This window comes from Chryseobacterium taichungense (genome assembly GCF_900109935.1).
Lineage (GTDB): Bacteria > Bacteroidota > Bacteroidia > Flavobacteriales > Weeksellaceae > Chryseobacterium > Chryseobacterium taichungense.
In genome coordinates this window covers 57,672-115,342 of the sequence record NZ_FOBV01000005.1, presented here as the reverse complement: position 1 = coordinate 115,342, position 57,671 = coordinate 57,672, and the positions used below count along the sequence as shown (strand labels likewise).

59 protein-coding genes and 1 pseudogene (2 of these 60 cut by a window edge) are annotated in these 57,671 nt (G+C 31.8%); 23 read left to right on the top strand and 37 right to left on the bottom strand.

The window, feature by feature from the left end:
- On the bottom strand, positions 1 to 41 hold the 5' end (the start) of the coding sequence (locus tag BMW64_RS12185) for a hypothetical protein (RefSeq protein WP_090000240.1). The gene continues 424 nt to the left of window position 1, outside the view; 41 of the gene's 465 nt are visible here — the first part of the coding sequence; the start codon lies at positions 39 to 41; its stop codon lies off the left edge, out of view.
- 148 nt (positions 42 to 189) lie between these two features.
- Here BMW64_RS12185 and BMW64_RS12180 point away from each other — a divergent pair, with 148 nt between their 5' ends.
- Complete coding sequence (locus BMW64_RS12180) at positions 190 to 426, top strand: helix-turn-helix domain-containing protein (RefSeq protein ID WP_090000239.1); 237 nt, start codon at positions 190 to 192, stop codon at positions 424 to 426.
- 286 nt (positions 427 to 712) lie between these two features.
- Here BMW64_RS12180 and BMW64_RS12175 read toward each other — a convergent pair whose 3' ends face one another.
- The gene (locus BMW64_RS12175) at positions 713 to 1,159 is read right to left on the bottom strand and encodes a JAB domain-containing protein (RefSeq protein ID WP_090000238.1); all 447 of its coding nucleotides are present in this window, start codon (positions 1,157 to 1,159) and stop codon (positions 713 to 715) included.
- A gap of 188 nt (positions 1,160 to 1,347) precedes the next feature.
- Complete coding sequence (locus BMW64_RS12170; protein ID WP_090000237.1) at positions 1,348 to 1,698, bottom strand: hypothetical protein; 351 nt, start codon at positions 1,696 to 1,698, stop codon at positions 1,348 to 1,350.
- Positions 1,699 to 2,100: 402 nt separating this feature from the next.
- On the opposite strand from BMW64_RS12170, the gene BMW64_RS12165 reads away from it, so the two are divergent.
- The 7 genes from BMW64_RS12165 (at position 2,101) to BMW64_RS12135 (ending at position 8,992) form a co-directional block, all read left to right on the top strand.
- Positions 2,101 to 2,532: a hypothetical protein gene (locus BMW64_RS12165; protein WP_090000236.1), complete on the top strand. Its 432-nt coding sequence runs from the start codon at positions 2,101 to 2,103 to the stop codon at positions 2,530 to 2,532.
- Positions 2,532 to 3,452 (top strand): hypothetical protein, encoded by a 921-nt coding sequence (locus tag BMW64_RS12160; RefSeq protein ID WP_090000235.1) that lies wholly within the window; start codon positions 2,532 to 2,534, stop codon positions 3,450 to 3,452. Before BMW64_RS12165 ends, BMW64_RS12160 begins: the two co-directional genes overlap by 1 nt.
- 81 nt (positions 3,453 to 3,533) lie before the next feature.
- The gene (locus BMW64_RS12155; RefSeq protein WP_090000234.1) at positions 3,534 to 3,956 is read left to right on the top strand and encodes a very short patch repair endonuclease; all 423 of its coding nucleotides are present in this window, start codon (positions 3,534 to 3,536) and stop codon (positions 3,954 to 3,956) included.
- Positions 3,957 to 5,132: a restriction endonuclease gene (locus tag BMW64_RS12150; protein ID WP_090000233.1), complete on the top strand. Its 1,176-nt coding sequence runs from the start codon at positions 3,957 to 3,959 to the stop codon at positions 5,130 to 5,132.
- A gap of 1 nt (position 5,133) precedes the next feature.
- Positions 5,134 to 6,945: an AAA family ATPase gene (locus tag BMW64_RS12145; protein ID WP_090000232.1), complete on the top strand. Its 1,812-nt coding sequence runs from the start codon at positions 5,134 to 5,136 to the stop codon at positions 6,943 to 6,945.
- Positions 6,938 to 8,245 carry an LlaJI family restriction endonuclease gene (locus BMW64_RS12140; RefSeq protein WP_090000231.1) on the top strand — a complete coding sequence of 436 codons (1,308 nt, stop codon included), beginning with the start codon at positions 6,938 to 6,940 and terminating at the stop codon, positions 8,243 to 8,245. Before BMW64_RS12145 ends, BMW64_RS12140 begins: the two co-directional genes overlap by 8 nt.
- A 21-nt stretch (positions 8,246 to 8,266) precedes the next feature.
- On the top strand, positions 8,267 to 8,992 hold the full coding sequence (locus BMW64_RS12135) for a hypothetical protein (RefSeq protein WP_090000230.1): 726 nt from the start codon (positions 8,267 to 8,269) through the stop codon (positions 8,990 to 8,992).
- Here BMW64_RS12135 and dcm read toward each other — a convergent pair.
- The 6 genes from dcm to BMW64_RS12105 form a co-directional block, all read right to left on the bottom strand.
- Positions 8,978 to 9,946, bottom strand: coding sequence for a DNA (cytosine-5-)-methyltransferase (gene dcm / locus BMW64_RS12130; protein ID WP_090000229.1), 969 nt, complete (start codon positions 9,944 to 9,946; stop codon positions 8,978 to 8,980). The two genes, BMW64_RS12135 and dcm, sit on opposite strands and share 15 nt — an antisense overlap.
- Complete coding sequence (locus tag BMW64_RS12125) at positions 9,939 to 10,499, bottom strand: hypothetical protein (RefSeq protein ID WP_090000228.1); 561 nt, start codon at positions 10,497 to 10,499, stop codon at positions 9,939 to 9,941. The genes dcm and BMW64_RS12125 overlap by 8 nt, the downstream gene beginning before the upstream one ends.
- A 77-nt stretch (positions 10,500 to 10,576) precedes the next feature.
- A complete protein-coding gene (locus BMW64_RS12120; RefSeq protein WP_090000227.1) occupies positions 10,577 to 11,830 on the bottom strand; it encodes a DUF3871 family protein in 1,254 nt (417 codons plus the stop codon).
- Positions 11,808 to 12,785, bottom strand: a complete 978-nt coding sequence (locus tag BMW64_RS12115) for an AAA family ATPase (protein WP_090000226.1) — start codon at positions 12,783 to 12,785, stop codon at positions 11,808 to 11,810. The genes BMW64_RS12120 and BMW64_RS12115 overlap by 23 nt, the downstream gene beginning before the upstream one ends.
- Before the next feature lie 417 nt (positions 12,786 to 13,202).
- Positions 13,203 to 15,722, bottom strand: a complete 2,520-nt coding sequence (locus tag BMW64_RS12110; protein WP_090000225.1) for a DEAD/DEAH box helicase family protein — start codon at positions 15,720 to 15,722, stop codon at positions 13,203 to 13,205.
- A gap of 55 nt (positions 15,723 to 15,777) precedes the next feature.
- A complete protein-coding gene (locus tag BMW64_RS12105) occupies positions 15,778 to 16,977 on the bottom strand; it encodes a site-specific integrase (protein ID WP_090000224.1) in 1,200 nt (399 codons plus the stop codon).
- A 383-nt stretch (positions 16,978 to 17,360) separates the two neighbouring features.
- Here BMW64_RS12105 and BMW64_RS12100 point away from each other — a divergent pair, with 383 nt between their 5' ends.
- The 5 genes from BMW64_RS12100 to BMW64_RS12080 all read left to right on the top strand — a co-directional run bounded on the left by BMW64_RS12100 (position 17,361) and on the right by BMW64_RS12080 (position 23,260).
- Positions 17,361 to 18,572 carry a site-specific integrase gene (locus BMW64_RS12100; RefSeq protein ID WP_090000223.1) on the top strand — a complete coding sequence of 404 codons (1,212 nt, stop codon included), beginning with the start codon at positions 17,361 to 17,363 and terminating at the stop codon, positions 18,570 to 18,572.
- A gap of 317 nt (positions 18,573 to 18,889) precedes the next feature.
- On the top strand, positions 18,890 to 20,140 hold the full coding sequence (locus BMW64_RS12095) for a site-specific integrase (protein WP_090000222.1): 1,251 nt from the start codon (positions 18,890 to 18,892) through the stop codon (positions 20,138 to 20,140).
- Between the two features lie 230 nt (positions 20,141 to 20,370).
- Entirely contained in the window at positions 20,371 to 21,297 is a 927-nt protein-coding gene (locus BMW64_RS12090; protein ID WP_024568175.1) for an SMEK domain-containing protein, read from the top strand.
- A 2-nt stretch (positions 21,298 to 21,299) separates the two neighbouring features.
- On the top strand, positions 21,300 to 21,536 hold the full coding sequence (locus BMW64_RS12085; RefSeq protein WP_024568176.1) for a hypothetical protein: 237 nt from the start codon (positions 21,300 to 21,302) through the stop codon (positions 21,534 to 21,536).
- Positions 21,533 to 23,260, top strand: coding sequence for a DUF2326 domain-containing protein (locus BMW64_RS12080; RefSeq protein ID WP_090000221.1), 1,728 nt, complete (start codon positions 21,533 to 21,535; stop codon positions 23,258 to 23,260). Before BMW64_RS12085 ends, BMW64_RS12080 begins: the two co-directional genes overlap by 4 nt.
- Before the next feature lie 83 nt (positions 23,261 to 23,343).
- Here BMW64_RS12080 and BMW64_RS12075 read toward each other — a convergent pair whose 3' ends face one another.
- The 3 genes from BMW64_RS12075 to BMW64_RS12065 all read right to left on the bottom strand — a co-directional run bounded on the left by BMW64_RS12075 (position 23,344) and on the right by BMW64_RS12065 (position 24,399).
- On the bottom strand, positions 23,344 to 23,625 hold the full coding sequence (locus tag BMW64_RS12075; RefSeq protein WP_024568178.1) for a helix-turn-helix domain-containing protein: 282 nt from the start codon (positions 23,623 to 23,625) through the stop codon (positions 23,344 to 23,346).
- Complete coding sequence (locus BMW64_RS12070) at positions 23,622 to 23,918, bottom strand: helix-turn-helix domain-containing protein (protein ID WP_090000220.1); 297 nt, start codon at positions 23,916 to 23,918, stop codon at positions 23,622 to 23,624. Before BMW64_RS12070 ends, BMW64_RS12075 begins: the two co-directional genes overlap by 4 nt.
- Positions 23,919 to 24,018: 100 nt before the next feature.
- Positions 24,019 to 24,399, bottom strand: coding sequence for a hypothetical protein (locus BMW64_RS12065; protein WP_177175282.1), 381 nt, complete (start codon positions 24,397 to 24,399; stop codon positions 24,019 to 24,021).
- A gap of 401 nt (positions 24,400 to 24,800) precedes the next feature.
- On the opposite strand from BMW64_RS12065, the gene BMW64_RS12060 reads away from it, so the two are divergent.
- From BMW64_RS12060 to arsB, 4 genes are all read left to right on the top strand, one after another.
- A complete protein-coding gene (locus BMW64_RS12060) occupies positions 24,801 to 25,130 on the top strand; it encodes an ArsR/SmtB family transcription factor (RefSeq protein WP_024568181.1) in 330 nt (109 codons plus the stop codon).
- 72 nt (positions 25,131 to 25,202) lie between these two features.
- Positions 25,203 to 25,667 (top strand): DUF6428 family protein, encoded by a 465-nt coding sequence (locus BMW64_RS12055; protein ID WP_090000218.1) that lies wholly within the window; start codon positions 25,203 to 25,205, stop codon positions 25,665 to 25,667.
- A gap of 19 nt (positions 25,668 to 25,686) precedes the next feature.
- Positions 25,687 to 26,301, top strand: a complete 615-nt coding sequence (locus BMW64_RS12050; protein WP_090000217.1) for a low molecular weight phosphatase family protein — start codon at positions 25,687 to 25,689, stop codon at positions 26,299 to 26,301.
- 3 nt (positions 26,302 to 26,304) lie between these two features.
- Complete coding sequence (arsB, locus tag BMW64_RS12045; RefSeq protein WP_090000216.1) at positions 26,305 to 27,336, top strand: ACR3 family arsenite efflux transporter; 1,032 nt, start codon at positions 26,305 to 26,307, stop codon at positions 27,334 to 27,336.
- A 25-nt stretch (positions 27,337 to 27,361) separates the two neighbouring features.
- On the opposite strand, the gene BMW64_RS12040 is transcribed toward arsB, so the two are convergent.
- Positions 27,362 to 27,841: a DUF3408 domain-containing protein gene (locus BMW64_RS12040; protein WP_090000215.1), complete on the bottom strand. Its 480-nt coding sequence runs from the start codon at positions 27,839 to 27,841 to the stop codon at positions 27,362 to 27,364.
- Between the two features lie 527 nt (positions 27,842 to 28,368).
- On the opposite strand from BMW64_RS12040, the gene mobA reads away from it, so the two are divergent.
- Both mobA and mobB read left to right on the top strand, forming a co-directional pair.
- Positions 28,369 to 28,803 carry a conjugal transfer protein MobA gene (mobA, locus tag BMW64_RS12035; RefSeq protein WP_090000214.1) on the top strand — a complete coding sequence of 145 codons (435 nt, stop codon included), beginning with the start codon at positions 28,369 to 28,371 and terminating at the stop codon, positions 28,801 to 28,803.
- A 4-nt stretch (positions 28,804 to 28,807) separates the two neighbouring features.
- A complete protein-coding gene (mobB, locus tag BMW64_RS12030) occupies positions 28,808 to 30,070 on the top strand; it encodes a conjugal transfer protein MobB (protein WP_090000213.1) in 1,263 nt (420 codons plus the stop codon).
- A gap of 264 nt (positions 30,071 to 30,334) precedes the next feature.
- On the opposite strand, the gene BMW64_RS12025 is transcribed toward mobB, so the two are convergent.
- The 7 genes from BMW64_RS12025 to BMW64_RS11995 all read right to left on the bottom strand — a co-directional run bounded on the left by BMW64_RS12025 (position 30,335) and on the right by BMW64_RS11995 (position 35,678).
- A complete protein-coding gene (locus BMW64_RS12025; RefSeq protein ID WP_143052692.1) occupies positions 30,335 to 31,261 on the bottom strand; it encodes a hypothetical protein in 927 nt (308 codons plus the stop codon).
- 293 nt (positions 31,262 to 31,554) lie between these two features.
- Positions 31,555 to 32,775, bottom strand: coding sequence for a retropepsin-like aspartic protease (locus tag BMW64_RS12020; RefSeq protein ID WP_090000211.1), 1,221 nt, complete (start codon positions 32,773 to 32,775; stop codon positions 31,555 to 31,557).
- Positions 32,776 to 32,854: 79 nt separating this feature from the next.
- Complete coding sequence (locus BMW64_RS12015) at positions 32,855 to 33,244, bottom strand: hypothetical protein (RefSeq protein WP_090000210.1); 390 nt, start codon at positions 33,242 to 33,244, stop codon at positions 32,855 to 32,857.
- Between the two features lie 99 nt (positions 33,245 to 33,343).
- Positions 33,344 to 33,985, bottom strand: coding sequence for a response regulator transcription factor (locus BMW64_RS12010; RefSeq protein ID WP_090000209.1), 642 nt, complete (start codon positions 33,983 to 33,985; stop codon positions 33,344 to 33,346).
- Complete coding sequence (locus BMW64_RS12005) at positions 33,963 to 34,751, bottom strand: sensor histidine kinase (protein ID WP_090000208.1); 789 nt, start codon at positions 34,749 to 34,751, stop codon at positions 33,963 to 33,965. The genes BMW64_RS12010 and BMW64_RS12005 overlap by 23 nt, the downstream gene beginning before the upstream one ends.
- Positions 34,730 to 35,359, bottom strand: coding sequence for a hypothetical protein (locus BMW64_RS12000; RefSeq protein ID WP_090000207.1), 630 nt, complete (start codon positions 35,357 to 35,359; stop codon positions 34,730 to 34,732). Before BMW64_RS12000 ends, BMW64_RS12005 begins: the two co-directional genes overlap by 22 nt.
- Position 35,360: 1 nt before the next feature.
- Positions 35,361 to 35,678 carry a hypothetical protein gene (locus BMW64_RS11995; RefSeq protein ID WP_090000206.1) on the bottom strand — a complete coding sequence of 106 codons (318 nt, stop codon included), beginning with the start codon at positions 35,676 to 35,678 and terminating at the stop codon, positions 35,361 to 35,363.
- 394 nt (positions 35,679 to 36,072) lie between these two features.
- Here BMW64_RS11995 and BMW64_RS11990 point away from each other — a divergent pair, with 394 nt between their 5' ends.
- Both BMW64_RS11990 and BMW64_RS11985 read left to right on the top strand, forming a co-directional pair.
- Entirely contained in the window at positions 36,073 to 37,026 is a 954-nt protein-coding gene (locus BMW64_RS11990) for an AAA family ATPase (protein WP_090000205.1), read from the top strand.
- A gap of 8 nt (positions 37,027 to 37,034) precedes the next feature.
- Positions 37,035 to 39,524: a S8 family peptidase gene (locus BMW64_RS11985; protein ID WP_090000204.1), complete on the top strand. Its 2,490-nt coding sequence runs from the start codon at positions 37,035 to 37,037 to the stop codon at positions 39,522 to 39,524.
- 47 nt (positions 39,525 to 39,571) lie between these two features.
- Here BMW64_RS11985 and BMW64_RS11980 read toward each other — a convergent pair whose 3' ends face one another.
- The 8 genes and pseudogenes from BMW64_RS11980 to BMW64_RS11950 all read right to left on the bottom strand — a co-directional run bounded on the left by BMW64_RS11980 (position 39,572) and on the right by BMW64_RS11950 (position 46,589).
- Complete coding sequence (locus BMW64_RS11980; protein ID WP_090000203.1) at positions 39,572 to 40,846, bottom strand: tetratricopeptide repeat protein; 1,275 nt, start codon at positions 40,844 to 40,846, stop codon at positions 39,572 to 39,574.
- A 348-nt stretch (positions 40,847 to 41,194) separates the two neighbouring features.
- Positions 41,195 to 41,365: pseudogene (locus BMW64_RS21120) on the bottom strand (hypothetical protein); the annotation flags it as partial.
- A 10-nt stretch (positions 41,366 to 41,375) separates the two neighbouring features.
- On the bottom strand, positions 41,376 to 42,443 hold the full coding sequence (locus tag BMW64_RS11975; protein WP_090000202.1) for a hypothetical protein: 1,068 nt from the start codon (positions 42,441 to 42,443) through the stop codon (positions 41,376 to 41,378).
- Between the two features lie 79 nt (positions 42,444 to 42,522).
- The gene (locus BMW64_RS11970) at positions 42,523 to 42,903 is read right to left on the bottom strand and encodes a hypothetical protein (RefSeq protein WP_090000201.1); all 381 of its coding nucleotides are present in this window, start codon (positions 42,901 to 42,903) and stop codon (positions 42,523 to 42,525) included.
- Positions 42,904 to 43,134: 231 nt separating this feature from the next.
- Positions 43,135 to 44,763, bottom strand: a complete 1,629-nt coding sequence (locus tag BMW64_RS11965) for a hypothetical protein (RefSeq protein ID WP_143052691.1) — start codon at positions 44,761 to 44,763, stop codon at positions 43,135 to 43,137.
- A gap of 1 nt (position 44,764) precedes the next feature.
- Entirely contained in the window at positions 44,765 to 45,409 is a 645-nt protein-coding gene (locus tag BMW64_RS11960; RefSeq protein WP_090000199.1) for a hypothetical protein, read from the bottom strand.
- Between the two features lie 54 nt (positions 45,410 to 45,463).
- Complete coding sequence (locus BMW64_RS11955) at positions 45,464 to 46,030, bottom strand: hypothetical protein (protein WP_090000198.1); 567 nt, start codon at positions 46,028 to 46,030, stop codon at positions 45,464 to 45,466.
- Positions 46,020 to 46,589 (bottom strand): hypothetical protein, encoded by a 570-nt coding sequence (locus BMW64_RS11950; protein ID WP_090000197.1) that lies wholly within the window; start codon positions 46,587 to 46,589, stop codon positions 46,020 to 46,022. The genes BMW64_RS11955 and BMW64_RS11950 overlap by 11 nt, the downstream gene beginning before the upstream one ends.
- 176 nt (positions 46,590 to 46,765) lie before the next feature.
- On the opposite strand from BMW64_RS11950, the gene BMW64_RS11945 reads away from it, so the two are divergent.
- Both BMW64_RS11945 and BMW64_RS11940 read left to right on the top strand, forming a co-directional pair.
- On the top strand, positions 46,766 to 47,170 hold the full coding sequence (locus BMW64_RS11945) for a helix-turn-helix domain-containing protein (protein ID WP_090000196.1): 405 nt from the start codon (positions 46,766 to 46,768) through the stop codon (positions 47,168 to 47,170).
- Between the two features lie 22 nt (positions 47,171 to 47,192).
- Positions 47,193 to 48,104: a hypothetical protein gene (locus BMW64_RS11940; RefSeq protein WP_090000195.1), complete on the top strand. Its 912-nt coding sequence runs from the start codon at positions 47,193 to 47,195 to the stop codon at positions 48,102 to 48,104.
- A gap of 21 nt (positions 48,105 to 48,125) precedes the next feature.
- On the opposite strand, the gene BMW64_RS11935 is transcribed toward BMW64_RS11940, so the two are convergent.
- From BMW64_RS11935 to BMW64_RS11895, 9 genes are all read right to left on the bottom strand, one after another.
- On the bottom strand, positions 48,126 to 48,593 hold the full coding sequence (locus tag BMW64_RS11935; RefSeq protein WP_143052690.1) for a ribonuclease E inhibitor RraB: 468 nt from the start codon (positions 48,591 to 48,593) through the stop codon (positions 48,126 to 48,128).
- 188 nt (positions 48,594 to 48,781) lie between these two features.
- Complete coding sequence (locus BMW64_RS11930) at positions 48,782 to 49,147, bottom strand: immunity protein Imm33 domain-containing protein (RefSeq protein ID WP_090000193.1); 366 nt, start codon at positions 49,145 to 49,147, stop codon at positions 48,782 to 48,784.
- A gap of 109 nt (positions 49,148 to 49,256) precedes the next feature.
- The gene (locus BMW64_RS11925) at positions 49,257 to 50,321 is read right to left on the bottom strand and encodes a hypothetical protein (RefSeq protein WP_090000192.1); all 1,065 of its coding nucleotides are present in this window, start codon (positions 50,319 to 50,321) and stop codon (positions 49,257 to 49,259) included.
- 1 nt (position 50,322) lies between these two features.
- A complete protein-coding gene (locus BMW64_RS11920) occupies positions 50,323 to 50,910 on the bottom strand; it encodes a hypothetical protein (RefSeq protein ID WP_090000191.1) in 588 nt (195 codons plus the stop codon).
- A complete protein-coding gene (locus BMW64_RS11915; RefSeq protein WP_090000190.1) occupies positions 50,907 to 52,118 on the bottom strand; it encodes a JAB-like toxin 1 domain-containing protein in 1,212 nt (403 codons plus the stop codon). The genes BMW64_RS11920 and BMW64_RS11915 overlap by 4 nt, the downstream gene beginning before the upstream one ends.
- A gap of 11 nt (positions 52,119 to 52,129) precedes the next feature.
- Positions 52,130 to 53,578: a hypothetical protein gene (locus BMW64_RS11910; RefSeq protein ID WP_090000189.1), complete on the bottom strand. Its 1,449-nt coding sequence runs from the start codon at positions 53,576 to 53,578 to the stop codon at positions 52,130 to 52,132.
- Positions 53,579 to 53,984: 406 nt separating this feature from the next.
- Positions 53,985 to 55,148 carry a hypothetical protein gene (locus BMW64_RS11905; protein WP_090000188.1) on the bottom strand — a complete coding sequence of 388 codons (1,164 nt, stop codon included), beginning with the start codon at positions 55,146 to 55,148 and terminating at the stop codon, positions 53,985 to 53,987.
- A gap of 459 nt (positions 55,149 to 55,607) precedes the next feature.
- Positions 55,608 to 56,564: a toprim domain-containing protein gene (locus BMW64_RS11900; protein ID WP_090000187.1), complete on the bottom strand. Its 957-nt coding sequence runs from the start codon at positions 56,562 to 56,564 to the stop codon at positions 55,608 to 55,610.
- 277 nt (positions 56,565 to 56,841) lie between these two features.
- Positions 56,842 to 57,671, bottom strand: the 3' portion of a protein-coding gene (locus tag BMW64_RS11895; RefSeq protein ID WP_090000186.1) for a primase-helicase family protein. The gene runs 409 nt beyond the window's last position; only the last 830 of its 1,239 coding nucleotides appear in the window; its start codon lies beyond the right edge, outside the window; the stop codon is at positions 56,842 to 56,844.

The window sequence follows — 57,671 nt, the reverse complement described above, 5'->3', positions numbered from 1 at the left end:
GTTGAACATACTAAGATGAACAGTAGTAAAGTTTTTTTCATTGTTTTAAGTTTGTTTTAATTAGCAAATTACTTTTAAATCTGATCAATACCTTACGGAAATCCATAAGGTAACAAAATCAATATTGCCATATATGGCATTACAAGCTGTAAATATAATCAACAACTTTGACTTGACAAATATGACAAGTTGGAAAAATCAGAAATATTAAAATTAATTGGTAAAAGGATTAAAGAATTGAGAATGCAAAAAGGTATTTCTCAAGCAGATTTAGTGGGCAGAATGGAAGGAAATATTGACCCTACCAATATATCAAGAATTGAAGCAGGTAGGACTAATCCTACAGTAATTACTTTATACAGGATAGCAGAAGCTTTAGAAATTAAGCTTGTTGATCTATTAAATATTGAAGCTTCTGAAAGGTAAGATTTGGCTATTATGGTTTGGAGACTTTTAGAGCTTTTATTTTTCCCATCTATCTCCCTTTTAATCTAGCACCTCTGAGTATCTATTCCATTACTTAAGAGCCTTCTTTGTTAATCTATCATAAACTTGAATATTATAATTTGGCTATATTATATATGTAATAAGATTTAGCCATTAGCTTTAATTAAGGTAGTTTAGGATAGTATTCAGCTCTTATGTGCGAATGTGAATAATATTAAAAATAAATTATTAGTCCTAGATTACATATAAAGAGAAATCCATATAACTACAATAACCCCTCATCAGCAAAACTAAAATAACTTTCCTTTGAGATAATTAAATGGTCTAGGAGATTTATTCCCATAACATCACATGCAGACTTTAATTTCTTTGTAATATCTAAATCAGCTTTACTAGGTTTAAGATTTCCAGTTGGATGATTATGAACTAAAATAATACCTGTTGCTAGAGCCTTTAGAGATACTGATAATACTAATCTAATGTCAACAATACTAGATGAAATACCACCTTTAGATAAAGAATAAAAGCCTAGCACCATAAGAGCATCATTGAGAAATATTACTTTCACTTCTTCCTGTATTTGAATAGTATTAAGATTCCATAGACTCATAACAATATCATAACTATCATCACTGTTGCTTATTTTTTGTTCTGGACTTATATTGTTAGAATAAGAAACAAGTAATTCTGCAACTTTTGTATTTGTTTTCATATAAAGATTAGGGTTGTTAGTGAATGAATAAGTTGAAAAATAAAAATGTCCATTTGTGTATAAGTATATAGCATTACCACACAGAATGGACTTTTCATTATAGAAAAGAAAAATACGTCCAAAATTCCTAAACCCTATATATGGATTCAGGAAAAATGGACGTATTAAGTCTTCATGCTCTAGAATAACTACGCAAAGGCTTCTTCAAGTTGTTTTGCTAGTTTGTCCTCAGAACTTTCTACACCTTCTGGAAGATAGATGTATTTGTGATTGAGAGTGACTTCCTCTCCAGATTCTTTGATAGTATACTGATAAGGCTCTGTAGTAATCTTTGCAACTTTACCAGACATATCAGAGCCTATTAAGCCTTTACAGGTTTCTTCATCAAATGTAGTTGATACAGCAGCTTTTTTAGCTGTAGCATAGTATTGACCAGTAGCCTTACTTAGTACCATTTCAATGCCTCCTTGCACCTCTAGAAGATAAAATTTTTTTCCATCCTCTTTTTGTACTTGCTTGTAATTAATAATTCTTACCATTGTTTTTAAGTTTTAAAATTTTAAGATTACTTTTTAGAGAAACAAGCTCGCAGCAAGATTAAAAATTTATTACAAAGTCTAATTCTGCTTAAAAGTTGTTTTCACATAAAATGTATGGGGGGAGTTTCCCTTCATTCAAGAATGGGGGCAGGTGTCATAAGGGTATGGAGCAAAAGAATAACTTCATAATTTTTTTTTAAAAATATTTGAGTAAATAAAATACTTAATAAGATGTGTATGAAATACATGGAGGTATAATTGTAAAAATCACTAAATTTGGAAAAAACTAATTCATGAACAATTTAATTGAAATATCTCCGGCATTATAAGACAGTGTTATCATCATAATTGAAACTCAACTTCTTAACCTAAACATGTAAAATCATATTTTGAAATTAAAAAATGCCAAACATAAATTACACTAGACCAATAGGAAGAAAAAAATATATTTCTATTGAAAAACATCAATCCACAGCTAGGAATAAATATGCAAAGTGGATTAGTATTAATGTAGAAAGAGACTTATTTGACTATGCTGACTATGGTAATTTTACTAAAATAGAAAATAATCCAATAGATATTGAATGGACATGCACTTCTTCAAATAATATGTGGTCACTATTACCAAATAAAAACTCAGTAGGTCAGGATAATGAACAATTTGGGTTCTTCCAAAGACCTGTAAATGATAATGATGACTGGCATGGTTTTCCTGTTATCCCATTTTCAAAATCTAGATATAATATTTCGAAAGATCTTTTAAATCTTTGGGTTGAAAAAGGAGTTATTTCCATTGATGACATATCATCAATTGTAAAAAGAAAAAGAATATAATGAAACAGGAGAAAATAATCATATCATTAGAAGCCTATAATTTTCACCTATTTATTCATTACTTGGGAGAAGATATAGAAGTAATAAAGTTTGACAACTTCCAATCTAAATTTCATAGGATTAACATTGCAAATCTAAATTATATTGATAAAATTACTAGTGATAATAATATTACAGAAGTAAATTTTTATAATAATAATTTATTCGCTCTTAGTGATAATAAGTTATTACGTCTTAATTTATCAAATGATTTCGATAAAAAAATTATGTTTATTGATGAAGAGTTTGACCAGTTATTTTTAAACAAGTCTAGCCAACGTATAGATTTACTAAATACTGACAATAAAATTAACTTTTTTAATGCTAATTCTACTGGTGGATTAAAGTCTTCAGCTAAGGATATAGATATAGAGAATGATCAAACTGTTACAAATATGAAGAGTAACAATGATAATATATATTTATCAATAAGAGGATATGGTGTAAAGGAAATAAATAAAACAAATTCAAATTCATTCAGAACCGAAGATGCACAAGATTTAGAAATATTAAATAGAAACAATATTATAGTTATTGCAGATGCATTTGAGGGACTTATCTTATTTGAAATAAATGATAAGACAAAACCAATAAAGAAAATTAGATTTGAAAATGAAATAATTCAAGAAGTAAGATTATATCAGAAGATGCTATTGATTAAAGGGAAAAACGGATTATATTTATATGACTATTTATATGATAAAAAATTTAAGATATTTGAAGGTTCTGTAGGAGCTGTTACATCTTACTATGATATGATTTTCTTTACTAATCACAATAAAATACATATGATTAGTAAAGAAAACAATTCTATTAAGACCTTTAAATTATTTAAAGATCAAATTGAAATTCAATTTAGTAAAATAAAGAAAAATTTTTAACTAATTTAATCTACATCCTATTTTCAACTCTAAAATACCCTTTTGAATTCTTTTGATTTATAACCCATAACAATAGCATATATGGATAATTTAACACCTGAACAAAGAAGAAAGAATATGCAGGCAATCAAAAGTAAGGAAACTAAAGAAGAGGTTCTGCTCGCTAAGGCATTATGGAATATGGGTTATAGGTATAGAAAAAATAATAAAAAGATATTTGGAAAGCCTGATATCAGTTTCTCCAAATATAAAATAGCTATATTCGTTGATGGTGAATTTTTTCATGGAAAAGATTGGGAAAACCAAAAAAAAAGAATAAAAACTAATAGAGACTATTGGATTCCAAAAATTGAGAGAAATATACAACGAGATAAGGAAGTCAACGAGTACCTTCTGTCAAATAATTGGAAAGTAATAAGATTTTGGAGTAAAGAAATCAAAAAAAATCTTTCTTCATGCTTAGAAATAATTCAACAAGAAATCTCAACTGTAAAGAATAATTGAATGTTTTTAAATGTACAAACACAGCAGAAAATTGAAGAATATCAGGAGAAATTAAAAGCTATTGGAGCATTATCTAAACTCTTCAGTGAGTCTGATAAGCCCTATATTCAATATAGAATTGCTGAGAATATATTTTGTGATGTTTTTGGGGCTGAAAATCTCGCCAGGGCTGATGGAGCTTATGATGCAGTAATAAATAAGTGTGGTATTGGAATTAAAACCTTTGTATTAAATGGATCTTCAAAAGTTGAGAAGGTTGCTGAATTTAATGCAGATAGTTCAATTCTTAGAACTCTTCGAGGACTTGATCTTGCAAATAGACTGGCAGATTTAAGAAATGAAAGAATTTTAGTTGCAGATAGAACTTATGATATTCATAAGAGAGTTTATCACATTATTGGAAGAGATAAAGGTGTAATAAAAATCTTTGAGGATAACTATGATTTGATAGATAAAGAATCCATAGAAATTATTGATGATTCAGCTGTAGCATTAAAGTTCAAAGATGCCCTTAACGAATATAATTTTAATCATTCTAAAAGTGTATTGATGAAAAGGTTTACAGTTCCTAATAACTGTAAAAGTATTGATATTGATATAATTAATGATCCTATTACTATATTGAGGAATGCAATAGCTAACCCACGTGTTCAAGTTGAAAATATGAATACATATATAGAACCCACTAATCAAATTACTCAAAATGAATTAACTCCAGGGGAAGACTATATTATACTGCCATTATATTCCGCAAAAAGAAAAGCTAAAGGGCACAGTCATATAGTTCCTGAAAAGAGCCAATTAAATCAATGGAATGCAGGTGGAAGAGCAAGAAACTATGGAGAAGTATATATTCCTATACCTGTAGAAATTAAAGACTTAGACTTTCTTCCACCAAGAGAAGAGCCATTCACATTAGTGATTCCTAGCGGAGAAGAGTTTTCCGCAAAAGTATGCCAGGAAAATGGAAAAGCCTTAATGACTAACCCTAACAATGCACTTTCGAATTGGATGCTCAGAGATATTTTAAACTTAAAAGAAGGTGAACTTCTGACTTATAACAAACTAATTGAAATTGGTTATGATAGTGTAAAAATAACCAAAACACCTGATAATAAATTTTATATAGATTTCACAAAATTAGATGAGTATGAACTATTTTTAGAAGAAATATAATATGGATAGAGACTTATTAATTGATGAGTTTTTAGAATGGTCTGAAAAACAACAAAATTATAAAAAGGGATATAAAGGGATATTAAAGAAAGATCTCTTGAAGAGATGGGATGAACATTTTTTTGACAACAATCTCTTTGATGTAAATATTGACTTCATAGAAGATGATATAGCACGAATTAAAGAGATGGTCTATAACAATAATGAAGCTGGATGGAAGGCAGAAAATGCAAAATATAGAAAAGGGGCACCACAAGCTATATTAGGGAATGAAAACTATTTGAAATTCTTGAAAGAAAAAAAACCTGTTGTGGAAAAAACAAGAAATTACTATTCTTATAAGACATCAAAAACATCAATAGATCTAGCAAGTCCAGACAGTATTGCTGAATTTGAATTTGATGGAATTTATCAGCATGAAAACAAAACAAATATTGGTGATATTATTTTTTTTAATCAACATGGAGACAAGCCTGCTTGGCCATCTGGTTTAAGTGCCATTTGTATCGTGACTGCTGGACCACATAGTAAAGGCTATGATGCAAATAAGCCAAATAATTTTAAAGTTACATTAAAACCAATAATTATTTTACCAAGAGTTCTTTCACGAAAAGAATTCATAGGATATTTCGCCACCTATAATATATCTTTTATAGGGCCTATGATAAAAAATGAACAGAATCAAGCTAATGCTGAAATTAGCACTTTAGAGGCTAAAAATTTAGTTGGAATTCTTATTGATATCTTTCCAGAACTTAAGGAAAAATTTACTTCATTTTTTGGAGATGAATTTCACATTCCAAATTCTAACGTTATAAAAGAAGATTATCAGTATTCAAATACTATTTTAAGTTCAGATATAGATCCCAACCCTATTTTAGATTTACACCCTAAAAATCTAATTTTATATGGAGCCCCTGGAACAGGTAAAAGCTTTGAAATGAACAAAAGGGCTAATGAATTTTTCCCTAATGAACTTTTATATAAAAGAGTTACATTTCATTCTAGTTATTCATATAGAAACTTTGTTGGATCATATAAGCCAAAGCCTCTATACAAAGAAACTGAACTGAAGATATTTAATTCTGACAGAGTTACTATTAATGAACACAAGGTTGAACCTGTTATTGAATACACTTTTGAACCTGGTCCTTTTTTAATATTATATGAGAGAGCACTCAAAAACCCAGAACACAATTTTTTATTGTTGATAGAAGAGTTGAATAGAGCTAACACTACTGCTGTTTTTGGAGAGCTATTTCAACTGCTTGATAGAAATGATAATGGAGATAGTGAATATCCTATTACCTTAGAAACTTCAATACATGATTATCTAAGAGGAAGAAATATTACTGAGACTGAAATTAAAATCCCTTCCAATCTATATATATGGGCAACCATGAATAATGCAGATCAGGGAGTATTACCTCTTGATACAGCTTTTAAAAGACGCTGGAGCTTTGAACATCTAGGAATAAATAAGAGTGAAGCCCAGATTGATGGTATTTATATCAAGATGCCTTTCCTTGAAGGCAAGCCAGAACTTAAATGGAATACTTTTAGAAGAATCATAAACCAAAAGCTTCTTGAACTTGGAATTCATGAAGATAAACTTGTAGGTCCTTTCTTTTTAAATAAAAGAGAAATTACAAATCAGGAATCAGTTAAAAACAAACTGCTTCTTTATCTAAAAGAAGATGTTTTAAGATATAAAACTGGTATATTTAAAAGCTCTTTGAAGACCTTCTCAGAAATAGCAGAAGAGTATGATAAAGGAAATAATATATTTGATGAAACTTTAGCTTTTGAATAATCCTGTTATTTATATTGAACAAAAGCCATATACTAAGTCTGAATTATTGATTTCTTTTTCAGAAGAGGAATTATTCACATTAGGCTTAAGAGGTATAATTAAGCAGAGTAATACATATTATAAGTTTACTTTTGTTGGGGTTGTATCTGTACGAAGTGTGGCATTTGCTGTTATACCTAAAATTTACACTAGAGAGTTAAAAGAGTCTGCTTTATTAACAATTAAAACTTTAAAAAGATATACAAAAACCAATAGAGATCTATTTGAAGGAATTGATTTTTTCAACATAGAACCTGATAATCCTGAATGTTCTGAGTTAGCAATTGCAGAATTCTTATTAGAGGACTTTCAAAGTAATGGAATTTACACTTACAGAGATAGACTGTACGAAATAAATGGGAATGGAGATATTCACTGGGTTCATACAGTTAATGATCTTGATCCAATCTATTCTTCTGGTCAGCCAATTTATACTGATACTATAAATCACACTATAATTGAAGATACATTTAACTTAACAGCAGCTATTCAAAAATGGGGATTAAATTATATTTCTGAAAAATATTCAGTATTTCTAGGAATAGATCTGATTGATTTTGATTTTGATTACGAAGAGGATCTAAGTGAAATAGGAAATCCAGAACAGCTAATAAATCATCTTCTAAATTTATTACAAACTGTTTATACTGACAGAGAAATATATTTAGTAAAATCATTAATATTCTTAATTAGAAGTAAGACGGGAGCTTTGGAAAGTGATATGTCTTTGTATGGCACAAAAGCATATTCAACTATTTGGGAAGATATATGTAAGCAGATATGGAAGTACAAGCATTCAAAAGATTCTTATTTTCCAAGACCTAAATGGGATATTTTAGGTAATAATTATGAATCTAAAAGTATATTATTACCAGATATTATTATAAATGATAATGAAAATAATACCTATCTATTTGATGCAAAGTATTACAGCCTAAAATTTAAAAGCAGTCTATCTGGAGAACCAGGATACAAAGACATTCTAAAACAGTTTCAATACCAACAGCATATTGAGAATAAAATAGAAAAAGCAATTGGAAACTTTTTTCTTTTCCCAGCAAATGAGGATGAGTTTTCAGAACTTAAAGAAGATGAGCATGCTGTTATAATTAATAATATAATACTGATTGGAAATATTAAATATGAGCTATATCCAGGTAAAAAAATATTAATTATTTTATGTCCATTTAAAGACTGGCAGCAGATGTATCTGGAAAATAAAAGTTTAGAAGTTACAAATTTAAAAGATCTAATTTCTTAATTTTAACTAAAACTAATACAGATGAGCAGACTTGAATTTAAAGATGGAATATACAGGATAACTAAAAAAATTCCTTTTACTGAAAATATGGTCAAAAAGGAATTTATTAGTATAGCTTTCGAATTTGCATATGAAATGGCATATGGAGAAGGATTTCATAGAGATCACAGAAATGGTGGAAGTTTAGTTAGAACTCCAGCAGAAGTCTTTGCTAATACTTTCCAAGGTAAGCTTGCAGAACTGATTTTAAATAATGAATTAATAAAAAATGGTATTACAACCTCTGGAGTTGATTTAGGAGTATTTAAAAAAGGAGTATGGGATCACGGAGATATAGTTGCAGAAGGTAAAAATATTAACATCAAATCTATGGCTTTCTTTTCTAATTTATTCTTGCTAGAGTGCAGAGATTGGGATCAAAGTGGCAATTATATACCTGATAATGGAAGTTTTACCTATGATTATTTTATAGCTGTTAGAATTAAGCCAAATGTAAAAGATATAGTTCTCAATGATAAAAATTTTGATAAACAAAGGATGCTTGAATTAATAAATAATCAGGACTTTTCATTTGATATTCCAGGAGTTCTATCAATTACAACTTTAAAAGAGATCATTAAAAGAAAATATATAATCAAAAAAGGAGATAGATTAAATCATACCACAATGGATGCTGACAATTATTACATCCAATGTGGTGATTTAAAGGATATTAATTTGATGTATAATAAATTAAAGGGTATTTGACTCAAGTACATCAAAAATTTTACCTGCAAGTCTTTCAATAACAGGAACACTTACAGAATTACCTGCTTGTTTGTATAAGTGTGAATTAGCAATCTCAGGAAGTTTAAAGTCATCAGGAAAACCTTGAAATCTAAAACATTCTCTTGGAGTTAACTTCCTAAAACCAAATTCTGTTTTAACCATAGGAACATTGTGTCCACCTGTTCCCATGTTTGCAGTAAGTGTTGGACATACATTGGATTTATTTTCCCTTACATACTGTCTTCTGAACTGATAAATAGTATCTTCTTTTGTCATAGTCTCTTCTAACATGTGATACATATATTTATCTTTTCCATAGTAAAACTTATCATCAACTTTTTCATGAATTATAAGATCTTTTATTTTCCTTTTTAAAGGGTCTTTTTTAGGAAACTGAAACTTAAAATCATCTGGGTGCTGTAAAATGTTTTTATCAAAACAAACCATAAAGATTCTCTCTCTATTATGAGGGATATCTCCATAATCTTTAGTATTTAAAACTTTTGCATCAAATGTATAACCTCTGCTTTCCAAGCTTTCTTGTATAACCTTAAAGGTATTGCCATGGTCATGCCCCACTAAGTTTTTCACATTTTCTAAGAAAATTACTTTAGGTCTAATTAGATCAACAATCTCCATTATGCGAAAAAAGTGGTTTCCCCTATCATCTGTAAATCCTTTTCTATAACCAGCTACTGAAAAGGGCTGACATGGAAATCCTGCAGCTAGAACATCAATTTTCTTTAGCTTATTAATATCAAAAGATATGATATCATTCTCATATAGTTGATGGGAAAAATTATGCCTATATGTTACACATGCATTCTTGTCATATTCATTTGCCCATGAAATATTAAATTTTGCTTTTTTAAATCCTAAACAAATTCCTCCTATACCAGCATATAAGCTCCCTACTGTGAATTTTTTATTCATTATCTTCTTTTATGATTAATAATAATTCTTCCAATGAATCGAATTTCTTTAAGTGGCTAAATCCATTGAACTCCACAACTTTTTTTGATTTTGAACCAATCCCAATAATTCTTTCTCTTCCTTGATATTTTTTAATAGTTTTATTTGATGCAAAACCACATATCCAAACCTCCTTAAGGTTATTAAGAATAAAAAAGATTATAGGACAATCAGAGTCTTTTTCTACCTCTGGAGTATTACCATATAAACTTAAGTTTAAACTAATTTTTATATCAGATATTGTAATATCAGATTGGATATTTTTAAGTTCTGATTTCTCCCAATCAAAAAGTTTAATCTTAAGTAGTTTTTCAAGAGAAACAATAGGTAAGCACTTACTTAATCTATTTTTATAAAACTGCTCACCTTCAAATTTGTCTCTTAACTCATTCAGGTCTTTAAGCTTAAGTTCTTTAAGTACCTTATTTTGTATTAAATGGATATCTCTATAAGGTACATCAACAACATGAAACAAAGCTTTATATTTAAGTACATTATTTACAAAGTGATTCATCAATACAATTTTTTCGAGCTACAAATATAATCATTCATTAGGTTTAAATATGTACCCAATATTTATTGGGTACACTATTAACTCAAAAACCAATGATAATCAGAACTATCATTAAGCATTTTTTGAATATCTTTTGAAAACTCAAAAGCATTCAAATTTCTATCCAGAAAAGTATCTATATAGCTACTTTTATTAGCTTGTGTGAAAAGGTTGTAAACATTCCACAAGTTAATCCTGCCATCCTCTTGTCTGCAAAAATTCTTATCTTCATAATAATCCTTAGCTATAGTATTAATATGACTATCATTAAAGTTTAATAAAGGGATATTCTGTTTTTCAGACTTAGGTAAGTGTTGATATAATCTGCTTCTACCTATAAGCTGAGCAAATTGATGTTCAGATAGATAATATTGTGTAAGCTCTTTCATTTCCATTAGATGAAGTTCAGCATTATAACCTTGTATTGTTTCAAGTACCCTAGTATACAAGTCTTGTAAACTTCCAACCCTCATATCTTCCAAAAAGCCATCTGTATTAATACACATGTTCATGCAGATTTGATTCTGAAAGCCTATAAAAAACTTGAATCTCTCCAGAGACTTCTTATTATAAAGATTCTCCAAGTTATAACTTCTAACACCTCCAACTGTCAAAGAAATCTCATTACCATTTACTCTATCAGTTATACTAGGTACTTTAATAACAAATGCCATTCTTTCATAATAAATGGTTTTCTCATGCTCTAAAAGCTCTTTTACAGCCTTATGAATAGCTGAAGGTATTCTGCCCTTAATTTGATGAGAAACCCTGATTTCAGGTTCTGTAATATGGTGATGTGGAAAAACTGTCTGAACTGCACTTAAAACAACTTCAATAAATTCCTGATGAGCAATAGTTTTCTCATTATCCTTACTGAATACAGGAATAATACAGTCATTCTGTAAATGATCTAATGTAGCTTCTGATGTATTAGCTATGATAAAAGGACTAGTCTGTTTATCATCATTTTTAGCTAGCCCAACTGGAGTATCAGGTCTATTCTGAATTTTAGAGTCAGACATTAAAAAAGCCTGAACTACATTTGAAGTTTCAGGCTTTTTATTTGGAATATCAACTTGTATAGGGATATTAACATCATTCATCTTGCTTGGATAAAATATTTCTGCTTCTTCAAAGCTCTCATTGTCATCTAAGAAAATATCTCTAATTAATTTCTTTTCTACATGAGTAGTATTACTTACACTTCTTAGCTTTAGATTAATTGGGTTTTGTTGTGGTCTTAAAATTACCTCTATAATGTTGGGAGTTTTACTGAAACTTTGAGTGTCCATTTTTACTAAAGTTATTAGGGTTAGTTAGATTGATAAGTAAAGATTTCTTGGCTTCAAAATCAGGTTTTAAGCTTTCCTGATATTGTGGAAACTGTCTGTATAAAGCTAATAGTTCAGTAACAGACTTGCAGTTCTGAATAGCCTCATATACTTCCTGTTCTGTAGCATCCATTAGATTCTGACTAGGAGAACATTCAAAAGCATCACTTGAATCTATTTTAGGCATAGAGTTTCTTCCTGTAGAACTTGGAATAATTTGAGATGGATTAGTTTTTGAGCCTGAATTACACCACTCTAATATCATTTTACCTGTATCAGAAGTAATAAGAAATTCAGGCTTATTCATAAATAATCCTGTTCTGTCTTTTGAAGCTTTAGCAAGATGATTCTCATTAATAAGTTCGAAATTGATAGTTAACTCATATTCAAAGCCATCTCTGGTGATTTCTTTAGTTCCATGTTTCACTACTTGAGTTTTACCATTACTTCCAACATCAAGAGAATAATCTATTTTCCTTCTTGTTGTAGTAATGATGTGACAGGTAGATTGTAAAATCTTATTAATGAAACCCTGGTGTCGTGGAGTTACATTAGCCCAATCTTGAAATCTTCCACCTAACTTTTCATGGATTTCTAGGCAACCTCCTATACCATTCCATTCATGGCTGGCTGAATCTATGATAATGACTTCAATTCCTGATTTCTCACATAGTTCAATAGCTTGGATATATCTTTCAGGAGAATAAGGAGCTTGTAGATCTAGAACATTGTAATTCCCTAAATCTGAATATAGAGAAGCTGAAGAATTCTCTGTATCTATTACAGCTATTTTACTCCAATCCTGTGTCATTCCATAGGCTAATAATAAGGCTGATTTGGTCTTTCCAAATCCACTTGCACCAGAAAGCCCTAACCTGAGCTTTACTTGTTGTCTTTGTGATTGTTTTAATTGCATAATGATTAATTTAAAAGGTTAAAAAATGAAATTATTTTATAGGTGAATTACAATTTGGCTATTAGCTTCAAATATGCATGGGTAGGACTAAAACTATTGATATTGTCCTGAGAATTTTGTAATTTTGTATACCAAAAGTTTTGGAACAAAACTACAACAGAGTTGTCCTCCTCTGAATTCGTGCGTTGTTAAATCATAGATTTTTAAGGTTGGGGAGATTTAAAAAGAACCCCTTGTGGCACTTGCTGAAACTAACCATTTTAAGGCTAGCACATTAAGAGTATAGTATATCTTCAAAGAGAGTGTAGAGTTTACTAGAAATAATATATCCCTGTACCACTAGAGTACAGGGATTATGTTTTTCAATCCGTCCATTTTTCTTAAAACCTATATATAGACTCAGGGATTTTGGACGGATTATTTTCTTCTTATTTCTTCTGTTATGTTTTTTACTTCTTCCTCAGAAAGTGCATTTACTTCAAAAAATGTTTCAGGTAAGGCTTCATAGTCATAATCAGGTAGAGAGAGATAATTTACAACTTCTGTGTGTCTAGGAATAGGTTTAATTTCAATAATTTTCTTCCCATTTCTCCTAGCACCACTAGCTTCTTTATAATCTGTTGTTTTGAAAAAATCATTCAATATTATACTATAAAGGGATTCAATTTGTTTGCTTTCTTCTTTATTTATAAATCTATGTTTAAATTCATACCTTGAAAGTATCTCATCCTCTTCTAGGAAATGCTTTAGTATTTCTCTAAATTCTTCTAATCTGTCTTGTGGAATGAAGTTTTCATTTGGTTTATTTAAGACAAATTGAAATGTACCCTGATGGGCTGTAGTTATGGTTATTTGAGAATTAATCACTTGTTGTCTTAAAAAATTCAAAAATTTAAATGCTTTAAGTCTTCTAGTGGCATTTGGGTTATCTTGAATATCCTCAGTATTAATTATTTCTGCATGTGCTATCCCTTCAAGGAAATACTGACTTCTATCATATACACCATCATGAAGTTTTCCATCTTTAAAATACTCATGTCTGTTTACTGGATTATTGGTATAACCAAAATGCTGTACAAAGCTAAGTAGCTGTAATTCAAAACACTTATTATGATTAGCTGTTCCATTCTTTTTTAATGGTAACAATTGTCCACTAGAATTTTGAAATATAAGTTGAAAGCTATTGAATAAATCATCCCTGAATATATTATAAAACTGGGTATCATTATAAAAGTAATATATATGCATTCTTCTATCATCTTGGAAGTAATAGCTATTACAATATTCTTTTAATCCCTTTTGTATTTCTCCATATTTAAAGATTAATGCTGGTACTCTATTACCTGAAGCTAGTTTACAATTAATAAACTGATTGGTAATAGCACAATAAGTAATATATGAAGATAGATCATTCCCATAGAAATCATATTTTTTAGCTAGTAAAGCTTCTCCTTCATTTAACTTGAATAACCTATACTCAGGGAAGTCTAGCCTAACACTATTTAATCTATCTAGTGACTTAACAAAATCAATCTCATGTCTTACATTTTCTTTTATTTCTTTTTCATAGAATGCATTAAGTATCTCATCTTGTGATGATAAAGAAAGATATTTTGTTTTATGTTCTAATTGCTGAGTATCCATTACTGAAGTATAAAATTCTTTGAATACTTCTACCTTTTCTACTTCCTCAAACTGTAAAGATTCAAAATCAAAATCTTTTGGTTTAGGGAGAATAAGATGTATTTCTCCTTTCACTCTTTGTCTTGCTAGTGCCTGAATAATTGAATTTATGCCTCCAGAGAATATTCCATAGTTGTTTTTAAAAGGCTTTTTAGCTCCTTTTGGAGGTAAGATAATAACATAAGCATGATTGCCCTTTTTAATGCTTACACCAGTTTTAAAATTAGTACCAACATTACACATGCTTGGATTGTATCTGTTTTGGGGGGTAACTCTATCATTCCTTTGGTTTAGAACTAATTCAGAGGTACAATTATTGATTTCAGCATATTTCGAATATAGCTCCTTTCCAATACCTGAACCTTTATTTTTAATAATATTATCTGCTAGTGTCTTTGAATAAGATAATATGTCAATATCCTTATCAAGGTAAATAAGCTCCTTAACTAGGTCAGTAATAGCTTTATCATCATAAGTATAAAACTGTTCGTTATTATAATGCAGAAATAGCTCACTTTGCTTTTCAGAAAACCTTCTCCTTTCAGATTCTATGATTTGTATTTTATCATCAGTAAGCTCAGCTAGATACTCAATAACAACTTTTGAAGCTTCATTATATGTAGCACTAATGATATAGTTTTTCAGGATTACATTTCTCCATTTCCAAAGATTGAAAATATATTTTTCCTTAAAATTATGAATAGCATCATGTATTTCATCATAGATAAAAATAACTTTCTTCCCATGTTTTTCACAGTATTTAACTAGTCTATTAGTATAATACCTTTTGACACTAGAGCTTACAAAAGCATCTTCTCCAGGATTTCCTAACAGACAATTTGCTGTAACTATATGAATCCTTTTATGCCAGAAATCTGTTGGTTCCTCATTCCCTAAAACCTCATATCTGAATACATCTCTTTCTGGAATTTCTTTTTCCAATATATCCTTATAATACTGTTCCACTAGACTCACAAAAGGAGAAGCTAGGAAAATAACATAATCAGTATTACTGTAATATTGCTTTACAATATCAATTATTGCTGTAGTCTTACCTTGTCCTACACCTGCGTTAATAACCACAGTATTCTTGTCATACAGCTTAATGTGATTAGTTAAAGGAGTTTTAATGTATCCATCACTATCAGGAGAAATAATAACTTTCTCAGTAGTATGGAAATTAGAGAAATCTTCAGGATTAATTTGTTTGAACTCAATAGGAAAGTCTTCAAAGTGGGTATTAGGTAAATTCATGCTTAATATAAAGTTTAACTGCCTTGTAAAAATACACAAAGCAGTTAATCCATAGTTATTTTAGTTTAGAATTTAACCTATTCATCTGCTCACCAACCTTACTCTTAACAACTTTAGCATAGTGCTCTTGAGTAATAGTGATTTTAGAATGACCTAGCAGTTCTGATACAATCTCCATAGGAACATCATTAAAGAGTAATACTGTTGTAGCAAAGGTTCTTCTTGCTAGATGGTGAGTAAGTCTTTTATTTAGTCCAACTATATCAGCTATCTCTTTTAAATAAGCATTAAATTTTTGATTACTAAACTTTGGTAAAGCTTTCTTTTCATCAACATAATCATATTTCTCAATTATCTTCTTACCTCTAGAAAGTAGTGGTATTGATAATAAATGCTGAGTTTTTCCTCTGATCATATTAATCCATTCATTACCATCAAAGCCAATTATAATATGTGATTTCTCAAGGTTTACCATTTCATTATATGCTAAACCTGTATAACAGCAGAAAACAAACAAATCTGCTACTATTTGTAATCTCTCTGCTTTAAATTGATACTCTTCTATTTTAGCTAGCTCTTCCCTAGTCAAATAAGTAATTTCTTTTTTGATATGCTTTACTTTGTAGCTTGTAAATGGTTCTTTTTGTATAATATCTTGGGATATGGCAAGCTTAACTATCTTCCTGAACCTTTGTATCATCTTATTAGTAGTTGCAAGGGCTAAGGATTTCTCTGCCTTCAGGAAGAATTCATAATCTTGAATAAACTTTAAGTCCAAATCTTTGAAATGATAATCTCCCTTATTAAAAGAATACTTAATAAAGTCTTTTAATAGCTCTTTTGCCTGTTTAAACTTCCATAAAGTTGCTATAGAATACTCCTTACCTATTAGTTTTTCAATTCTATCATTATGTTCTTGAAAGAGCTGTAATATAGTTTTGTTCTTTTTAGGAGGATTTCCTTTATACTGTAAGAAAACATCTTCCACATCAAACTCTTCTTCATTAACCTGTAAAAACAAAAAAGCCTGATTAATTTTATTCTTAATCAGACTCAATTGTGTATTGATAGTTTCATTCTCAGAATTTGGTGGTTTAGCTTTCTGCTGCTTATTATCCCAGTTTTGAGGATTAATAAATATGCCTGTAGCAAAAGGTTTTCTTTCTCCCATGTAAGTAATCCTACACTTTAAGGGAGCTAGACCTTTACTATTAGATTTTGATTTATCTAATACAAATAATATTTTAATTGTCATTTTCTAGTGTTAATGAGGGTTATAATGGGGTTCCAATTTCCCAGAATAGGGTTCCTTTTGGGGACCTTTTTTAGTTTAGATTTAAAAGATAATGAGAATGTTCTAGAAAAAATAAGAATATAAAACCTTGATTCTAAGGCATAAAAAAAGCCCAACAAACTTGACGTTTTGTTTGGGCTCTTAATTAGTGGTCCCACTTGGGCTCGAACCAAGGACCACCTGATTATGAGATATATTTTTATAAATATGTTTTATTTTATAATATTATATTTTATGTTTATTATGCACATTTACAGTAACTTAATTATATTATAAATTTTATATTATTATATATTTTCTTATATTTGAACCAACAATGTTCGTCAAATGTTCGTCAATATATTATGATTAGTTTTCAATTTACATTAAAAAGTACTACGAAGGTCAATGGTGAGAAAAGTATCATTATTTCTTTTATCAAAGACCGCAAAAATACCTCATTATCTCTTCAAAAGTCTTGCAGAGAAGACCAATGGAGTTATGAGACAGAAAGAGTGAAAAAGAATCATCCAGAACACAAAAAAATTAATGCTTTTATCGAAAAGTACCACAAGATAATAGAAGAAATAATCGAGCAATTTGAAGATGATAATATTTCCTATACCCTTCCCGACCTTATAAATAGAATTAAAACTTATAAGGGGAAAAATAAAACTGTTTCTTACACAGAATTTCAGCTACAAAATATTGAAAATCTAAAAAAATCATCAAAAATCGGAACAGCTCAAATAGAAAATGAAACTTTGAAATCTCTTCAGCTATTCTTCAAAAAAAAAGACATCGGATTTAATGAAATAACTTATTTATCTCTAAAAAATTATGAAGCTTATTGTACAGAAAAGGGAAACAAATCCAGTACAATTGGGATACGTCTAAGAACAGTAAGAAACATTTTCAATCAAGCAATCAAAGGAAAAATTATAAAAGAAACTCAATATCCATTCAAAGACTTTAAGTTATCCAAAATTAAAACAAATAGTAAGAAAGAATATTTAACTCAAGATGAAATACGCCTTTTAAAAAATTATGAAACGAAAGAACCCAAAGAGGAATTTGCTAGAGATATGTTTTTATTCAGCTATTATTCACGTGGAATTAATTTTATTGACTTAATAAAACTCGAAAAAAAATCTCTTTTGGGTAGCACTATTCATTATATAAGAACAAAGACTGGGGCTTCGGTCAGTTTTAAATTAACTGATTTGAATAAAAGCATTCTTGAAAAGTATGATTCAGAATCTAGCTCAAACTTTTTGTTCAGAATTATAAAGAACAATAATACAGATGAAATATATTTAAAAAATAAATGCCATAAGTATTTAAAAGAATTCATAAATAAGCCACTCAAAGAAATTATTAAAAATCTTAAAATCAATAAGAATATCACTTATTATTGTGCGAGACATTCTTTCGCTACTGCATTAAAATTTGAAAATGTTTCTATTGACATAATAAAGGAAGCATTAGGGCATAAAGATATTAATTCAACGATGTCTTATCTTAATACGTTACCAGATACAAAGCTCGACAAAATCATTGAAGATATAATTATATAAGCACAAAATATCCTAAAAGACATTTACTGATATTTTGATGCAAGGAAACTTTAAAATAAATTTTCAGTAAAAATACATCAAAGATTAAAAACAGGTAAAACGGTTGTAGATAAAGGCTTTACAGCCGTTTTATGATTTTTTGGTAATGTGGTAAAAAGCAGGAAAAAGCAACGATTGGCAAAAGTAAGGTTACTAAAACGTTACTTTTAAACATCGGAAACAATCGATTCAAAATACTGTATTTCAGCTTTTTGCGCAATCTTTCATATTGTTCCGTGGCTCACATAAGTTTAATTTTATCATTAAGAATTGTGAGTATGGAAACGACAAAAAAATCAACATTTAAGGTGCTTTTCTACCTTAAAAAGAACGCCCCGAAGAAAAATGGAAAAGTTACGGTTATGTGCAGGATTACTGTAAATGGTAAACAGTCTGCATTCAGCACAAAGTTGGATATTTCCGCATCGAATTGGGATTTGAAGTACGGCAGGGTTTTAGGAAAAAGCCGAGAAGCACAAGACACAAACAGCAAACTTGACAAAATTCGTTTGGGTATTGAGGAATGCTATTCCAAAATCCTAAAGAACGAGGGAGCGGTAAACATTGCTAAACTTAAAAATGCCTTTCTCGGAATGGAAATCGGAGAACTGACCTTTTTCAAATTCTACGAGCAGTTCCTCTCTGATTATGAAAAAAAGGTCAATAACGGACTTCGGGTAAATGGTACACGCAGTAAGTACAAAACACTTTTAAAGCACCTGCAAAATTTTGCCCTTACAAAATACGGTTACTCCGATGTATCTTTTAACGACCTTACCCCTGATTTTGTGCAGGACTTTGATTACTACCTGCGTGACGACCAAAGTTTAACCCACAACACCATTTGGCTGTATATGATTGGTTTTACTACGCTTTGCCGATTGGCAATTAGCAGAAAGCACCTTGCTTTTAATCCGTTCAGCGAGTACAAGAACACCAAAAAGGATAAAGACAGAGGTTATCTGTTGCGGAACGAGTTGGAACAGCTTGTAGCGTTCAACTGCGAGAAAAAGAAAGACGAATTGGTTAAAGACCTGTTTGTTTTCAGTTGCTTTACAGGACTTTCGTATTCGGATATAAAAGGGCTTAAAAACAGTAATATACAAGAGTTCTTTGATGGCAATCAATGGATTATCGTTCGCAGGAGAAAAACGGCAACATCGTCCAATGTAATGCTGTTGGATATTCCGAAAATGATTATCGAAAAGTATACAGGATTGTCAAAGGACGGCAAAGTTTTTCCTGTTCCGTCTAATAGTTCCTGTAATGATAGGTTAAAAGTAATATCCCAACAAATCGACTGCCTTAAAGAAAAGAAAGTAACCTTTCATTTGGCACGCCATACTTTTGCCACCCTGTTTTTAAGCGAGGGCGTTCCGCTTGAAAGTTTGAGCAAAATGTTAGGGCATAAAAACATAGCCACCACACAGATTTATGCAAAAATTCTTAATGAGAAAGTTGGAAAGGATATGCAAAAGGTATCGCACAAATTTAAAGGTTTGGAACGCTCTTTTGTGTCACAATTGTAGAAATTTTAAAGAACTGTCAGTTCTGTTATTTATAAATAACAGGACTGTTTACTTATACTTAAACAACCAATTCACATTAATAAAAACACGTATTTTTTCACAGCTTTATTTTCTAACCGCCATGTAATATTTTTCGTGTTTCAGATGATTAGAATGAAATCATAACACTCAATTTAATATCTTTGTCCAAATCAAAATGTTGTATTGTAACAGTTACTTGGTATATATGTATGGACAATAGGCAATCATATTTAACTTTAATTGGAAGAAGATTAGCATACCTTAAAGCAGAGGTAGAGCTACTCAATTCCCTTAATTTAACAGATATTAATGTCTATGCGGAAAATTTTTACCGAGATTTTTTCAATTTGTTAGGATATGAGTTTGAGAACACTAATTTCATTGAGAATAATTTTGCTCATATTGACCTAATTGATACTAAAAATAAGTTGGCTATTCAGGTAACTTCCCAAAATGATAATAAGAAAATTAAGGAGGCTATTGATGGGTTTTACAAAGATACCAATCGTAAAGACTATAAATTAAAACTTTTGCTAATCGCTAAGGACGCTAAAGATTATAAAACAAAATTTGGTAATAACTTCAACCATAAGGAAGATGTCCTTGATATAAAGAAAATCTTAGCAGTAATAAATAATATTACAGATTTGAATAAGATTAAAAGTATTGCAGATTTTCTTAACGAACAAGTCTTACAAGAAAGGAAGAAGACAGAATCCAACGAGGTAGAAACAATAATGGCTTTGATTGAATATTTAAGTAAGGATGACAATCGAAGTATATCAGAGAAACCTGAAAATGTAGACCCACAATTTAAAATCTACAATAGGTTCTCTGAACATAGTGCTTTTTTGATAAATTTATATGCTGAACTATGTACTGTCTATCAACAACCATTATTTGAAGCTAAACAAGGAATTGACAGTGTAAAGGCAATTAAAATATCAAGTTATTTAAAAGATGAAAGCGATAAGATTTTAACGGCTGAGGCTAATAATCCTCAAATGGCATTAGAGAGGTTAGTTGAATTGTTTTATGGTAAACTTTCAGAAAACGGCATTAAGTTCGATAAAATAGCCATAAAATATTATTTATTGGATGAATTGATTAACTGTAATGTGTTTCCAAATAATTAACAATGTTAGTATCTAAAGACGAAAATATAAAAACATCATCTGTATATGTAGCTTCTTTGATTTTGAAAAATATTCAACGTCAAAAAGTTGATAAGATTTCTATTTTCGAGTTATCTAAAGACCTAAAAAAATATAATATTACACGTTACCGTCATTTATTTTTTGGACTTGCGTTTTTATATTCATCAGGAATCATTGATTTTAAAGAGCCTTTTATTTATGTTAGAAAACAAAAATGATTAAAATTAATAAACTATATAGCGAGCCTCAAATATTTGCCCCAATCACTTTTGAATATGGGATAAATATTATTATGGGAGAAGAGGCGGAAAGCACCAATAAGAAAATTGGTGTGGGCAAGTCTATTTGTATAGAGTTTATAAACTTTTGTTTACTTAAAAGAATATCCGACAGTAGGTTAAATCTGATTCCTAAAAAATATACTGAAATAACAGAAAGTCAAATCAAATTAGACCTTGACTTTGATGACAAAAAAATGACTATTTCTCGTTCAATAAAAAATCAGGAGCAAATAACCATTTTCGTTAATGGAGAAGAAAAGAACTTTGATAGATTGGATGATGCTTCGGACTATTTAGGGAATTTATATTTTGAACGTTTTCCCACAAGCTTAAAACGGTTAAGTTTTAGAAACTTGTTACAACCAATTATTAGAGATGAAAGGTCGGAATTTAAAGATTTAATTCAGTGCCACGATACAAAAAAAAGGATACCACCAGATTTTGGACCACATCTTTTTTATTTGAATTTGGGACTTGAAAAATATTCAGAAATTAAATCGTTGAACGATAATCTGAAAAAAAAGAAAGACTACTTTACTGAAATAAAAAAAATAGTGACTCAAAATGATGAGTTAAAAATTCAGGATGCCAAAGCCCATTTAAATGAGTTAGAAAGTGAAGTTTTAAAAATCAATAAATCTATTGAGGGATTAAAGAATAATGAATCCTTTGAATTACTTCAGGAAGATTTGGTAAAATTGGAAAGTAGATTATCTGAACTTAGAACACGTCAACAAGCCATTAAATACGAGATTAAGCAAATTGATTCTTTACCAAAGCCAGAGAATATTAATGAAAATGAAATTTCTATAATATTTAATCAATTCAAACAAGGACTTGGCGATTTAGTGGAGAAATCTTTAGATGACCTAAAAGAGTTTAAAAACAAAATTGATGGTTTTAGAAGCTCTATTGTAAATGACCGATTAATTGCTTTGAAAAAAGAACTTAATCAACTAAATGAAGTAGTTAGAAAATTAGATAATGATTATTCTCAAAAAATTAGTCTTATAGATAATGGAGAAGTTTTAAGAGATTTAAAGACTTCAATAAAAATCTTCAATGATAAGAACAGTGAATTGAGTAATCTTCGTTCGTTGATTGAAAGATATGATACCGCAGAAAGAGATAAAAAAATATTAGAGGCAGAAAAAACTGTTCTAATTTCTGATTTTGATGAAGAATTATATCAAAAAGCTAAAATAATTAAAAGCTTTAGAGAAACGATTTTAGAAATTCACGAAAAAATAATGGGTAATAGGGAAGCTCATTTCGAGATTAAAACAACAAAAAATAAAAATGTTGTCGAATTTGTTATGAGAACCGATGATGATGGTAGTCATTCTACTGAAAGAATGAAAGTATTTATCTATGATATTTCATTGATGCTTAATGAATACACAAAACAATATCACCCAGGATTCTTAATTCACGATAATATTTTTGAAGATGATGATTCTATTGAAAAAAGCTTAAATTTTCTCTCTGGCTACAATGAAAAGAGTCCTAATGAATTTCAGTATATCGTTACATTAAATAGTGACCTTATAGAATTAGCTTCCCAAAATAATAAATTATCATTCAATGTCAATGACGTAAAAAGAGCATCATTTACAAAAGAAAATAGGTTTTTAGGGTTAAAGTATAATGAAACCAAATAGCAACACAGCCCACCGCTTTAAGCAGTGGGCTGTTTCTTTAATTGACCGATACGGTTACGGTTTCAAAGCATTCATTTATTCGGCTAACGCTGATAGTTGTCTTCCAATACCTTGATAATATCGCTTTCACGGAAAAGAATTTTCCGTTCAAGTTTGATAAAAGGTATCAGTCCGTCATCCCTGTACTGTTGCAACGTCCGTTTGCTAATGTGTAGCTTCTCACAAACCTGTTCGCCTGACAGGTAGATTTCCCCTTTTAACAATGGGTGGAAATATTGCCTGATATACAGCAGTTCATTTTTGATGCCTACCATAGCTTCGAGCAGGGCAAGCATATCCTCGTTTGAATTTCCAATCTGTTTCATTTCTTTTGCTTTTTTAATGGTCGCTCTCCCTGCATAAGTATCTCCACATCGGATAATCTGAAATAAGTCTTCCGATTGATTTGCACTGCACCAAGAATGCCCTTTGCCCTGTATGTCTGTAATGTTCGCTTACTGATATTAAGCAGTTGGCAGGCTTCCTGCTGGTCGAGCCATTTTGTTGCCTGTTGCAATGCTTTGTAGGGCAATGTAATTTCCTTAACCAATAAGGATACTTCCTTTACTTCCCTGTGCAATGCCTTTAAAATCTGAATGTCTAAAACTGTTATTTCCATATCTACATCATTTAAACTTCAAAAATATAAGGTGCTTATACAAGGTTTTCCAATGTTGTAGTCAAAGGTTGCATTTGGCGTTCAGATGCTAAATACTCGGTTATAATCCCAACTTTGGTTTTTTGTTTTTTGGGCGAGCCTGTTGTATTTTGTTTGAATTGTCCATTTTTAAAGCAGGCTTTTTATTGGTCTGTATGGTCTGATTGTTTTCAGCATTTTTATAATCCGAATGCATAACAGTTTTTGTCGCACCTATTACGCTTTCGGGTTCGGCCGGTTGCTTTGGTGGTTCAGCAGGTTTGCCCCCGAACAGCCTGCCAAGACCTAAACCCTTTGTGTCTTTGAATTGACGTTTAAAGTTGGCAATGAAATTGGAAATTGGGTCGCTGTTCTTATCGACCTGCATAAAAGGTGTGTTCTTTCTTTGCTCGGATTGTTCTTTCTCTTTCCGCTCTTTGTCGGTAATTACTTTTTGTGCCATAGGTTCAAAATTTTCCCCAATGTAAACCATAGAAGTTTACTCCATTTGCCTTTGGCATTTAGTGGCAGTCTTTGGCAGTCAAAGGCATTTTGATAAAAGGAATATTTGAAATGTGCACCCAAAAAAGAACAAAAAGGCAGCAAAGGTAAGGCGGACAGCCACCACACCGCCCAACCAAAAGCTTACGGCATAATGGCAGGGCAAAAAGGTGGCTTCGCCGAGTTGTTGTGTTTGCCCTGCCACCCTTCGGGACTTATTCCGTTTCCTTTTGGTTTTCCGCTTGTCCGTCTTGATTGAACAGCTTTCTTTTTTTTCTGTTTTTTTCTTTGAAAAGAATTTTACGAAAAAACCTTTTGTGTTTGAATTTATTATCGTAATATTGCGATGTATAAAAACAAAATATGGGACTTACCAAATCGGAAATATTCACAGACGAACAAAATAGATTAGCTTCTCTGTTTAAGGTTCTGGCACACCCTGCAAGGGTTGCCATACTTCAATATATCATCAACCAGAAAGCCTGTATCTGTAATGATTTGGTCGAGGAATTGGGCTTGGCACAGGCAACTATTTCACAGCACTTAAAGGAATTGAAAAACATCGGTATCATTCAGGGGACAATCGAGGGCAAATCTGTTTGCTATTGTATTGATGAAAATGTTTGGAAAAAAATCCAAACGGATTTTAATACTTTTTTCAATCAGGAAGTAAAGGTAAACAAGTGCTGTTAGCCGTTTTTTTAGTATTTAACATCGTTATATTGCAATATATAATTTAATAAATCTTTTTAAAATTCAAAAACAATGAAACTATCAGAATTCAAAGAAATCTTGCCAACATTAGACAATGTTGAATTTCAATTAGAAAACGGAACTTTTGTTCCCGAACATTTCCACATTACGGAAGTAGGTATTATTACCAAACACTTTATTGATTGTGGCGGAACTATCCGAAATGAAAAAGTTGTCAATTTCCAATTATGGAACGCCAACGATTTTGAACACAGATTAAAACCGACCAAATTATTAAACATCATTAAATTATCCGAAGAAAAATTGGGAATTGATGATGCCGAAATAGAAGTAGAATACCAGAGCGAAACAATCGGTAAATACGATTTGGATTTTAACGGAAACCATTTTGTACTGAATAACAAACAAACCGCTTGTTTGGCAAGTGATGCCTGCGGTATTCCTGCCGAAAAACAAAAAGTAAAATTATCAGAGCCGAACAGTGCTTGCTGTACACCTGATTCGGGCTGTTGTTAAACCCTATAAACCAATCGTAATGTATAAAAATTTAGCTGCAACCATAAAGGGAATAACTGATGTTCAGACCATAAGCGAGGAACGTAAAACCGTATTACAGCCGTTGGTAGATTACATACAGCAAAAGGTAAATAGCGGACAGGAAATAAATCTAAATTTCATCTGTACCCACAATTCACGTAGAAGCCATTTGTCGCAGGTTTGGGCACAGGTGGCAAGTGTATATTACCATATTCCGAATGTGCATTGTTATTCGGGCGGTACGGAAGAAACGGCACTATTTCCAAAAGTTGCAGAAACATTGACTAATCAGGGTTTAAACATCTTTAAAATTGCAGACAATAATAATCCTGTATATGCTATAAAGTATAGTGAAAATACTTTACCTATAATCGGTTTTTCAAAAAAGTACGATAGCCCTTTCAATCCTGTATCGGCATTTACAGCCATTATGACCTGTTCGCAGGCAGACGGAAGATGCCCTTTCATTGCAGGTGCGGAAAAAAGAATACCTATCACATTTGAAGACCCGAAAATTTCAGACGGTACAACAGAGCAGACAAAAGTCTATACAGAGAGAAGTTTGCAGATAGCAACTGAAATGTTCTATGTTTTTTCAATGATTAAAAAATAACCGATGCAACCAAAACTAAAATTTCTTGACCGTTACCTAACCCTATGGATATTCCTTGCAATGGCATTAGGTGTGGGCTTGGGCTATTTCTTTCCCAATATTTCCAAGGTAACAGATAGTTTGTCCGTAGGCACGACCAATATTCCTTTGGCAGTAGGTCTGATACTGATGATGTATCCGCCATTGGCAAAGGTTGATTATTCATTATTACCTATGGCATTTAAGGATAAAAAAGTAATCGGTATATCCTTATTGCTCAATTGGGTTATCGGCACAGTACTGATGTTCGGGTTAGCCGTTCTGTTTTTAAGGAACGAACCCGATTATATGACAGGCTTGATACTGATAGGTTTGGCAAGGTGCATCGCAATGGTAATCGTTTGGAGTGATTTAGCTAAAGCAAACAGAGAATATACAGCTATGTTAGTTGCATTAAACAGTATCTTCCAGATACTTTCTTATAGCTTCTTAGTTTGGTTATTCATCAACGTACTACCTGCAAAATTAGAATTAGCCAACTTCAATGTAAGCGTATCAATGAAAGACGTAACCGAAAGCGTATTGATATACTTAGGCATTCCATTCTTGGCAGGTTTTCTAAGCCGTTACTTCCTTGTAAAATCAAAAGGTATAGAATGGTATAACAGGAAATTTGTACCCCGAATATCGCCCATTACATTGTATGCTTTACTGTTTACAATCGTATTAATGTTCAGTCTGAAAGGTGATAAAATATTGGAGTTGCCAATGGATGTAGTAAAAGTAGCCATACCGTTAGTAATCTATTTTGTACTGATGTTTTTTGTGAGCTTCTTTATCAATAAATCCCTTAAAGTTCCTTACGACAAAAACGCATCTATCGCATTTACAGCCACAGGAAACAATTTTGAATTGGCAATAGCCGTAGCCATAGCGATTTTCGGTATTCATTCGCCACAGGCATTTGTGGGCGTTATCGGACCATTGGTCGAAGTGCCTGTTTTGATACTATTGGTAAGGGCAAGTCTTTGGTTAAAGAAAAGATATTACAATTAGATTTAATGCCCTGCCACTTTAGTATTTAAAACAATGGCTTGAGCTTTTCATTATAGATTTCCTTAATCAATTCTCCGAACTCCTGAAAATGGTATTCGATAATGTTATCCAGATACGCATAAATTGTGAGTTTGTCGATACCCATAATGTTTGTAAGCCTGTTGAATGTTTCGTGGTGTTCCTGCCGAACATAGACTGATTTGCCTTTGCTTGCCGTAGTGTTCGGAATTTTAAAAAACTGTCCGCAGTAGTCCTCTTTGGTCAGCTTCTTTGGCTTTGAGGTCGTTCTTTTGACGGTGTTCGCTGACGGTCTTGTCTGTTCCGTTTCCGTAGGTTCTTCTCCTGCCATTACACGCATCATCGCTTCTTCGTCAATTTCGGGTTTGGCAAAATCTACCTGATGCGTTACTTCCTGTTCAGTTTTTTTCTTTTCACTGCCAAGAAAATTTTCAATAGAAAAATCCTCTGTTTTGGGTTGCTGTTTTTTGTTTTCTTCGTGTATCATATCTATCGTTTTTAATATTGTTTCAAATTAGTTGTTTGGTTAGATGAACAATTAGTTATACATATCATTGTACAGATGCAACTATCTATGTACCTACATATTTTTCATTAGCTAAAAAGCCAGTGGATTTCCAGCAATCACTCACGCTGATTTGCTATCTAAATTTATGCTGTTTAGTTACTTCATTAAGGGTATAACCAATCAGCCAGCTAACCATATACAAAGGAAATAAAAGCAGTCCAAATCTGCCATAAGGGGGCATTCAGTGGCACTATTTGGCGTTTATTGTCGTGTTTATAAATAGCTGTTATTCAAACACTCTTACCGAACTTTGTAATAGAAACGGTTGATTTTTTCGGCTAACCCTAATCCGTTGGCAAAACGGATTTTTCTGAACCCCTGTTCAGAGCAAGTTATCTTTTGAGGTACTCGAAATAAATTTCCGTACCTCAAAAGCACTTGCCCTTGCAGGGGCTGGAAACGGCTCCAAAGTCGCTCGTTTGTTTAAGATTTAAAATGGATTTATTATGGAAGAAAAGAACAGTAAACAGGTTAGGAAAACAGGGAGGAAACCGAAGAACGACCCTGCGGTCAATCGGTATTCCATTAACCTGAATGCAGAGGACAATGCCAAGTTCCTTGCCCTCTTTGACCAATCGGGAATGAAAGTAGTGGCTCATTTTATTACAGCCTGCATCTTTCAGAAGACGGTAAAGACAGTAAAAATTGATATGGATGCCATAGAATATCACGAAAAGCTGACCCGATTTTTTAGTCAGTTCAGGGCAATCGGAACAAATTACAATCAGGTTGTAAAGCTATTGTACCGCAATTTTTCGGAGAAAAAAGCATCAGCATACCTCTTTAAACTGGAAAAAGACACCATTGAATTGGTAAAAGTCACTAAGGAAGTCATCCGTCTGACACAGGAATTTGAAGCAAAGTATCTGAAAAAAGAGTAAAGTTATGATTGCAAAAATCGGAAAGGGAAGCAATATGTACGGAGCGATTTTGTACAATCAGCATAAAGTGGACAGGGAAAACGGAGCGGTTTTATTGCTGAACAAGATACCCGATACGGTGGACGGCAGGTATTCCGTAGCCTATTTTAATAAATGCTTTGAGCCGTATTTGTCGGCAAACATCAAAACGGAAAAGACGGTACGCCATATTTCATTGAACCCAGACCCGAAAGACAACGTAAACGATGAGCAGTTTACCGAAATGGCTAGCGTGTATATGGAACGTATGGGCTACGGCAATCAGCCCTATATTGTTTTCAAACATACGGACATTGACCGGACGCATATCCATATTGTTTCGACCTGCGTAGGCATTGACGGCAAGAAAATTCCCGATGATTATGACCACCCACGTTCTATGGCAATATGCCGGGATTTGGAACATAAATACAACCTGCACAAAGCCACCGAGCAGGAGCAGAAACAAGGCAATAAAGTTTTCAAACCTGTGGACTATCAGCGTGGAGATATAAAGAGCCAAATCGCTTCGGTAGTCCGCCATTTGCCAAAATATTATAGCTTTTCAACTATGGGAAGCTATAATGCTTTGCTTTCATTGTTCAATATCACAGCAGAAGAAGTCAAAGGTGAGCGGAACGGTCAGACGGTAAACGGATTGGTCTATATGGCATTGGACGACAAGGGAGAAAAGGCAAGCAATCCGTTCAAAGCATCGCTATTCGGAAAAGATGCAGGCGTGGCACAACTGCAAAAACACTTTGAGCAGTCCAAAGAGAAATTGAAAACCCATTCAGCAAGGTCTGTCCTGAAAAATACGGTTGAGCTTGCTATACATACCACAAACAATGAAACGGATTTTAAAAAGCAATTGACTGAACAGGGAATAAATACGGTTGTAAGACGTAATAATGAAGGACGGATTTACGGAATAACATTCATTGACCACGAAAGCCGTAGCGTTTGGAACGGTTCAGCTTTGGACAGGAACCTCTCGGCAAATGTCTTCAATGATTGGTGGCACAACGGAAACAAACCCGAACTGAATATACAGGGCAGCCCTGTTTCCAAAACGAATACAGTAGACGATTTGCCAACCAAAGACCTTTTTGAGTTTATCTCACAGGAGCATTCGCCAAATTCTGATATTGGGTTGTTCAACCTCTTGACCGAAGCACAGGGCGAGGATTACGAGGAAGAACAGTTTGCCAAGCAGATGAAAAGAAAAACAAGGCGAAGGAAATTATAACCTTAATCAAATGTAAAAGCCTCTTTGTATTCTTCACTTGTTATAACAAATGAAGAATACAAAGAGGCATACAACGTAATTGGTAAAAAAATTATTTGTTTTCATTGCGGCGGTTTATATACCTATCGCCTATTATACCACAGATTATGGTGCTTATCGTAATCGAAAGGGCTACTGCCCAATCATACCAGTTAAAATAAATCCCCGACCATATCAGTATTAATACAGCCAGTAATATAAAGAGCGACTTCCAGGGAAACATAGTTAACTGAATAAACTGAATATTGCCCTGCCCAATTTGCCAGCAGCACCGGTGGATGCTACGACAGCACCTGCCACGGCACCTATACCGACTGAAGTTCCTGACACACGTCCACTACCCGCATAAGAGCTTATGGCTCCTACGGTTGCTCCTATAATGGCACCACCCACATCAGCCGCTACCCAAGGGAGGACAAGCGAAGCCTCGTCTATTTCATACCCGTTTGGTCCTTTCCCTTTAGTTTTGGTTGTAGTGGTATATAAAGAGTTGTTTCTTTTCCACCAGTCTACTGAATTTATTCCAATTGCCAAAGACGCTGCCAACGTATGCCCCGTATTTCCAGTAATCTGATAATTTTTACCATCAAATTCCCGTGCAATAGTCGTTAATTTGTTTTCAAACTGATCAATTGTAATCGTTCCGTTTTTATTGCCATATATAAAAGTTTCAATTTCCACCAATTTTTGCTGTTCGTAAGTATCCATAATACCTTTAGAAACACAACTGTTGAGTAACTGCCCATAAGCTCCTTTTAAAGGGTCAATACTGAATTCTTTGTTGAGCGCGTCGATGGAAGTTTTAGCATTGGCAGACATTCCGGTTATAGAGCTACTGCTTGTACTAATGTAATTGTAAAAGTCATTCTCCGAAATAAAATATTTGAATTTATTGTTATTTGCGACCGCTAATCCTTTTTCAGTAGAATTGAGGGACGAACCCTGATAAAAGTCATTGATAAATGAATTAACATAATTAACGGCATCGTCAACACTTGTAGGCTGCCTATCTTTGAAATTAGCATTAAAGTTATCCAGTGCCTGATTATGCAGCTTACCTAAATTGTCATAAGTTTTCGAAGTGAGTTGTTGTGCAAAGCTTTGTTGAACTAACAAAAGCAAGAAACCTGAAAATAAAAGAATTTTTTTCATAAGAACAGATTTATAATTAAACATATATGATTCAAAACCAGCTGGAAAAATATAAATATTTGTTAGGTTAATATTGTTATTCCATTTAAGGCTGAAATCTTTTCCACATTCATATTAGCTAAACATACCACCCTCTATCACGAATCTATTTTACCCATATCTTTGACTGAGGCATGGAATATTTTTCACCAGTAATATTTACATACCAAATAAAATAGCAAAGCCAACTTACTTCATTTATAACTTAAAAGAAAAAATTACTACTATAAAACTTAATAGAAAGCAGTGATTTTCTAAAGTTTTGTAATTTCAATTTTTTTAATCTCTCCTGTTTTTAAATCTTTTAAGACAAGTAAGGCCGATTTCTTCTGTATTTTATTACTGGATTTGACCATCTCACAAAAGTCTAAATTTTGATAGTCAATATCATCAAATTTTAAAATTTCATCTCCTACATTTATTTTACCTTCCAAAGTTTTATCCCAAATAATTCCTACTACCGCTTTTTCATTTTCAATAACAGGGTCAATTGCCCATATTCCTTTATCTAAATTTATTTCAGTAGAATTGACAAAAGGTTCTATATAAAATTTTTTATTTTTATAGTCTAATGTTACTTTTCCGTATTTCAAAATTTCTGAACCGAATCTTGATGTTTCCGCATAAGTTGTCCTTGTTGTAACATTGTTTAATTTTAGGTTATTCACATCTAATATTGGAATATTGATAGCAAAATTATTTGATTTTTCTGCTATACCGTGTAATCCAGCGGAAAAAGTGCCTTTACTTTCAGCTAAGGTTTCAATTATATCTAACTTTTCAGAAATTATATGTTTATAAGCATTGATAGACATTAGATACAAACCATCATCACCCGTATCAAATAAAATTTTCTCGTTAGCAACAGATTTACCTTTTCTAAGTTTTATCCAAACAAATGGATTACTCTGAATATGCGTTAATTCCATTTCATTTGAATCTTTTCTTTTTAAATTTAATGATTTGGGATTATCAGATAAAATGATTGTTTTGCTTTTGGAGTCAAACTGTATTATAGAGTTACGAAGAAGATTACTTCCTATAAAACCTTCCACACCAAAGCAATCAAAAAATAATCTTACATCATTTGAAACTAAAGCAGGAATATCTTTGAAAACAACTTCATTTAACTTTATTTCCGAAATGGAGACTACATTTAAACTATCTTTTAAATCTGATGCGTCATTGACCTCGACCTTTCCTAATCGTTTCGAATTTAGTTCTTTATACAAATTTTCAGAAATAACTGTTGATGCGCCAGTATCTAAAATAAATTTTCTACTCTTATTATTAATAATAACTTCTATTATAATTTTTCCTTTTACTTCAGTATAAGGAATCGTGGTCATGTATTTTTCTTGAACTACATAACCTTGATTTGCACTAATAGTATTTTGACCATACAAAAAAGTAGTATGAAACAATAAAAACAATAGTGAAGTCAGTAGATATTTACAAGTCGCTACTTTACTCATTGATAGATGTTTGGGTTATAAAATTACAAAAAAATAAGGTAAGTGAAATAAATTTCATTTACCTTATTTTACTAAAATGTTACCAACTCCATTTTATACCACCACTAACAGTATAGGTAGTTTGCCCTGTTGCCGGATTAATAGTTGTCGAGCCACCTACAGTTACTTCTGTTTTTTTCCTTGAATTGGCAGCCTTTTCTGTATTTTCAGGAATTGGTGCAAACTCAAATGGTTGTCGTCCAATGACTACGGTAGCAATCTGCCATCCCAAAGGAAGATTAAACCCCTCAGGCAATTGTTTTACGTAATCTAATTGCTCGCTCGACAATTCAAAATTTTCAGTTAACCATGCTGTAGAATCTTTAGAAATTGCAACAGCTTGAACCTGTAACTCACGATCACCCAATTTATAAAGCTCATCTTGTTTTGCTTTAACTCCTTCAGGAGTAAGCGGATACTTCTTTGCCATAATTAAGAATTTTATATTAAACAAAAATTTATCATTGTAGCTACAAATGATGTATTCAAAATTATGGCTCAATAATTCCCTAAACAATAGGCAAATTACCTATATTTTAATTATTTTTTGTTTTACACAATATAAAATAGCTGTCATCATATTATCAAAATTATATTTATTCTGAATATTTTGTTTATGTGTGTTTACTGTTTTTGTACTAATATGTAATGTATCGGCTACATCTTTGGACTTTAAGCCTTGAGCAGTTAATGTTATAATTTCCAATTCCCGTTCCGTAAATTGAATTTCTTTATCTTCAATATTCGTTTCTAAATTATCAAGTATTTCATTTATTACAGAAGCAAGACTTTTCTCAAAATAGAATCCATTTTCTTCAAGTTTCCAAATTGCGTCCTCCAGTTCTTTAGGAGGAGTGTTTTTTGTGAAATATCCTTGTACGCCCATTTTGACAACACGTTTTATCGTGTCTGTTTCATTCATAAGTGTAAGAACTAAAGTTTTAATATTGGGATAAAGTTCTTTGATTTTTTGGCAGGTTTCAAAACCATCCATTTCAGGCATTTGTAAATCAAGTAATAATACATCTACTTGATTAGTTTCTAATTTTTTTAGAAGTTGTATACCATTAGAAGCTTCTACTACTACTTCCATATTTTTAAAACTGTTTATCAAAAGTCCAAGACTTTTTCTAAATAAAGTGTGGTCGTCAGTTATAGCTATTCGTAACATTATTATTTGTATATAAATGGATTTGTATTGTGTTTCCTTTATTAGAGGATATTTGTACAAGCTTTGCCCTAATATATTTAATTCTTGATGTAATATTTTTTAATCCCATTCCACAGGGTTCTTTTAAACACTTATAGAAATCGAAGGAAGTACCATTGTCTGAAATTTGAAAAATAATATACTTTTCATTTCCTTGAATTGAAAAATCAATACAATTTGATTTTCCATGCTTAAGTATATTTGTAATAAGCTCCTGAATTATCCGATATAGCTCATAGGCATCTGATGATGTAATAGTAATGTTTTCTGCATAGTATTCTTCATTAATTGTAATTTCATTCCATTTTCTTATCCTTTCAAAATAGCTTCGTAATGTTGAAATAAGACCTAATTTTTCTAACGTTGGGGGCATAAGATTATAACTAATATCTTGGATGTTTTCGAGTATATTACCTATTGCAGTTTCTACTTCCCGAAATATTGTTTTGTTGAAACTGTCCTCTTCTTTTGAGGAAAGTAAAGCTATATAATTTTGCACAGCACTTAAATCTCCGCTAATACTATCGTGTAAATCAGAAGCTATGCGTTTACGTTCTCTTTTTTCAGAATTTAAGGAAATATTTAATAAATCATCGGACTTTATTCTGTTTATTTTATGTATTTTGCTGCGATAAATAGTTATCATTAAGAATACGCTTAAAACAGACAAAAGTAATATCGCCGTTCCTATCCAAAAAAATAATTTTAATTCTGTCTCATTTTCCATACGCCAACAATTAAAAATACTCTCAAAATAAGAGTTGCAAAGACATTAATTAACCAGTAGTCATATAGATATCCGTTATCTATAAACATATACTTACTTAACAAAAAAAGGAAAAATGTACTTGAATAATAAATTGAAATACCTGATATAAAATAAAAGGTTGAATTTTGCCAAGGATTTTCAATATCCATTTTTTGGAAAAGCTCTCTGTACCATTTGAATGAGAATGTAAAAACAAAAAATGTAAGTGGGAGTTTATTAATAGCTATTGTAATAAATTTTTCTTCCCAGAAAACAAATGAAAGAATGTAGGTGAAAGAAAGAAATATTACAAATACTAAAAAAGTCTTTTTATAAGACGAACCAAAAAGCTTATAAAAAAAATAGTACAATGTGCTAAATTCTAAAAGAGAATATAATTGCCACCAATAGCTTGTATTAATTTTTAGTATCACAGAACCAAAAAACTCATACAAAGTTGCAATAGCTGTTAAACAAACAAAAGGTATTATTGATTCTTTGAAATCAAAAGTTTTTTTTCTTTTTATAAGAATAGAGTATGGAATAATCCCTATAAAAAGAGCTGCAAAAAATAATACTTGGTGCAAACTATATTTCTACTAATGGACTTGATTTAGGGCAAGTAGTAGGACAAGGGGTTAGGTGTTCTAAGATTACACCATTGATAATGTCTTCTCCACTTGTATCAACACCTATCAAGACCAAATTATTTTTTCCTAATTTAGTGTCGTATCCGTTATATATACGAATACCAATACATTTTTCTTGCTCTAAGATAAGATTAATTTTATCAATACCTGCAAAAAAAGATCTAATGGAATCAGGGTTATTTTCTTGAAAAGCGTGTGTATATTCTACAGCCTGGTTTAATGTGATAATTTCTGAAGTATTTCTATCTATTGACATAATTAAAATTTTTGAATGCAAATTTCAGATTAGAAAGACATATAATCAATAGGTAATTTACCTATATTTCAACATAATTATTGATTTTTTCGGAACAAATATTTTTTTGCATATATTTGTTATGAGTTAACGGAAACATATTGAAAAGCAAAGCAATAGGCACCGTTACCAAATCGTTACCTGACTTCTTTGATTATCCTTATAAAAGCTTAGTTTTCAAGCGATACAGCTTTTTCCTGAAAACTTTAAAATATATTATCGTTTAATAAGATTCAGAATCACACAAATATTATCAACTTTATAATTTATAAATTTCTAGCCTTTCAAATCCAAATGTTGAGCAAATTGAAAATTGGGATAGAATGCTATTAGAAAAAAACGTAATTTTGCTATAATGGCAAAAGCTGAATACATAATATCTTTAATCAAATCGCATTACAACAACGAACCTGAAAGGTTTACAACTGTTGCTTTGCAAATAGCTGCCCACGAAGCCAAACTGGGGCATACCTTTGTCGCTGATGAAATAAAAACTATTATAGACAAAGCAAAGGAAACAAAGCAAAGAAATAAAGTATTTTCACCTGATTTGCAAGGCTTGATACAAGAAAATGTGCCTGCGGTCAATCTTTTCGATATGATTGCACCACACGATATTAAATCTAAAATAAATCGCATTATTTCAGAATTCGTACAACGAGACAAACTTCGTAAACACGATTTAGAAAACCGTAGAAAAATTTTACTTTCAGGTCCTCCAGGGACAGGTAAAACCTTGACGGCATCCATTCTTGCTAATGAGTTAAATCTTCCACTTTATACTATTTTGATGGATAAAATGGTAACAAAATTTATGGGAGAAACCAGTGCCAAACTTCGCCAAATATTTGATTTAATCGAACAACGTCAAGGAGTATATCTATTTGATGAATTTGACGCTATCGGAGGCGAACGAAGTCGAGATAATGACGTGGGAGAAATGAGAAGAGTTCTAAATTCTTTCCTCCAATTTATCGAAAGGGACAATTCCGATAGTCTTATAATTGCCATTACCAATAATAAAGAACTATTAGACCAGGCTCTTTTCCGTAGATTTGACGATGTAATTTTATATAATCTTCCAAACTTGGAAGAAAAAGAAGAATTGTTAAAAAATAGGCTTGCTCAGTTTAGTAAAAAAATCAAATTTAAAGATTTGTTACCAGACATAAATGGCTTAAGTCACGCTGAAATATCTCTTGCCTGTATTGATGCTATTAAAGAAACGGTTTTGAATGAAAAGCAGCCGATGAATAATCAGTTAATTTTAAAGGCAATTAAAGACCGTAATGCAGCCTATCATAAATAATTTTGGGAATGGCATCATACAAACACATCTTCATATCAGGAAATGTAAGTAGCGAAAAATATAAAACCCGAGGTGTTCCAATTGCACCTAAGCCATTTCCTGTTCGTGATAGAGCATCACACAGTCAAAAATTGTTACAAGAATTTGAGCAAATTTGGCGACAAAAGGAACAAATACAAGAACAGAGAAGTGCTCAGCATATCGCCACAAGAGAAGGAACGTATATTCAGTTTACCAGTGCTACAGACCACGATTTGATTACCAAAAGCTTAGAAGACCTAAGAAAAGGTATTCGGTTATTGAATGTCAAAGAAATTTCCGTTGGCGAAGAAATACAAGTAAGAGCAACAGTGTACGTTCCAAATGGCAAGGAAGGACATTTTATTACTAAGATTCAAAAATACCAACAGGAGGAAACTGAAAAGGGGCAGCCTAAAAATGCGCCACTGGTAAATAGTATTGAAGATGTAAGTATAGCACTATTAGAAGGTTTATGGACAGATAATCCACAACTAATTCCGGCGGATACAGCAAAGTGGTGTGAAGCGTGGCTGAATGTAGACACCAAAGAAAACCAAGAGCAGAGGCAAATTGCAGAATTTCTTACAACACTTCAAAATATTGGAATTGAAGTAAAGCATAATAGCATTATTTTTCCTGAAAGAGCAGTTTTGCTGATAAACGCCAATCGACAACAGTTGATTGAGTTAATGTTACAAAGTGATTTATTAGCAGAGTTTCGTATAGGACAGGAACCAGCAGGATTTTGGGTAAAGGAAAGTCGTATTGAACAACAGGCTTGGGTTGATGATTTACTATGTAGAACCCACATTATAGAAAGCAATGTTAAAGTATGTATTTTAGATACAGGTGTAAATAATGGGCATCAACTATTGCAGCCACTTATTGATGATACCAATACTTTGACAGTCGATAGTACTTGGGGAACAAACGACCACGCGAATGGGTCAGGACACGGAACACTAATGGCTGGGCTTGCTGGTTACGGACAAATGGAGCAATTACTTATTTCCCAAAATGAAGTTTCGCTTACACATAAATTATGTTCTGTGATAATTTTACCCAATCAGGGCGAAAATCCACGAGAATTATGGGGTGATATAACAGCACAAGGAATCGCAAGAGCAGAAATCCAAAATCCGAATATTGTTTTGGTTTATTGTATGGCGGTTACATCATCAGAAGATACCTATAGAGGAAGACCTTCTTCGTGGTCCGGAGCAGTGGATAATTTGGCTTATGGCGAAGGTGAAAATCAGCGATTAATAATTATTTCCGCAGGAAATGTAAATGATGATGAATCGTGGCAAAATTATCCTAATTCAAACTTTACATCCTCTGTCCAAAATCCCGCTCAAGCGTGGAACGCTTTGGTCGCTGGAGCTTATACTGATAAAATACAAGTCACTGATTCAAATTTTCAAAATCATACACCTATTGCCAACGAGGGACAAATTTCTCCTTATAGCTGTACGTCCTTAGTTTGGGAAAGAAAATGGGCGGTAAAACCTGATGTCGTTTTTGAAGGCGGAAACCTGTTGAAAGCAACTGATAATAATATTACAGGACACGAAGATTTAGAATTACTGTCAACCTCAAAACAATTTACAACTAGACGGCATTTTGATACTATTTGGGCAACAAGTGCCGCAGCTGCACAGGCATCTTGGTTCGCTGCAAAAGTTGCTTACGAATATCCAACCGCTTGGGCAGAAACGATAAGAGGTTTAATAATTCATTCTGCTAGTTGGAGTGAAGCGATGTATAATCAGCACGAAAAACAAAATAATAAAAGAGATATTACAAATTTACTGCGAACTTTTGGATTTGGTATTCCAAATCTGGACCGGGCACTGTATAGTCAGGAAAGTGCTTTAACATACATTGCACAGGAAATTATTCAACCATTCAAATTCAAAGAAAACAGTAATACTCCTGAAACTAATGAAATCCACTTTTTCAATTTACCTTGGGCAAGCGAATTGTTGTTAGAAATGGGTGAAATACCTGTAAAAATGAAAATTACACTTTCGTATTTTATAGAGCCTGGTGCAGGAGAAATTGGTTGGAAAGACAAATATCGTTATCAGTCACACGGTTTACGTTTTGATGTTAACAATGTAGGTGACAGTGAGGAAGATTTTAGAAAACGAGTAAATATTGCAGCAAGAGAAGAAAACGAGGAAATAAACGGAAACTCCGGTAGCAATAGATGGGCAATCGGCACTAATAACAGAAGCAGTGGCTCTATCCATTCCGACTATATGGAATTGACAGCAGCCGAATTGGCAACTTGCAATCACATTGCTGTTTACCCTATCATTGGTTGGTGGCGCGAAAGAAAGCATTTAGGAAAAGTAGAAACCAAAACACGTTATTCGTTAATTATTTCATTGGAGACACCTGCACAAGACATCGAACTGTACACGACTGTTAAAAATATGATTGAAATCCCTATTGAAATTGAAGTTCAGTAGAAAAATAATTAATATTCAACTTTTATAATAATTACTTTTCCACATATTCATTTACAATCTATTAAATTCTGCTTATCCTTGTATTTCTTTACGGATTCGTAATCATTAGAGACTTTATACAAATCAATCAAAAACTGATACATCGCAACGATGTGGTTATTTCTTATTTCTTGCGCTTCTAAAATTTCAACGCACTTTTGCTGATGGATAATAGCATCCTCAATATTATTTTTCAGTAAGGAATATTCAGAAAGTTTACTATAATAACTGGAAAGCAAAAAATTACTTCTTCTTTCAATAGGAATTAAATTATGATATCGAATTGCTTCTTTAATTAGAGCTTCGGATTTGTCAAAATTTTTAGATGTTCGGTAGAGTTCTGATAGTATGGTATAACCAACTCCGATTTGCGCATCGCTATAAAAATAATATTTTTTTCGGAGAGCAGATACTTTATTAAAACATTTAATAGCACTATCAACATCACTTTTTACTAGGTATGCCTGTGCGAGATTATTAAGTATTGTTATAAACATCAATAAGTCTCCATCTTTATAACTGCCAGCATTTTTATAGTATATTTTAACAGCTTTATTTAGATAGACAATAATTTTTTCAATTGCTTTTTTAGGCTTTAAACTTAGTGCTAGATTGTTATACATAGCAGCTAAGGCAATATCTTCCTTCCCTAAATAATTTTCGCTTCTTTTAATCAAATCCTTCCAAAGCTCTGAATTATCATCACGAATAAAGAAAAACGCTGAAAGATGAAGGTATTCGTTTTCCAACATTAAAAGAGGTTGATAAACGCTATGACGGTATTCTTCTTTTATAGAATTCAGAATGGATTCGGCATATTTTAGAAATCTAAACGATTCTTTTGGATTATTATATCCATCGGACAATCTACCTGATAACCAAGCTATGTAACGTGACGACATAATGAAAGGATTTCTTTCATCTCTTGCAGAATACAAAATAGAATCTTGTAAGATTTTATGAATTTGAATGCTTTTTCTACCATTTTCGTATTGTAAAAATCCTTTTTTTTCTAAAGAATTAATTACGTTTGCAAAATATATTTTATTACTTTCAACATAATCTTTTCCGCAAATTAGGATTAAATCTTCAATGATGATGCTAGATGAAGGCAACAAAGAAAGATATTCTAAAAAATATTTTTCATTACTATCTAAGCCATCAATCGAAAATTTTTGTAGGATAAAGTCAAAAATTTGAATCGATTTATTTTCTTCTTCAGAAAGTTCAATATCGATTTTTAATAACTGATTATTTAGATTTTGTTTTTTTAAAGAATCCAAAACAAATTCCAGCGTTAAATCAAAGCTATTTTCGATAGTTTTAGCAACTAATTCAATAATAAGATTGTTATAATCAATATATTCAAAAAATTCTTTATAAGTATTATCATCTATACTCTCTTGTGAATAGTGTAATTGAAAGAGAGCTTTTGCTTCTTCAAAACCTAAATGTGGAAGCAGAAATGGATTATAAGATTTAAATCTATTACGTGCGATGATTATTTTTTTCCAATTTATTAAGCTTGAAATTTTATTTAAATCCTCAATATTTTCTGCGCCTTTCTGAATATCCAGTACAATGAGATTATTGTCGCCATACTTTTCTAACTCATTGAGAATTAAATTGAATTGCTGTTCAATGGTATGTTCTTTATCTAAGTAAATATGAAGATTGGAAATTAAAAGGTCATTTAAAACAAATGCGCTATGCAGAGATTTTTCAATGGTCAGCCAAATAACATTATTAAAGTTATGTCGGTGATTAAATAAGAGTTTCCTTACAAAAGTAGTTTTACCAATACCTCCAAAATTATGTATTGAAACTATATTTTTTTTGATTTAGAATGTTAAAAACTTCTACAATTTCATTGTTCCAGCCGATAATATCATCTACATTATTAACGTAAGGAATTAGAGTAAGGTCAGTTTCTACTAAATGACGCGGTTTCAGCTTCTTTATTTCTGACGTTTGTTTTTCCTGTATAGTTTCTATATTCTTAATTCTATCCTTCAATTCTTCTATCTCTACTCCGATTAAATTGATAAATTTTGAATCAATTCTATTCTGAATATCAACATCAGTAAGTTCTAATAGCTTTCGTAAATCAGAATTGGTAATACATCTTTTAGATTTTTCTGTTTCTTGAGAGCATCTATTGATTTCAGAAAGCAAAACTCTAAAGATGATTTCCGCAGATCTACCATTGAATGATTTATCTTTTAGTAATGTGAAAATTTCAAGTTTTAATTTATCAATAGCCTCTTCGGTAGTTAGTTCACCGAATTCCCACCTGATGCTTCTACAAAAATCTTCAATGAGCAACTCATCCAACAAAATAGAACAGAAAGATTTATAGCTATTATTTATTTCTTGTTTGAGATGTGCCGCAAGATTTTGGCGGTTAAGTTTTGATTGTCTGATTTTATTTGATTCGCTTTTAAGTATATCGACATTCCTTTTCTTTAAAAGTTCCAAGTCTTTGTCATTATTGAAAACATCTCTATTAAGCCATTTACCTAACAGCTTCTCATTTTTCTTTATGCTGGTGTTGGTTATAAATGAAAAGACAGGATAGATATTATCTTGTCTATATTTTAAATATGTGATAAAAAAATCGAAAATAGAACTTTTAATCTCTTTAGAATTTAAACTGAAGTCCGAAGAATAGCATTTCAATTGAGTGAAAACATATTTTTCTCCCACTTCCTTAATATCATTTTCAACTTCCGTATAGATTGGGTTATCAATATTGTTTATAAAATTTGTCACCCAATTTCTTAAAATAGATAAGTATTGATAGTAAAATCCTCTATTAGTAAATATCGCTTCAGTATTTCTTTTGAAGATTTTTATTGAGTCTAAATCTATTTCAATCATTTTTATTTGAAAAAAAATTTAAGGTTTTATTATTAAAGAGCTTTAAAAATTTGAAAAAATTTATGGTCTTGAAATAGCTTTACTCTGATTTTTGTTTAAAATCAGTAAATAAATTGAGTAATTCATTTTGTTTGTAAATATAATAATCGATTTCCTTATATTCTCTTTCTATACTTATTTCATCACTAAACTCATCAGGCTCTAAATTGATTAAATATTGGTATCTTTTATTGAGTTTTTCCAAATTGGAAGATAAAAAACGAATAAAATGACCAATGAAATCTCTATTTTTTACAAATCTTATTTCTGTATCATTAAGAACCAAAAGGTAATTTTCTTTATCAGTTTCGAGATTAATCATTTTATAAATACAATGAAACTCTACACCACTATCTTTAAGCTGTTTCCCAAATTTTAGCTTTAAAATTCTTGATAAAATTGCGTAGGCACTTTCTTTCATTTTTTTAACATCTTTTATAACTATAATAATCACATAAACTTACAATTTTTCTATAATTATTTGTCTGTTTCTAATAACATAAAAATTTTATATAATAAAATACCCCGAAAATTTCGAGGTAATTCGTTATAAGCAATATATTTTATTTTAAGATACTGATTTAGGTGCTAATATTTCTTATATCTTATTTTATTACAATCTTATTTTTCAAATTAAAATATTGTAATTGGATTACTCAACTGATTCATTAGAGTATGATACGCTTTTAAGATTTTCTAAGAGACGTAACTCATTCATTAATGTAACGGTAATCGATTTTATTGTATCTAAATCCCCTTTTTCAAAGATGTCTGCTCTATGATGCAATGTTCGATTGTGGTCTAAAAAAGTGAAGAATTTAAGACGAAACTCATCAAATTGGTATTCTACCTTTTTCAATTCCGGATTTGCATACAAACACAACTTCCATAAGAAATGACTTGGCAGATAATGTGGCTCATAAAAAAGCTTTGCAAAAATATAGGTCTTGCAAAATGAAAGAAAAAACAAAGAAAACAGATATGGTAGACCTTGGTGGTTCTTGTCCACACTTTCTATTATCTGTGTGATTTGTCTTGCGCATTTATCGGTAATACCATAAAAACTTTTTAGAGTTTGATAAAATCCAAAAGAACCATCGTGAGGATACTCCCAATGTGGTTCGGGATGAAAAGGATTTGATTCATAAATTTTATTTTTGATTTGTATAATCTTTTCAAAAAAACCTTGATGTATAAATAATTTTTTCTGAATCCATTGACGGTCGTGAGCGATGATGACAAAATCATATTTCTTAGTGGTTTTACTTCTTATTTTATATCTGATATTTCTCAAGAAATCATTGCTTACATTATAACCAATCAGCAATAAATAGTAGGTGGTTATTTCTCCATAAATAAACTTATTATAGATGTAAATTTCCTCTATCTCTTTATTATCCGTGATGATTTTTACTGCTTTCTCAAGAATTTCATCCTTTTTATCTGAATCAAGAGATATCTCAAATTCATCTTGTTCCGGGATAGAAGATTTAATTAATTTTTTAAGCTTTTCAAAGCGCTCCTGAATCAAACCGTATAAACTTTTCTCGGCAATAGTAAATGCCTGATACATCTCGTCAATATAAATCGTATCATCTTCTGTTGAACCTTTCTTCACTTCTTCACATAAGCTTAGAAGATAATAAGAATCACTATGTTGTGTCACAAATATCTTTTGGATTTCAGGGATATGTAACGATAAAGCTTTAATCCGTTTATTTAAATCCTTTTTATCAGAAGAAGTTCCTAAATGCAGGTTTTCCAAATATTCCAAATCGTACGCAAGTAGTTTTTCGAAAGCCAATACTACACTCAAAGAAGAATTTTCCGACATAAAGCTGTTGACCTGCGACAACAGCAAATCGTGGTCGTGATAAAAACCATTCTCATAGGTGTTGAATTTCTTTTTGAATTTCTTCCAATCCTGTTGCTGATAAATAGGCTCTTTGTAAATTTCATTCCGATAAACAACTGTTGAAGATTTAAAATATAATTCAAATAATGGTTGTCCAAGAGAAAGCTGTTGTTTAAGCCGTGTTGTATAGAAGAAAAATACTTTGACCTGATATTCTTTAAATGCTTTTTCTACCCAAGGTTGTTTTCTTAGCACTTCCATATCTGCTGTATACTCCATACAGATTATGAGATACTTATGCTTTGAAGTTATAACGGTATTGAATAAAATCTCTCGAATAATGTAATGCTCGTTGATAAGTTGTTTTAGAATTCCTTGCAGGAACTCGTTTTGTATTGTCGAAAGTGATTGATTGCAATTTTTCATATCATTGGATTTTTGGATTGTGATTTTCGGGATTAAAATAAAAATATAGTGCTTCTAGGAATAGCCGGACTAAATAACCCCAAGCCATTAAATCCAGATGCTCCTGCAATTCTATATCGTTCTCAAGTTTAAGAATGTCATCGATTGTAAAATCGGGATTGCCAATCTTTTCGCTGAATTTTTGGTAATATTCCTTTCCCGTGAAAGAAACAATAGCAAGAAAGATTTCTTTAATATAATCATCCAATGAGACTGAATTAAGGATATAGTTCTCGGCTTGCAAGGATATACTGTTGTCGCTTTCCTTCAAAGGAATACAGTGCCCTGATTCGTCTATAAATTCAGGTAAGCTTGAAGTCAAATATTGCAGGCAGGTCAGCAATCCTGCAATTTTCAAACTTTGTGGATTGACATCAGGAATTTCGATATTTCCAGAGAACATTTCTTTGATACTATACTTTTGCATCAATCTGGGATATCGGTCAAATAATTCTTTAACCTCTATGCTCCCTAATTTATCCAACAGGATATAAATACCCTTATATAGTTCCTCTATCTGCCTTTTGTCCGACAATAACTTAAAAGTAATATCAACTTCTTCAATAGAGTTGATAAGCCTCTTGTCTGTTTTTTCTTTATTTCTCATATTAAATTTTTTGATGAAATAAAGTTGGTCAGCTAATAACAGGTATTCAATACTTTATGAAGGTTTAATATCCCTAGAAATGGATTTTTTATCCTTTATTTTCTTGATACCTCTTTCGCGAATGATTTGTGCAGCATCAAGCATTTTAGTTAGATGAATGAAAGGCGTAATTAAATCATAATCAAATTCCTCCCCAAAAGGAGATAATGAAAGATGAGTAATTTCGCAAAGGAAAAATTCATATTCTTCAAATGCTGTGTCTATGAACGCATTTTGAAATACTACAAAAGGATTTTGGTATTCCTCGCTAGTCAAGGAGGCTTGTTCAAGAATTGACCGCTTTTCCAGAGCTTTTCTCACTTTCCATTTTTCACTTTTAGACCTCAATTTAAAGCAAGCTTTCAAAAACGAGCGAAAAGCCGTATACAGAATAAATATTTGTCCTGGATAACCTTTTTCATAGAGCTTCTGCTGCTCGGTATGGAATAAAAACTGATTCAAAGTTTCCTTATAATAATCTAAATTACCATATTCAAAAAAGACCTCTATAAATTCAAATGGATTTTCAACTTCCTGCCCCGACCAAAAATGCGTTTCTAAAGATATTTTGTTATTTTTCATTTTCAATTTTTTTGTTCTTGATGTTTTGTTTTTTTATCTTTTCAATTCCTCTTTCACGAATGATTTGGGCGGCATCCAGCATTTTGGTCAAATGGATGAAATGCGCCACATTAGTGTCAGTTGGTATATCGTAGGAATTGGCTAATGAGAAATAGATAAATTCTGTAATAAAATATTCAAATTCCTTCAAACTAAATTCTTTGAAAGCTTTCTGAAAGACAAGAAATGGATTCCGATATTCTTTGTCTGAAAGTAAACCTTGTAGCAATCTGGATTTATATTCCGGAGGGTCATTTACTTTCCATTTTTTACTTTTGAATTGTATAAGATAACCCGCCCTGATAAACGAACGAATGCATAAGTAAAAGTGAAAGACCAAATAAGGGTTATTCTTCAGAAGGACTTTGGGCTGTGTTGAGTAATTCATCACATCACAAAGTATTTCTTTTACAGCTGGTAAATCATCCATTTGAAAAAATGCATCTATCAATGTCATACAGGAATGTTTTTGATGGCTGTCCCAAAACTCAGCTTCAAAATCTATTTTCTTCTTTTTCATAATAATTATTTTTATCTTGAACCGAATTACTAAATTTGAAACCAGATAATCAATACGCACAATAGTATATTATATCTTGGAAAGGGATATTTTACGGGATATTTTTTTAACTTTACGATTCAGATGATTTAACAGAAATGGCTTTATCTTTGAGCCTTTAAAATTTGATAACCGCTATGGAACAGAAAGTACATCAGGGAAGAAACGTAAAACGCTTTAGAGAGATGTTAGGAATAAAGCAAGAAGCATTGGCTCTTGACTTGGGTGAAGATTGGAATCAGAAGAAAATCTCTTTGCTTGAACAAAAAGAAGAAATTGATGAAAATTTACTAAAAGCAATATCTCAGGCTTTAAAGATTCCTGTGGAAGCTTTCCAAAATTTTGATGACCAAGCTGCAATAAATATTATCGCCAACACCATTACAAATAATGACAATGGTGCTGTTTATAATCATAATCCAGTTTTTCAACCAATTGATAAGTTAGTTCAACTTCACGAAGAAAAGATTGCTTTGTATGAAAGGATGTTGAAAGAAAAAGATGAGATGATGAACAGATTGGAAAAACTTATTAATAAATAATTCTTTATCCTATTTCATAAATATGACCAAAGAAGAAGCGTTTGAAAAACTAAAAGAGTTTTCAAAAAAACTAGATACAATCTCTTATGATGAAATCTATACATTATTAAGAGAATCTGTTAGACGCATTCCAATTCCATTAGCGAGATTTCATAAAGATAGAGAGCTTGATAGAGCAAGATTGAATAAAGGAGATACTCTTTACAATAGTATAGATGATTTAGGATACATCAAAGATAGAAACGTAATTGACAACTTCCTTACAGAATTTGGACGTGCAAATAAACCGCATCAGGTTATGTTTTACGGTGCAATCAGAACATCCCCGATTGATAAGCCTAGAGTAACAGCAATTGCAGAAACATCCAAATTATTTCAAGATAAAAACGGCTATAACCTTGATGGAGAAAAGTACACGATAAGCAGATGGATTAGTAATGAGGAATTCTTTGTTGCTGAAATGGTATTTGCTGAGGAAGCAATAAAAAATAATCCTGATATTAAAAGGAGTTTTGAAAAGCAGATTGGATTTGCAGATGAATTAGATGAAGATGATATCGAATTCTACAAGGAGTTTTTAATATTTATCAGTGAAGAGTTTGCGAGAAAGATTGAAAAAAATGATGACTATAAAATTTCAGTCGCTTACACAAATTTAATTTTGGAGCATCCTCAAGTGGAAGGCGTTATGTTTCCGAGTGTTCAAACCAACTATTTTGGAGCAAATTTAGTTATACCTGTTGAAACTGTTGAAAAATATTTTACACCTCAAGTATGTAGCACGCACATACTTTATAAAACTCCTGAAAAAACTCTAATAGCTAATGGAGAGCATTATTGCGATGAAATTACTGGTCAAGAAATCAATTGGAAATTGACCGATGAACAATATTTAAGTTCTAAGGAAGAAATAAAAAGACATTTTAATCTATAGTTGATAGTTAGGAATACTTATTTATTCTACTTTCACCTCCCAAAAGGCATACTCGCATTTGCAACTATTAGCCAATTGATTCATATCTATATTCAACCTATAAATATCTTCTAAATTAATTGGCAGGGGGTAGGTATTTCCAGCTAGAAAGTAAGCCCTACCTTCTATTTCCTCAAGTGCAACGTTATATTCTGCAACATAATTTCGGCTAATTAAATCACTTTGCAATCGTTCAACCTTTCCTAGAGTTGGACAATAGAATAAAAAATACACTCTATTTTTTGAATTTGGGATAATCCCATTATTATACAAAGTATTTATTTTTTCAGAAACTTTTTTGTAATCTCTTTTTGTTAACTCATTCGTATCGGTTGTTAAAGCATTATTAATATTTATTGATAACTTTTGTTTCTCCAAGTTACTTTCATTACAAGAGACCGAAATGATAAGAATGCTAAAAATGAATATGACAAATAATGTTTTATCCACAGAAACTTAATTTTGATTGTTGACTTTAGTCTGGCGCTTTAGTATTATAATTCTAATCTTCTGTAAGACTAAAACTTTACAATCTTCACTCTTCTAAAAATATCATCCACAATTATTGTATTGATTCCCTATTTTTAAAATATCTTTTCCTCAATCAATTTAATTGTAGATAATTAATCATTTTTGATTTAAGATTTTTGAGTATCATATACCAATAAACCTTCATCAAACCAAACATCTTCGTATCCATTATTATCTATTAAAAAACGATTCCCCGCAGGCAATGCCAAATATTTTAAAAGCTCTGGGTAATATTCTTCCAAATGAGAAATATGCATCGGTTTAAAAAAATCATCTGCACTTGAATATTCACCAGTCCAAATATACCAACCAGATGTATCGCCTTCAGGAAAATGTCTTAATCCATTGATAGGCATTATACCGCTTTTTATATTATCAGAGATTCCGATTTTTAAGTATTTAGATGTATCAGAAAAATCTTGTGAATATTTTTCGCAAATATGTTTTTGCTCATTAATGTATTTATTGTCCATTGTTCTTTGTTGTATTATTTTTTCAACACCCACATATTTGCAAGTATATATTTAACTATTTGACCAAAAAAAGGTTGATTAAACATATCAAAACAAAAAGTAAATCAGGTTACTTTTGTAATCTGGTATCTTCAAATTTTGCCCTTTCGGTTTTCAAAGAAACCAGCCAATCCAGATACATATCTTCAGGCATACTTCTATAACCGATTTTGTGAATATGAGCATATTCCTTGTTCATCAGTTCATATAATTCTTTTGCTTTCGGATTACTAAGTACTAGGTGAATGTCCTTTGTACTCTGTTCCTTCATTATTTTCTGAAATAGTCTTTTATGGGTTTCTGCCTGTAACAATAAAGCATTGGCTAGATATGGGTGGATTTGAATTGCACGTTCCGCACATTTTAAAGGAAAACTTCCATCGTTATCTGGAAAACTTCTATTGTAATCATTTGCTAAATCAACTAATAAAAGCGCAAGACTTTCTTTATTATTCAGAGCTTTCATAAAAACTCCATTTTGGATAGCATCCAAATGAATGAAACCTGAAGCCATCAGCCAACTATCTTGCGGGAATATTCCGCTTGTCAGTTCTGTATTGTACCAACCCAAAGATTTAATATTATGCTTGATATAGATGTGATTGGGTGCAAGGGCAAGATTTGCATCAACGCCTAGTTCTTCTGCCAAAATTTTGTAGAGATACGGCATTGAGTTGCAGTTACCTTTTTGGGTATCTAATAATTTTGAAACAAATAGATTGGATAGTTCCCGATGTCCGAAAACGTCTTCAAAATCATACGTGAAAGGTTTGATTTTCAAGGTGTCTTTTCCGAAAATAACAGGAGTTGATTGACACATTATCGTATAAATAGCGGCATACTTATTAACTTTATCTTCGTCTCTTTCCGAATAGTTGAGTTTTCTGTTAATAGTAAGTCTTTTGCAAAAGTTTGTTAGAAAGGCAATTTTACGTTCTAAGCCTTCTGTATTTAATTTTCCCTGATTGTAGGCATTTTCAACACTGAAAACCCCATCCTTGAAACTATACTTTTGCTTATCAGTAAGCATATTATCGATTGTCTGGTAAGCGTCAGAATAAAATTTATTTTCTTGTTCTTGGGCTTTTGCACAAAAGATAATGGTTAAAAACAATATTGTAAATAGATTTCTCATTTTAATATTTAGGGTGATTCCAATTCTCAAAATTCTTTAACACTTGGATATTATTTTTGTCCTTCTCATATTTTTTAGCGTAATTGAGCATTTGTGATAATATCTTTTCGTGGGAAGAAATGTTGATATGTTGTACTTCTACATCATCAACATTTCCATCAGAATGAATAATTTGAAAATTATAAGAAAAACCATCGCCCATTGGATATTTAGGATAAAAATCCTTTCTATCTTCTACAGGAATGGAGTTAATAAGAGTATTTAAATTATCAGCTTCCTCAGCTGTTAGCTTATATATAGTTGTTTTAGGTTGTGCATAGTCTAAATAATATTGTCTTTTAGCCATTTCCATACTATCCTTCTTTACTTTTGAATTTCCATTTTTTGATGGCGGAGGTGGTGGAGGTAAGGATATCTTTTTTGAACCAACTCTTTTTAGAATTAATAATTTATAAGTATTGTCAAATTCTAAAGTAATTGCACTATGTAAAGCATTTCCAAAAGTTGCTGAAAAAGAAACGATTTTATCATTCTTTTGAGAACAACCATTTAATATAAATATGATTATAAAGAAGATTATTTTTTTCATTTTCCTAATTTATTAAGATTAATAGTTCCTGTTCCTAAATTTAATTTATACGGAGATTTATTTAGCCAATGATATTTCCATAGACTACTTTGCCCACCATTAGGTGCATAATACAAATAATGAGCAGGATAGTTTGTTTTGCCAGTTCTATTATAATATTGATTATCCCAATATCGAGCAACTCCATAATCTCCATCAGTTAAGCCATTTATTGGAGAAGGCTGATTTAGATTTTTATGGCTGTGTATAGAAAAAAGTAATTTTGAAAGTGACTGATCTCTAAAATTTGGCGGTGTTTTATCCCCTTCGTGTCCTGTATAAACGGTGTACAGAGGATTACCTTTTATATTGTAAGCATCAAGACCCCATTCAACATTAGAATTTTTAGCTGCAAAACTAAAGACGTTTGCAGCGTCATTAGCATTTGCGGTTCTGCCAAAATTAATTCCATTTGGGAAAGATGAATCTTTTAAACCATAGTTAGTTGCCAAGCTACTGATAATACTTCCACTCTCTGCATTGGGTTTATTGACTTGTACATAATCTGTCCCTTGTTGCATTTTACCATCACTATTAACATCTACTTTATTTCCACTATTATCAACTTTAAAAAGCCTGTCAAAATTATCATTTGTTTTTTGCAGTAACGTAATATTTCCCTGGTCGTCCATTCCATAATCATCTTCCAGTAATCCTGTCGGATCTCCATATCTTACGGGATTATTAAACCCATATCTATAAGGTGTCCAATCAGGAAACTCCTCACTCAAAGGGTCGGGGCTCATCCACCTTCCGTGTGTGTCTCCGATTGGCTGTGCATCGGGGTCTGATAAATCAATATCCAGAACTTCGATAACCTTTTGTTGTTTGGTGTTGTATTTTACAGAACCGATAATAACTATAGAATCCTTATCGTGGAACTCTAAATATTTTCCTCTGCTCAATGTCGCTACTTTAGGATAATAGCCATATTTCGCAAAGGGATTACCTGCTGCAATATTTTTTCTTCTTCGTTCTGCTTCTTTTGGAGTTAAGGAATCTCTCGTCTTCAGAACATCATCCATATAAGGACGGTTCCGTTCCTCCTTTGTTAATTTAACAGGATTTACCCATTCTTTTTCAATTTTAGGCTTTATTGTTTTTTTCTTGACTTGGGCTTGTGAAAATACTGTTGTTGTCAGTACAATTAGAATTAGAAGTTTTTTCATATCATTAGTTTTTAAGTTAATAATGGAATCCAGTAAACTTTTGGCGCCTCTTTTTTAGGTATTACTTTTTTTATCTTTTGCTGTAATTCTCTTTGTTGTGCTTCTTTTCTTTTTTGGGCTTCAATCGCCTTTATTTTTTCTAAAATTTCATCGCTCCTCTGCTTATTTTCAGCTCTTTGAAGAGAGCCGAGCCATTTCTCATACTGTTCCGCAGGCATCTGCGTAAATCCCGATTGGTCAATAAAATCAAACTGCCCGTTGATATTTCTTAGCTGCGCAATCAATTCAGGAAAATTTTTAATCTTCTGCAATTCGTCTTTATCGTTCGGATTGATTCCTAAATTATTACAAGCTTTTACAAACCTTTCCTGATTGAGATTCGATTCCCAAAGCACCGCATTGATATTATTAGGATTCAGCTGTTGTGCTTTATCTAAAATTTTCCCCACAAATTCATCATACCCGAACTTATGAATATATCCGCTTGCCAAATCTACAAAAGTTTGGGAAAGGAGTTCCTTTTTTGTGAGGTTCTGCATATACATTTTATTTTGCAAAGCTTCGGATTTGATGTAGCCGTTGTTCAGAACAAAGGAATTTGCCGTAAACATTCCGTTGGTCAGTTCTGCATTCAACATTTCACCGTCATTGTCCTCAAATCTTATATAGGAATGATTCGGCGAAAGCACCAACGATGCTTCCGCACCGATTTGCTCGGCAAGGATAAGATATAGCAACGGCATTGAGTGGCATTGCCCCGTATTGGTTCTCATCAGCTTTGATACAAACATTTTGGAGTAATCTTTTGCTCCCCAATAATCATCAAAATCATACTTTGTTGCTTTGTGGACGATTTTTCCGTTCTGTTTGGTATCTCCTGAAAAATATTGGAAAAGGGTTAAATTCTTGGAGGTATTGTCATCATCGGAAATTTTGTTTTTCGTGATTTCGGAACGTATGATTTTAACTGCTTTCTGAATATAGTTCTGATAAATATTCTGAAAACTTTTGTCGTTGTTATAAAAAGCGTTTTCCACAAAAAAGGTAGCATCTGCAATTGAATAATCTTCGGGATTGAGCTTTGATAGGTTTTCAAAAGCGGAATAGTAAGCTGTTGCTCCTGCTTTATCGGATAATGAAGGTAAAAAATAAGTTTGTGCAAATTCTTTTTCCTGCTGTCTGTAATACAACTGCTTTTTTTGCTCTTCGATTTGCTCATTGATGTGCGTTTGTGTTTCTTTTACAAGAGCCTCGTTCAGTTGTTGAACTTTGCTATCAATTGTCGAATTTACAGCATTGGGAAATTTTATCGAATTTTTTATATCGGTGCTTGTTATAGTCCTTGGGACTGGAAATGCACTAGAAGGAGTAATATTATACGGAGTTGGCAGGTCGGGAATCTGCGAAAACCCTATCAAACTATTACATAAAAAAACAAATGAAAAATAAAATTTCTGCATTGCATTTAGAATTTGTGTTTTTGGTTGTAATGATAATAAAAATCTTGGAAATACAGTGTAGGTGTTTTTACCCTTTTTTGGTTGCGTGTTTTTACTGAATTTTTCATATTGTTTGGTTTGTTAGTTTTTGATATAAATAAAAAAGGTGTGAATATACTCCACTCTAACTCAGGCTACTGGTATAACCCACTAAAGAAATGAAGCAAAACACACCCGGACGGGTGCATCTCGCAATCATATTTCTTTAGTTCTTATATTACCAGTATTTGAGTTAGAAAATGATTTGCTTAACGCAATATTTTAAATATATAAATTCTTAATTTCTATTCTTATAATTTCTTTTTGTACTTCTACAAATGTAAAAAGAAAATCCTAGTTAAAAAAGAGTATTATTTTTTACAAAGTCTTACCGTCTCAATTGTCTTTTTTTTGGACTATTCTCTATGTCATTATTTGTCGACTGATTACTTTTCCTATCCCCAAACCGTAAAATTGTAAAGAGGTGAGCAAGCTTCACAGAATCCTTAAAAATCTCTTCAAAAGCTGAAGAAGGGATATTGTTTTTGTGGGAGACTTTCTCCGAAATTTTAATCAGCTCTGCTATCATCTGCTGGTGGCTCTCTATTTTCAGACTAGGATTTAACTTCTCAAACCTGATGGCTTTTTCCAATGTATTTTGTACAGAATCGAGATATTTTTTCTTTTCAAAAGCAAAAGCTTTTTCGTTGGTCAATACAACAGAGCTTTTGCTTTTTAGAAAATCGACTTCCTGTTTTAAGTCTTCAATTTTTGTATTTAGTTCCGTAATCTGCTTTGACTTCGATTCTAAGTCTATTTTGTTTTTTACAAGCTTTGTATTTTGAACTTTAAGAGCTTTCTCATAGTTTTCAACAGTCTTTTCTATTTTTATCTTCTGGAATCCAAGAAAGTCTGATTCTTTTACGATAAGCTCCTCCGACTTCTTTGATTCAATCTCGGATTTCATTTCATTGTATTTTTCTTCCAAAATTTTTAACTCTTCTTCCTTTTTCCTGATTTTAAATTCAACAGCTTCCAACCTCTGTATTCCGGTATTGGAATTTCCCCTTTCCATTTCTAAACATTCTGCGGTGATATCCTGCATTTTGGAATAATGAAAGGATTGATGTTTCAAGGTTTTTCCTGTTTCCAAATCCTGCCAGTCCGCAACCAGATGAGCGTGATAGTTTGGTTTCCATTCATTGGTATCCTTATCATAATGTCCTTCATCTTTGTGAACAGCAATCTGGAAAACTCTTATCTTCAATTCCTCTTCTAATCTTTTTGACAAATTATGAAGTTCCAGCATTGTAGTATCTTCTTTGATAACCACAACAGCTTCCCGAACCGGCATAGCATTTTTTTGTAATTTTCTTCCTGATTTTTCTTTACAATAGGCTTCAATTTTTTGAAGGCGGTCTGCTATTTTTTGTTCCATCCAGTATTCATTTTTCGGGGTCAAATCTTTGCGGATATAATCAAAGGATTTCTTTCTAAAATTGTGAACTTCGGAATCGGATTTAGCGGCTTTGAAATTAATGGAAGTCTTCATCTGAATAATATATTGTGTTTTTAGAATCGTATGTATTTATTGAATTATATAATGTTGTGCTTATTAATTTTTCTGGCTTTTTACAAAGGCTTAGGCTTGTGAGGAAGTTGTATCTATTTTACCCACGTCGAGAAATAGTGTGTAGTTATTTTACTCAGGTAAATCGAAAGTCTGTACTCATTTTACCCACACTTTGAAATTGTGTGTAGCTATTTTACGCACGTAAAGCAAAAGCTTGTATTCATTTTACCCACACAAAATAATTAGAGAGATATTCAATCCTTTTAGGAATATTTACAGTAATTTCAATCTGATTTGTCATATAGCTTGTATCTATTTTACTCACGTTAAAGCCCCGCAGGGCGAAGTAGCAACTTTGTTGGGAGGGAACCGACCTTCAAAGTTGCGAATGAGCTCCTAACTTTTGCATATAGTTGGTAAAAATTATGCTTGCGCCTATCAGCGTTTCCTTCTGTATATTTGGGCAGGTTGATTTTCCTGTTGTTCTTTTTGTCGCAGATTATTTTTCTCTTTTTCGTACTTCTCTTCGATTTCAATTTTAATCTCAACCATATATTCGTTCAAATCTTTGTAAGCTGAATAGATTTCAGAATGGTCTTTGGCTTTGGGAAAGTTTTTCAAAATGTCGTTCTTGCATTTTATTCCGGCTGGGTCATTATCTAAAAACAAATGGATTTCGGAATAGTCTTTCAAATGCTCTTTTGTCTTATTTAAAAGTGCAATAGAATTCATTATGAGCAAATCTCCTGTATAGGATTTCCGCATTTCTATAAAAGACAAGGCATCAATAAAGCCTTCAAAGACCGCAACACTGGTGTTTTTATGATTTTTATATTGAGCATTGTCATTGATATTAATTATTGAAATATCTTTTTTAAGAACAGCTCCTTTGTAAAATGAGTTTCTGAGTTCCCAACCTTCGGAAAGATTTTGAAAACCTACAGCATACAGTTTTTTTTCTCCCATTTGGAAATGTACTTCCTTTACAAATGGAAAGACCATTTCCGAAAGTCCTCTTTGTAAAAGATAGTTTTTCAAATGCTCATTTTGAAGTTCTTTGATTTCAGCGATTTGATAATTGGGCTTCGTAATGTTTTGCCTTTGAATTGCACTCTGCGGTTCAAAAGAAGAAAAATTTTGTTTTTCTGCCCATTCCAGAACTTCTTTTATTGAAGCTTTCAGGTATTTCTTCATAAAATCGGTATTGTTCCCTCCAATACCTTCAGAATGGAGATACCATACATTTTGTCTTTTATCGAATTTAAAAGAGGCTTGGGATTCGCTGGCAAAAGGGTTGAGATACCAAGCTTCTTTCTCATTTTGTTTCGTTGGAAGGTGTCCGAGAGAAAGGAGGACTTCTTCCAATGATATACTATTGAATTGTCGACAGTTCATTTTGTAATTTTTTTAAGGTTTGTAATTGTTTTAGGAATAAATCCAAGGGATGCTTATCGCTTAAAGTGTACGGATTGGGTTTTGCAAAATTTTTGTTGAATTGTTGAGAAAATGATGTATCTTATTAATTTTCAATGGCTTAATTACTCAACAAACGCTCAACGTTTCAACAAACTTGATTTTATTGGCTCAACAAACGCTCAACAAAATTCAGGTCTTAAAAGTTTGTTGAATAATTTGTTGAATCATAACTAATTGATTTTATTTTCATTAGCTCTTAATTCAACAAATCAACATATTTTTCAAGGATAAAATCTTTTTTTATGGTGTAATACCTGCCAATGGAATTGTTCTGATAGAAAATTCCTGCATAGTCTATATCGTACCTTATGTACGCTAAACCATTGGTTTGAGGTTCTAATTTCCAGATTTCCTTCAGGAGTTTTCTTATGTCGTTTCGTGTCCAGAAATAGGGCTTGAACATTTTATTCAGCATATTGAGGACATCCTGTGGGACAACGTGAATCTCCAATTCTTCCCGACTATCAAAAAACTCATAGAAAAGTTCCAGTATTTTAGATTCCAATTGATTATTATTCTTCCAAACAAGTTTTTGCAACGCCTTTGTTCGGATTTCGGACGCAGAAAACCACATTCTTGTCTTTTTATGGGAATGAAACGGTCTTTCAATCAAATATCTTAGCAAATACGGGATTTCAGCAATTAAGTGATTTAAAAAATCTGTGTTTTCGGTTTTTATCGGTTTTACTTTCAGTATCCAGAAGCGGATTTCGTTTTCATCAATTTGAATGAAATTATCTTCATTGTTAGAACATAAAATGAATTTCGCAAAGAAATCGACTTCCTCCCGGTCTTTTCCTTTGGCTTCCATTTTATCTTTATTCGTGGTGGATAGGTATTTCAAACGTTCAGTGATTTCTTTCTTGTCAAAGAATACTTCATCTATGGCTACTAGCAACATCGAAGTCCAATCCGAATTGAACTGACTGCTGAATGAATCTCCTTTAATGTAGGTCATATTAAGCCCAAAAATGGATTTCAGCCATTTAATAAAGGTAGATTTTCCTGTAGATTTTTCTTTGCTTA

Excerpts from the sequence above, each read along its gene's own strand:
- BMW64_RS12175 (WP_090000238.1), bottom strand. The coding sequence starts at position 1,159 with ATGAAAACAAATACAAAAGTTGCAGAATTACTTGTTTCTTATTCTAAC.
- BMW64_RS12170 (WP_090000237.1), bottom strand. The coding sequence starts at position 1,698 with ATGGTAAGAATTATTAATTACAAGCAAGTACAAAAAGAGGATGGAAAA.
- BMW64_RS12165 (WP_090000236.1), top strand. The coding sequence starts at position 2,101 with ATGCCAAACATAAATTACACTAGACCAATAGGAAGAAAAAAATATATT.
- BMW64_RS12160 (WP_090000235.1), top strand. The coding sequence starts at position 2,532 with ATGAAACAGGAGAAAATAATCATATCATTAGAAGCCTATAATTTTCAC.
- BMW64_RS12155 (WP_090000234.1), top strand. The coding sequence starts at position 3,534 with ATGGATAATTTAACACCTGAACAAAGAAGAAAGAATATGCAGGCAATC.
- BMW64_RS12150 (WP_090000233.1), top strand. The coding sequence starts at position 3,957 with ATGTTTTTAAATGTACAAACACAGCAGAAAATTGAAGAATATCAGGAG.
- BMW64_RS12145 (WP_090000232.1), top strand. The coding sequence starts at position 5,134 with ATGGATAGAGACTTATTAATTGATGAGTTTTTAGAATGGTCTGAAAAA.
- BMW64_RS12135 (WP_090000230.1), top strand. The coding sequence starts at position 8,267 with ATGAGCAGACTTGAATTTAAAGATGGAATATACAGGATAACTAAAAAA.
- dcm (WP_090000229.1), bottom strand. The coding sequence starts at position 9,946 with ATGAATAAAAAATTCACAGTAGGGAGCTTATATGCTGGTATAGGAGGA.
- BMW64_RS12125 (WP_090000228.1), bottom strand. The coding sequence starts at position 10,499 with ATGAATCACTTTGTAAATAATGTACTTAAATATAAAGCTTTGTTTCAT.
- BMW64_RS12120 (WP_090000227.1), bottom strand. The coding sequence starts at position 11,830 with ATGGACACTCAAAGTTTCAGTAAAACTCCCAACATTATAGAGGTAATT.
- BMW64_RS12115 (WP_090000226.1), bottom strand. The coding sequence starts at position 12,785 with ATGCAATTAAAACAATCACAAAGACAACAAGTAAAGCTCAGGTTAGGG.
- BMW64_RS12110 (WP_090000225.1), bottom strand. The coding sequence starts at position 15,722 with ATGAATTTACCTAATACCCACTTTGAAGACTTTCCTATTGAGTTCAAA.
- BMW64_RS12105 (WP_090000224.1), bottom strand. The coding sequence starts at position 16,977 with ATGACAATTAAAATATTATTTGTATTAGATAAATCAAAATCTAATAGT.
- BMW64_RS12100 (WP_090000223.1), top strand. The coding sequence starts at position 17,361 with ATGATTAGTTTTCAATTTACATTAAAAAGTACTACGAAGGTCAATGGT.
- BMW64_RS12095 (WP_090000222.1), top strand. The coding sequence starts at position 18,890 with ATGGAAACGACAAAAAAATCAACATTTAAGGTGCTTTTCTACCTTAAA.
- BMW64_RS12090 (WP_024568175.1), top strand. The coding sequence starts at position 20,371 with ATGGACAATAGGCAATCATATTTAACTTTAATTGGAAGAAGATTAGCA.
- BMW64_RS12085 (WP_024568176.1), top strand. The coding sequence starts at position 21,300 with ATGTTAGTATCTAAAGACGAAAATATAAAAACATCATCTGTATATGTA.
- BMW64_RS12080 (WP_090000221.1), top strand. The coding sequence starts at position 21,533 with ATGATTAAAATTAATAAACTATATAGCGAGCCTCAAATATTTGCCCCA.
- BMW64_RS12075 (WP_024568178.1), bottom strand. The coding sequence starts at position 23,625 with ATGAAACAGATTGGAAATTCAAACGAGGATATGCTTGCCCTGCTCGAA.
- BMW64_RS12070 (WP_090000220.1), bottom strand. The coding sequence starts at position 23,918 with ATGGAAATAACAGTTTTAGACATTCAGATTTTAAAGGCATTGCACAGG.
- BMW64_RS12065 (WP_177175282.1), bottom strand. The coding sequence starts at position 24,399 with ATGGCACAAAAAGTAATTACCGACAAAGAGCGGAAAGAGAAAGAACAA.
- BMW64_RS12060 (WP_024568181.1), top strand. The coding sequence starts at position 24,801 with ATGGGACTTACCAAATCGGAAATATTCACAGACGAACAAAATAGATTA.
- BMW64_RS12055 (WP_090000218.1), top strand. The coding sequence starts at position 25,203 with ATGAAACTATCAGAATTCAAAGAAATCTTGCCAACATTAGACAATGTT.
- BMW64_RS12050 (WP_090000217.1), top strand. The coding sequence starts at position 25,687 with ATGTATAAAAATTTAGCTGCAACCATAAAGGGAATAACTGATGTTCAG.
- arsB (WP_090000216.1), top strand. The coding sequence starts at position 26,305 with ATGCAACCAAAACTAAAATTTCTTGACCGTTACCTAACCCTATGGATA.
- BMW64_RS12040 (WP_090000215.1), bottom strand. The coding sequence starts at position 27,841 with ATGATACACGAAGAAAACAAAAAACAGCAACCCAAAACAGAGGATTTT.
- mobA (WP_090000214.1), top strand. The coding sequence starts at position 28,369 with ATGGAAGAAAAGAACAGTAAACAGGTTAGGAAAACAGGGAGGAAACCG.
- mobB (WP_090000213.1), top strand. The coding sequence starts at position 28,808 with ATGATTGCAAAAATCGGAAAGGGAAGCAATATGTACGGAGCGATTTTG.
- BMW64_RS12025 (WP_143052692.1), bottom strand. The coding sequence starts at position 31,261 with ATGAAAAAAATTCTTTTATTTTCAGGTTTCTTGCTTTTGTTAGTTCAA.
- BMW64_RS12020 (WP_090000211.1), bottom strand. The coding sequence starts at position 32,775 with ATGAGTAAAGTAGCGACTTGTAAATATCTACTGACTTCACTATTGTTT.
- BMW64_RS12015 (WP_090000210.1), bottom strand. The coding sequence starts at position 33,244 with ATGGCAAAGAAGTATCCGCTTACTCCTGAAGGAGTTAAAGCAAAACAA.
- BMW64_RS12010 (WP_090000209.1), bottom strand. The coding sequence starts at position 33,985 with ATGTTACGAATAGCTATAACTGACGACCACACTTTATTTAGAAAAAGT.
- BMW64_RS12005 (WP_090000208.1), bottom strand. The coding sequence starts at position 34,751 with ATGGAAAATGAGACAGAATTAAAATTATTTTTTTGGATAGGAACGGCG.
- BMW64_RS11995 (WP_090000206.1), bottom strand. The coding sequence starts at position 35,678 with ATGTCAATAGATAGAAATACTTCAGAAATTATCACATTAAACCAGGCT.
- BMW64_RS11990 (WP_090000205.1), top strand. The coding sequence starts at position 36,073 with ATGGCAAAAGCTGAATACATAATATCTTTAATCAAATCGCATTACAAC.
- BMW64_RS11985 (WP_090000204.1), top strand. The coding sequence starts at position 37,035 with ATGGCATCATACAAACACATCTTCATATCAGGAAATGTAAGTAGCGAA.
- BMW64_RS11975 (WP_090000202.1), bottom strand. The coding sequence starts at position 42,443 with ATGATTGAAATAGATTTAGACTCAATAAAAATCTTCAAAAGAAATACT.
- BMW64_RS11970 (WP_090000201.1), bottom strand. The coding sequence starts at position 42,903 with ATGAAAGAAAGTGCCTACGCAATTTTATCAAGAATTTTAAAGCTAAAA.
- BMW64_RS11965 (WP_143052691.1), bottom strand. The coding sequence starts at position 44,763 with ATGAAAAATTGCAATCAATCACTTTCGACAATACAAAACGAGTTCCTG.
- BMW64_RS11960 (WP_090000199.1), bottom strand. The coding sequence starts at position 45,409 with ATGAGAAATAAAGAAAAAACAGACAAGAGGCTTATCAACTCTATTGAA.
- BMW64_RS11955 (WP_090000198.1), bottom strand. The coding sequence starts at position 46,030 with ATGAAAAATAACAAAATATCTTTAGAAACGCATTTTTGGTCGGGGCAG.
- BMW64_RS11950 (WP_090000197.1), bottom strand. The coding sequence starts at position 46,589 with ATGAAAAAGAAGAAAATAGATTTTGAAGCTGAGTTTTGGGACAGCCAT.
- BMW64_RS11945 (WP_090000196.1), top strand. The coding sequence starts at position 46,766 with ATGGAACAGAAAGTACATCAGGGAAGAAACGTAAAACGCTTTAGAGAG.
- BMW64_RS11940 (WP_090000195.1), top strand. The coding sequence starts at position 47,193 with ATGACCAAAGAAGAAGCGTTTGAAAAACTAAAAGAGTTTTCAAAAAAA.
- BMW64_RS11930 (WP_090000193.1), bottom strand. The coding sequence starts at position 49,147 with ATGGACAATAAATACATTAATGAGCAAAAACATATTTGCGAAAAATAT.
- BMW64_RS11925 (WP_090000192.1), bottom strand. The coding sequence starts at position 50,321 with ATGAGAAATCTATTTACAATATTGTTTTTAACCATTATCTTTTGTGCA.
- BMW64_RS11920 (WP_090000191.1), bottom strand. The coding sequence starts at position 50,910 with ATGAAAAAAATAATCTTCTTTATAATCATATTTATATTAAATGGTTGT.
- BMW64_RS11915 (WP_090000190.1), bottom strand. The coding sequence starts at position 52,118 with ATGAAAAAACTTCTAATTCTAATTGTACTGACAACAACAGTATTTTCA.
- BMW64_RS11910 (WP_090000189.1), bottom strand. The coding sequence starts at position 53,578 with ATGCAGAAATTTTATTTTTCATTTGTTTTTTTATGTAATAGTTTGATA.
- BMW64_RS11905 (WP_090000188.1), bottom strand. The coding sequence starts at position 55,148 with ATGAAGACTTCCATTAATTTCAAAGCCGCTAAATCCGATTCCGAAGTT.
- BMW64_RS11900 (WP_090000187.1), bottom strand. The coding sequence starts at position 56,564 with ATGAACTGTCGACAATTCAATAGTATATCATTGGAAGAAGTCCTCCTT.